Source organism: Azospirillum sp. HJ39 (assembly GCF_041507355.1).
Taxonomy (GTDB): domain Bacteria; phylum Pseudomonadota; class Alphaproteobacteria; order Azospirillales; family Azospirillaceae; genus Azospirillum; species Azospirillum thiophilum.
Genome location: NZ_CP167905.1, coordinates 743034 through 799782, shown reverse-complemented (window position 1 = coordinate 799782; position 56749 = coordinate 743034). Strand labels below are relative to the sequence as shown.

Below are 56749 nucleotides of genomic sequence, written 5' to 3'. Positions count from 1 at the left end.
CGCCGGAGTGGAGGCATTCCAGCCGGAGGTGAACAGGGCTGCGGTGTAGGTGGCGCCGCGGCCGAGGCTGATGCCGTTGATGAAGGCGATGCCGCTGGACGAGGTGGAGGTGATGGCGGCGGCGCCGGCCGTCGGTGCCGAGGTGTAGGAGGCCAACGTGCCGTTCCACAGGCCGACCCAGGCGCCGTTGGTGCTGGGCATGTCGCCCACCGGCAGGGCGTAATTGAGGTTGAGATTGTTGGAGCCGTTGGAGTTGTAGGACAGCGAGCCCGGGGTATAGGTGACGGGGCCGGAACCGGGGGGCAGGAACGCGGTCGAGCAGGCGTTGCCGTAGGTCTGCGCCGGCGTCGTCAACTGCTTGCCGACTGCGAAGGTGACGACATAGCCGTTGACGTTCAGCGAGGTGACGGGGAAAGTGACCGAACCGGCCTGGGTGTTTCCACCGACCGGCGTCGTGTTCTGGGCAGTCTGATTGTAAGGGATGACGCCCTGGTTGTCCTGCCAGATCGCCAGGTAGTTGCCATAGGTCTGCGGCATGTTGCCCGACAGGGTATTGTAATCGACCTGAAGGAGGGTATCGCTCAAAAGAGTCAGGACCAGGGTGTTCTGGGCGCTCGAAATAATCGTTGCCATGTGGCCGTCCTCAATTGTGGAGCAGGAATCTTCCTGCTGGTTGTCGGCAGGGAAATCCTGCCTGGGTCCGCGCCCTGACTATTCGGTGGGCGCAGATTACGGTGTGTCGTCACTGTGTGTTGGCGCGGCTGGCGGCCTGGAAGACCAGCATTGCCGCGGCCAGGGTGGTGTCGGGTGCCGGAGTGCCGCCGGCGCTCCAGGCTTCGGCGCAGCCCGGCGGGGGTTTGCCGGTCGATGCCGGAACTGCCGGCCCGGTGAAGTAGACCAGCGTGTAGGTCTCTCCCGCCCCCAGCGACAGGCCGTTCATGGCGACCGTGCCGAGATTGGCGTCGGTGGCCACATCGGCGCAGGCCAGGGGTTTGAAGGGGTTGTAGGGCGACATTTGTCCCGGCCAGATGCCGATCCAGTTCCCATAGCTGGATGGCAGGTATCCCGGCAGCGTCGCATAGCGCACGGCAACCGCCTCCGCGGTCAGGCTGGCGAGCGACATGGTCACGGAATTTCCCGCCGGAGCCGGGGCGGCACCGGAGTCGTTGTCGGAACCGGTGTCGGGCGGGATCGGAACCGAGGCCGCGACGGTGGATGTGTTCGGCCCAGTGCCGTATCCGATCACATAATCGAGATTGGTCAGCGTGAAGCCGCTGAGCACCACCGAACCGGAATCCGTGTCCTGGGGGATCGTGATCCGCGACAGCGGTGGCGCCTGCCACGGGATCATGCGCCCTTGCCAGATTGCCAGGAAATTGCCGTAGGTCTTTGGCCGATTGGCCGGCAGGGACCGGTATCCGACGGTCGCCGTTTCGCTGGTTACGTTGAGAATCGACAATTTGATGACGGAACTGTCGGGTGCGACGGTCGTCCCGCCGCTGGCACTGGCGTGGGCGACGCAGCCATAAACCGCAAATAATAGAATAGCGAGAAATGGTTTTGCCATTATTATCGCCCTTGGCTTATATGCGGAATATATAGCCACACAGGATTACAAAAAGCAAGTAAATGTTATTGTTTTTAATAAATACAAGTGCATGCTATATGCCTTGTCTCTAAAGATAATTATTTTTAAAATTGATTTCCAGTGTGTGGATTATTTTTGAATTCAGCGATTTTTCGCTCAGATTCAAATCTGTGTTTCTGAGGATTCCGCCATGGCCGTCGCAGCATCCGGGGATATTGGGGATGGCGGCGTCGTCGTTGTCGCTGCGGTTTCCGGCAGGCCGGCGCCTGCCGAAGGGGCAGGTCGCCGTCCATCTGTGGGCGGAGTTCAGAAAATCCGCTTGGGTCCGAATCGCTTCGGCCGGCCGGAAGGAGGCGGCCGGCCGATCCTGAGGGAGGAGCGCCGGGTCAGGTGCCCTGGCGGTCCAGCAACCGGTTCACCGTGTCGCGGTCGGGCAGCGAGGGGATGGCGCCGGGGGAGGTGGTGGTCAGGGCGCCGGCGGCGTTGGCGAAGCGGCAGATGGTGCGCAGGCGGTCGGGTGTGAAGGCGGTGCCGGTATCCTCCAGAATGCCGCTCAGCAGTGCCGCGACGAAGGCGTCGCCGGCACCGGTGGTGTCGACCGTCGCCACCGCGATGCCCGGCACATGGCCGCTGGTCTCGCGGGTCAGGAAACTGCAGCCGTTGCGGCCGTGCGTCACCACCAGCAGCCGCAGGCCGTCGTGCCACAGGGTCCGGCCGCCCGCGTCCGGTTCCGCCGTGCCGGTCAGGAACTCCAGTTCCTCGTCGCTGAGCTTGACGATGCCGGCGGCGGCGATGCCCTGGCGGATCATGCCGGCGGCGGTGTCGCGGTCCGGCCAGAGCGACAGGCGCAGGTTGGCATCGAAGGAAACCAGCAGCCCGTGACGGCGGGCCGTCTCCACCGCCAGCAGGCTTGCATCCCGCGCCGCCGGGTCGATCAGCCCGATCGAGCCGGAATGCAGCAGCCTGGCCGCCGCGACGGCCTCAAGGTAGAGGTCGGCGGAGGAAAAGCCGGCCATCGGCTCGCCATAGAACAGGAACTCCCGCTCTCCCGCCTCGTCGAGGGAGACGAAGGCGACGGGGGTCTTGGCGTCCGGCGCGAGGCGCAGGCGACGGACATCGACGCCGGCATCGGCGAGCGACCGGGCAAGGAACCGGCCGAACCCATCCGCCGCCGTGCGGCCGAGGAAGGCACTGTTCACACCCAGCCGGGCCAGCCCGACCGCGACATTGGCCGGCGCCCCGCCCGGCGCCGGCTCGAAGGCACCGATGACGCCGGGGCGAAGGCCGGGGCCGGCGGGCATGAAGTCGATTAGGACCTCGCCCATGCAGATCGCATCGGGCAGGGCAGCGGGCAGGGAGGCGGGGACGCTGTCGCCTTGCGGCAAAGCGGTCATGGCTGGCTGTCCTTTGCGATGTGTTCCGTCGGCGGAGGCGTCGACCGTCACGGCGTTCCGCCGGCATAGCGGGCGAGGACCGTCCGGGCGCCCTCGGCCCAGAGCGAATTCAGCGCTGCGGTGAAGGCGTCGCGGAACGGCTGCGCCTGCCCGACGTCGCCATAGACCTCCTCCATGTCGAGCCAGGCCGCCGGTTCGCTGCGGGCCTGGCGGGCGACGGCGGCCAGGCGGTCCCAGTTGGGATCGTTGGGCTCGATCGCCTCACCGCCCTCGGTCTCGCCGTAGCAGTAGCGGCACCACAGGGCCGATTCCAGCGCCAGCCCTTCGATGCCGGCACCCGCCTTCAGCCGGTCGGCGATCGACGGCACGATGAATTTCGGCTGGCGGTTGGAACCGTCGAGGCAGAGGCGGCGGATGGTGTCCTTGATCTTGGGATTGGCGAAGCGCCGCTCGATGATGCCGAAATAGGCGTCCAGGTCGGTGCCGGGCACCGGCGGAACGGTGGGGATGATCTCTTCCCGCTCGATTTTTTGCAGGAAGGCGCGGATCAGCGGCGTTTCCATCGCCTCATGGGCGAAGGTGATGCCGAGCAGCCCGGCCGGGTAGGCGATCACCGCATGCCCGCCGTTCAGGATGCGGATCTTCATCGTCTCGAAGGGCGTGACGTCGGGGACGAACTGCACGCCGACCGCCTCCAGCGCCGGGCGGCCGGATGAGAAGCGGTCCTCCAGCACCCATTGGGTGAAGTCCTCGCAGAACACCGGCCAAGCGTCGCCGATCCCGAAGTCGCGGGCCAGGCTGTCGCGCTCCTGCTCGCCGGTGGCCGGCGTGATGCGGTCGACCATGCCGTTGGGGAAGGCGACGGCCTCGGCGATCCAGGCGGCGAGCTCCGCGTCGATGGCCCGGGCGATGCCGAGCACGGCGTTGCGGGTGACGACGCCGTTGTGGGGGATGTTGTCGCAGGACATGACGGTGAAGGGCGCGGTGCCGGCGCTACGGCGGCGGGCCAGCCCGGCGACGATCAGGCCGAAGACGGTGGTGGGCTTGCCGGGTGCCGCGATGTCGGCACGGATGGCGGGATGGCCGGCATCGAAGGCGCCGGAGGCATCGATGTAGTATCCCCCCTCCGTCACCGTCAGCGAGACGATGCGGATCGCCGGATCGGCCAGCTTGTCGACGATGGCGTCGGCATCGCCGACCGGCAGCATTCCGACCATGGCGCCGGTGACGCGGGCGAGGCTCTGCGCGCCCGATTGCTCGACGACGGTGGTCAGCCAATCCTGCCCTTCCAGGGCATCGCGCATCCGCTGGTCCGACGGCATCACGCCGGCGCCGAGGATCGCCCAGTCATGGTCGCGGCCCTGGCCGAACAGGCTGTCGAGATAGACCGCCTGATGGGCGCGGTGGAAGTTGCCGATGCCGAAATGAAGGATGCCGGCGGACAGCGCGGAACGGTCGTAGGCCGGCACCGTGGCGCGGGCGGCAACGGCCGGAAGGGTGGCGGCGGAAAGGGGGATGGTCATGGCGGTGTTCCTGCGGGAAATCGTAGGGGCGGGAGAGGGACGGTTTCAGCTCATCCAGTTGCCGCCGTCGACGTTGTAGGTCTGGGCGACGATGTAGTCGGCCTCGGCGCTGGCGAGGAAGATCGCCATGCCGGTCAGATCCTCCGCCCGGCCCATGCGGCCGAAGGGCACCGCCTCGCCGACCATCCGCTTCTTCTCGCCCGGCTTCAGCCCTTCATGTCTGGCGAAGAGGGCGTCGACCCCGTCCCAATGCTCGCCGTCCACCACGCCGGGGGCGATGGCGTTCACGTTGATGCGGTGCTTGATCAGGTCCAGACCCGCCGACTGGGTCAGGCTGATGACCGCCGCCTTGGTCGCGCAATAGACGCCGACCAGCGGCTCGCCGCGGCGGCCGGCCTGGGAGGCCATGTTGATGATCTTGCCTCCGCGTCCCTGCGCGATCATCCGCCGTGCCACCGCCTGCAGCGTGAACAGCGTGCCGGCGACGTTGATCGAGAACAGCCGCTCGTAGCTGTCGCGGGTGATCTCGACGATGGGTGCCAGGTCGAAGAGGGCGGCGTTGTTGACCAGGATGTCGATGCCGCCGGCCCGCTCCACCACCCGGGCGACCGCGGCGTCGATGGAGGATTGGTCGGTGACGTCCAGTTCCACCGCATAGGCGCCGGGGCCGATCTCCGCCGCCGCCCGTTCGGCCGCCGCCAGATTGATGTCGGCGATGGCGACGGTTGCGCCCTCGCCGGCATAGGCGGCGGCGAAAGCGCGGCCGATGCCGCGGGCGGCGCCGGTGACGATGGCCGATTTGCCGTCGAGACGTCTCATGGGATTCTCCTGGGGTTTCAGGCCTTTCATGCCACTTTCGCGCCTGGGACCGGCGATGACAGGGCGTTCCCCTGGGCATCGAAGCGATGCAGCTTTTCGGTTTGCGGCGTCAGCCACACGGTGTCGCCGTGGCGCACCGGGAATTCGCCGCCGGCCCGTGCGACCATCGTTCCGATGCCGTCGACCTGCACATAGACGAAGGTGTCGGAGCCCAGATGTTCCGACACGGTGACGGTGCCGGACCAGCGGCCGGACTCCGTGGACAGGACGAGGTGTTCGGGACGGATGCCGACGCAGTCGGCGCCGTCGCCGCGCGCGGCCTCGCCCTCGATGAAGTTCATGCGGGGGGAGCCGATGAAGCCGGCGACGAAGCGGTTGCGCGGCCGGCTGTAGAGGTCGATGGGCGAGCCCACCTGTTCGATCCGGCCGGCGTTCAGCACCACGATCTTGTCGGCCATGGTCATGGCCTCCACCTGATCGTGGGTCACATAGATCATGGTGGTGCCGAGGCTGGCGTGCAGTTCGGAGATTTCCAGGCGCATGTTGACGCGCAGCGCCGCGTCCAGGTTCGACAGCGGCTCGTCGAACAGGAAGGCGGTCGGCTCGCGCACGATGGCGCGGCCGATGGCGACGCGCTGGCGCTGGCCGCCCGACAGCTGGCCGGGGCGGCGGTCGAGATAGTTGGTGAGGTTCAGCACGTTGGCCGCCGCCTCGACCTTGCGGTCGATGGCGGCCTTGTCCATCCGGGCCATCTTCAGCGGGAAGGCGATGTTGTTGCGCACGGTCATGTGCGGGTAGAGGGCGTAGGACTGGAACACCATCGCCAGCCCGCGCTGGGCGGGCGGCAGGGCGGTGGCGTCCTTGCCGTCGATGCGGATGGTGCCGGACGACACGTCCTCCAGCCCGGCGATCAGGCGCAGGAGCGTGGACTTGCCGCAGCCCGACGGGCCGACGAACACCACGAACTCGCCGTTGCCGATGGTCAGGTCGAGCGGCGGGATGACGGAGACGTCGCCGAAGCTCTTGGTGACGCGGTCGAGCGTGATCTGTCCCATGGAAGGTCCTCCTACTTCACGGCGCCGAAGGTCAGGCCGCGCACCAGCTGCTTCTGGCTGAACCAGCCGAGAACCAGGATCGGCGCGACCGCCATGGTCGAGGCGGCCGACAGTTTGGCGTAGAACAGCCCCTCCGGGCTGGAGTAGCTGGCGATGAAGGCGGTCAGCGGGGCCGATTGCGAGGCGGACAGGTTCAGCGTCCAGAAGGCCTCGTTCCACGCCAGGATGACGTTCAGCAGCAGGGTGGAGGCGATGCCGGGCACCGCCATCGGCAGCAGCACATGGATGAGTTCCTGCCGAAGGCCGGCGCCGTCCATCCGAGCGGCCTCCAGGATCTCGCCCGGGATTTCGCGGAAATAGGTGAACAGCATCCAGACGATGATCGGCAGGTTGATCAGCGTCAGCACGATCACCAGCCCGATCCGGGTGTCGAGCAGCCCGAAATCGCGGAACAGCAGGTAGATCGGGATCAGCACGCCGACCGGCGGCAGCATCTTGGTCGACAGCATCCACATCAGCACGTCGCGCGTCCGCCTGCCCGGCACGAAGGCCATCGACCAGGCGGCGGGAACGGCGACCAGCAGGCCGATCAGCGTCGACCCCACCGAGATCACGACCGAGTTCCAGAAATGCAGGAAATAGTCGGAGCGCGACTGCACCTCGGCATAATTCTCCAGCGTCCAGTCGAAGGCGAGGAAGGAGGGCGACGAGGCCACGGCCTCGGCCTCGGTCTTGAAGCTGGTCAGGGCGGTCCACAGGATGGGGAAGAAGATCGCGATCCCGATGGACCAGGCGAGCAGGGTCAGGCCCAGCTTGCGGTGGTTGGTTGCGGCGCGCGCCATGGCTCAGATGTCCAGATTGCGGCCGATCATCCTCATCAGGAAGACGGCGACGAGGTTGGCGAGGACGACGGCGACGATGCCGCCAGCGGAGCCGCCGCCGACATCGAACTGCAGCAGCGACTGGGCATAGACGAGATAGGTGATGTTGGTGGTCGAGGTGCCCGGCCCGCCGTTCGTCGTCACCAGGATCTCGGCGAAGACCGACAGCAGGAAGATGGTCTGGATCAGCGTCACCACCGTCATCGCGCGGGCGAGATGGGGCATGATGATGTGGATGAAGCGGTCGACCGCGCCGGCGCCGTCCATCTCGGCCGCTTCCAGCCGCTCGCGGTCCAGCGACTGCAGCGCGGTCAGCAGGATCAGCGTCGCGAAGGGCAGCCACTGCCACGTCACGATCAGGATGATCGAGGACAGCGGCGCTTCCGCCAGGAAGTCGAAGGGCTGCAGCCCGAGCCCCTTGGCGATGGCGGCGAACAGGCCGTTCACCGGGTTCATCAGCATGTTCTTCCACACCAGCGCCGACACGGTGGGCATGACGAAGAAGGGGGCGATGACCAGCAGGCGGACGATTCCCCGCCCCCAGAAGGGCTGGTCGAGCAGCAGGGCCAGCCCGATCCCGCCGGCGATGGTCAGAACCAGCACCCCGCCGACCAGCGCCAGCGTGTTGCCGAGCGCGGCGAAGAAGGCGGGATCGGTCAGGAAATACTGGTAGTTGAGCGTGCCGATCCACTCCTCCGTCCCTGGCATCAACAGGTTGAAGCGCAGGAAGGAGAAATAGAGCGTCATCGCGAGCGGGATCAGCATCCAGCCGAGCAGCAGGACGACGGCCGGAGCCATCGTCAGGCGCGCGGCTGTACGCGAATGGGCGGTGGCCATGGCTCGACCCTTGGGTGGCGGTGTTGCGGGGCGCGGTCAGGCGTGACCGGCGAAACGGCCCGGCCGGCTACATCACGTAATCGGCCGGGCCGGTGCCGGTTACTTGATGTAGCCGGCCTTGGTCATTTCGCGGGTGGCCAGCGACTGCGCGCTCTGCAGGGCCTGGTCGGCCGTCATCTGGCCGGCCAGCGCCGCGGAGAAGGACTGGCCGACGGCGGTGCCGATGCCCTGGAATTCCGGGATCGCAACGAACTGCACGCCGGTGTAGGGGACCGGCTGCACCGTCGGGTGCTGCGGGTCGGCAGCCTGGATCGACTTCAGGGTCAGGTCGGCGAAGGGCGCCGCCTTGCGGTACTCGGCGTTGGCGTAGAGCGAGCTGCGGGTGCCGGGCGGGACGTTGGCCCAGCCCTCTTCCTTGGCGACGAGGTCGAGATATTCCTTGGAGGTCGCCCAGGAGATGAAGGCCTGCGCAGCGTCGCCCTTCTTGCTGCTGGCCGGGATCGCGAGGTTCCAGGCCCACAGCCAGTTGGAGCGCTTGCCGAGACCGGTGTCGGGGGCCAGTGCATAGCCGACCTTGTCGGCGACCTTGCTCTGCGCCGGGTTGGAGACGAAGGACGCGGCGACGGTGGCGTCGATCCACATGGCGCATTTGCCGGTCTGGAACAGCGCCAGATTCTCGTTGAAGCCGTTGGAGGAGGCGCCCGGCGGGCCGGCGTCCTTCATCAGGCCGAGATAGGTGGTCAGCGTCTTCTTCCACGCATCGGTGTTGAACTGCGGCTTCCACTGCATGTCGAACCAGCTGGCGCCGAAGGAGTTCGCCATGGCGCTGAGGAAGGCCATGTTCTCGCCCCAGCCGGCCTTGCCGCGCAGGCAGATGCCGTAGACTTCGTTCTTCTTGTCGGTCAGCTTGCGCGCGGCGTCGGAGACGAAGGCCCAGGTCGGCGCTTCCGGCATGCTAAGGCCGGCCTTCTCGAACAGATCCTTGCGGTACATGATCATCGAGCTTTCGCCGTAGAAGGGCGCGGCATAGAGCGTGCCGTCGATGGTCAGGCCACTGCGGATGGAGGGCAGCAGGTCGTCCACGTCATAGTTGGAGCCCAGCTTGTCCAGCGGCATCAGCCACTTCTGCTTGCTCCAGATCGGCACTTCGTAGGTGCCGATGGTGAGGATGTCGTACTGGCCGCCCTTGGTGGCGATGTCGGTGGTGATGCGCTGGCGCAGGACGTTCTCTTCCAGCGTCACCCAGTTCAGCGTGATGTCCGGATGGGCCTTGGTGAAATGCTCCGCCAGCTTCTGCATGCGGATCATGTCGCCGTTGTTCACCGTGGCGATGGAGATCGTTTCCGCCTGCACCGAGGTGCCGAGGAGAGCGGCGACCGCCGCACCGATCAGGGATAGCGCGCGTTTCATGGTGTTTCCTCCCGATTGTCCTGCCCGGCCGCGCCTGGGGCACGCGTCTGCGAGACAGGGCTGGCCGCCCGCCGGTTCGCGGGTGGCGTCTCCCAGGTCCGAAGCCGATATCCGAAGCCTGTGTCCGCAGTCGTGCACGGCATTGGTTTGTATGGCTCACGAACACTATGGCGCAGATCGGCGGAGGGTGCAATATATAAATCATATTGATTTTGATATTGCGCCGTTCCCTGATCGAGATCGTCATGGCGTCTCGATGCCGGTCGGTCCGTGGATGGTACATCGGTCGGAAAAATGCAGGAAATCTCCGGTTCCCGGGGCTGGCGCACCCATCCGATCGGATAGCGGCCTTGCCCCGTCGGTACGCCTCTTGCTAGGCTGATTCGCTGGCCTGAATGCAAAGCTCCTTCCGTCACCTTTCTTCGGCAGTCATTAAATAAATCACTTTGATTTTGTTACTATGGCTTGCTATACGGATTGTTGATCGAATTCGTGAGCGGGGGCGGCGAGAGCATGCGGGGCGGCGACACCACCGGGCTGCGTGCCTACAACGAGCGGCTGGTCATGCATGCGCTGTTGCAGACCGGTATGCTGTCCAAGGCGGAAATCGCGCGCGAAACCGGGCTCAGCGGCCAGGCGGCCTCGGTGATCGTCAACCGCCTGCTCGAAGACGGGCTCCTGGTCAAGCTGGACAAGGTGCGCGGCCAGGTCGGGCAGCCCTCCACCCCCATCGCCCCCAATCCGGACGGGGCCTATTCGCTGGGGGTGAAGATCGGCCGGCGGAGCGTCGAGGCGATCCTGATCAACCTGCTGGGGGAGGAGCTGGGGGCGAGCCGCGTGCGCTATGACGCACCCCTGCCGGAGCCGACGATCGCGACGGCGATTTCCCAGGCGGCCGGTCTGCTCCGCCATCTTTCGCCGGCGGCGCGGTCGCGCGTCGTCGGCCTCGGCGTCGCCATGCCGGACGAGATCCATGCGTGGTCGGCGGAGCTTGGGCTGGCGGCCGGTGCGCTGGACGGCTGGCGCGACGCCGACATCGCCGGTGCGTTCGCCCGGGAAACCGGATTGCCGGTGACGCTCTACAACGATGCGGCGGCCGCCTGCGCGGCGGAGATGATCGCCGGCCATGCCATCACCAGGCGCAGCGCGCTCTACATCTATCTCGGCACCTTCATCGGCGGCGGCGTGGTGATCGACGGGCGCCTCTATCGCGGCGAACAGGGCAATGCCGGTGCCATCGGCTCGATGCCCACCGGCCTGGCCGCTCCGGGGTCGCCGCCGGGACAGCTTATCCACAGCGTGTCCATCTTTCTGTTGGAGCGCGAACTTGCGGCCGGCGGGATCGATCCGGCGGCGGCGCTCGCCGACGGCAGCGGGGAGACGGCGAACGCCATCTTCGACGCATGGACCGATACGGCGGTCACCGACCTGTCGCGCGCCGTCGTCTCCGCGCTCAGCGTGATCGACTTCCAGGAGGTGGTGGTGGACGGTTTCCTGCCGCCGGCCTGGCGCGACCGCTTCACGCAGCGTCTGGCCCTGTCGGTGGAACATTACAACCGCTCGGGCCTGAAGACGGCCACCATCACCGCGGGGTCGATCGGACCGATGGCCCGCGTCCTGGGGGCGGCGATGCTGCCGCTGAAAGGGCGCTTCTCGCCCGACACCGACCTGCTGGTCCGGTCTGGCATGGCACGGGATCTCATGTGATCCCGACGGCCCTCGATCCCAACGGCCCTCGATCCCGACCCGTCAGGATCGAGGGCTTCGGCGGCATGGCCGCCGCCTCGTGACCGTCGGCAGGCTCCGGCGCTACAGCCCGATGAAGGGCTGCATCAGCCGGCCCATCAGTCCGGTGAAGCGCAGAGGGGCGTCGGTGGCGATCAGGCAGACGCAATCGCGGTGGCTGTCGGCGATCGGCTGGTGATGGGTATCGCCGTCGACCTCGGCAAGGTCGCCCGGGCCATAGCGGCCCAGCTCGTCGGCGAAATGGCCGCTCAACACCAAGGTCAGCTCCACCCCGCCATGGCCGTGGTGGGGCAGGGCGGTTCCCGGCGCGATGCGCAGCAATTGCGCCGCGCCGCCCGACGCGGTGCGCGGCAGCAGTTCCACCCGGCGCACGCCGGGAGCCAGCCGCTGCCACGCCAGCCCGTCCAGCGACGGCACATAGAAGCGCAGCGGGGCCGGCAGCGCCGGGTCGCCTGCGGTCCGCGCCGCCGGGCCGGGAGGTGCCGCTGCGGTGTCCTCGCGGTCCAGGCGTGCCAATGTGCCGGCCAGTGTCAGGCCGTCGAGCGGGGCGGGCGGCAGGTCATCCAGCAGGACGCCTCCGACCGCCTCCACCTCGGCGAGCGCGGCACGGCAATCCGGGCAGTGGGCGAGGTGGAGCGCCACCGCCAACGACAACCCCTCGCCCAGGCTGCCGGAACCGTAGGCCACCAGCAGCGCGTCGCTCGGATGGTGGTTCGGCAGGGTGGCGTGGCCGGCCGGGTTCTGGCCGGCGCCATCGGGGCGGGTGTTGAGGGTGAGGGCGTTGCGGGTCGTCATCGGTCGTCGTCTCCCAGCGCCTTGCGGATCTTGACCATGGCCAGACGCAGGCGCGATTTCACTGTGCCCAGCGGCACGTCCAGCCGTTCGGCGATGGCCGGATGGGCAAGGTCGGCGAAGAAGGACAGCCGGACCACCTCCGCCTGCTCCGGCGTCAGCGTCGCCAGCGCGCCGCGCAGGCGGCGGGCGCGGCGGTCGCCGTCCAACAGGTCGTCTGCACGCGGGCGCCCGTCCTCATGCTCCAGCAACTCGTCGTCCGACACCTCCGGATGCCGTTCGCGGCGCAGCGCGTCGATGCGCAGGTTGCGGGCGATGGTGAACACCCAGCTTGCCGGCTCCGCCCGCGCCGGGTCGTAGAGCGACGCCTTGCGCCACACCGTCAGCATGGTGTCCTGCGCCAGATCCTCGGCCTTCTGCGCCGGCATGCCGAGCTTCAGCATGTAGGCCTTCACCCGTGGAGCGAAATGGGCGAACAGCCGGCCGAAGGCCGCCCGGTCGCCGGCCGCCGCCACAGCGGCCAGATCGGCCGCCAGATCGGCAGCGAGCACGTTCGCGACCCTGGCAGCCGAAGGCTGGGAGCCACCCGGATCGGGGCCGACGGTCGGCGATATCATGGAGGCAAGCGAGGCGATCATGGCCGCATTACGGTGAGGCCGGCGCTTCGGATCACCCCCCGCGGTGCTTTTCGCCCCTGCTTTCCGCCCCTGCCTTTCACGGGGGTGCTCCGCGGCGCCGGCAAAATCGCAAAAGCGTGACCCTGGCGTGATCCGATGGTGGTACGGCACCGTATTCCGATGCACAACCTGGACACTCGAGCCAGGCAAGACAACCCAAGACCCGGATAGGGCCGCCCATGCCGCTTCCCGAAGCCTCCGCCACCGTCCACCAGTTCCGTTCGCCGGCCGGCGCGGCGCCGCTCGACATCGCCGTCATCGGCTCGGGCATTGCCGGACTGTCGGCGGCGTGGCTGCTGTCGAAGGCTCACCGAGTCACCTTGTACGAGAAGGAGGACCGGCCGGGCGGCCACGCCAACACCGTGGACTCCGGCGGCGCGGGGCCGGTCGATACCGGCTTCATCGTCTACAACGCGCCCTGCTACCCCAATCTCGTGGCGCTGTTCGACCATCTCGGCGTGGCGACCCGGCCGACCGACATGAGCTTCGCCGCATCGCTCGACGGTGGGCGGGTGGAGTATGCCGGCACCTCGCTCGGCACCCTGTTCGCGCAGAAACGCAACCTGCTGCGCCCGCGCTTCTGGCGGATGCTGGTCGACCTGCTGCGCTTCTACCGCGAGGCGCCGGGGCTGCTGGCCGATCCGGACGCGGCCACGCTGACCCTGGGCGCCTTCCTGGAGCGCGGGGGCTATTCCGACGCCTTCGTGCGCGACCATCTGCTACCGATGGCCGCCGCCATCTGGTCGACCCCGGCGGAGGCGATGCGCGACCATCCCGCCGCCGCCTTCGTCCGCTTCTGCGAGAACCACGGGCTGCTGAAGATTGCCGGCCGGCCGGTCTGGCGCACGGTGGAGGGCGGCAGCCGCGCCTATGTCCGCCGCATCCTGGCGGACATGCCCGATGTCCTGCGCCTGAACTGCGCGGTGGAGGCGGTGACGCGGGAGGGCTTTCACGGCGACGGAATTGGCGGCGGGATTGGCGGCGTGTCTGGCCAGCCGTCCGGCCGCATCCTGGTGCGCGACCGCCGCGGCGCCGTGCGTGCCCATGACCATGTGGTGTTCGCCACCCATGCCGATCAGGCGCTCGCCCTGCTGGAGGAACCGACGCCGTTGGAAAGCCGGCTGCTCGGCTCCATCGGCTACGAGCGCAACCTCGCCATCCTGCACAGCGACGCCGGCCTGATGCCGAGGCGGCGGGCGGTGTGGTCGAGCTGGAACTATCTGTCGCAGCGGGGCGATGCCGGCGCCGACGCGGTCTGCGTCACCTATTGGATGAACCGGCTGCAGGGCTTCCTGCCGCCCGAACGCGACCTGTTCGTCACCCTGAATCCGATCCGCCCGCCGCGCGAGGGCACCATCCTGCGCAGCATCCTCTACGACCACCCGGTCTTCGGGATGGAGGCGCTGGCGGCGCAGAAGCGGCTGTGGAGCCTGCAAGGTTGCCGGAACAGCTGGTTTGCCGGCTCCTACTTCGGCGCCGGCTTCCACGAGGACGGGTTGCAATCGGGGCTGGCGGTGGCCGAGGCGCTGGGCGGGGTGCGGCGACCCTGGACGGTCCCCGACGAATCCGGCCGCATCCATCTGGACCCGGCGGCGCCGAACACCGCGCGCGAGGCGGCGTGATGGACGGGGCGAACTTCGCGTCCGGCCTCTATCTCGGCACGGTGATGCACCACCGCGTCAGGCCGGTGCGCCACCGGCTGTCCTACCGGGTGTTCAGCCTGCTGGTCGATCTGGACGAGCTGCCCCGGCTGGACCGCGAATTGCGGTTGTTCGCCCATGACCGCTTCGGATTGATCGGTTTCCACGACCGCGATTTCGGGCCGCTGGGGGAGGGCGCCGGGCCGTCACTGAAGGGGTGGGCCGAAGGCCAGCTCGCCCGCGCCGGCATCGCCGGGGGCGGTGCGGTGCGGCTGCTGTGCTTTCCGCGGGTGCTGGGATTCGCCTTCAACCCGCTCTGCGTCTGGTTCTGCCACCGGCCGGACGGCGGCCTGGCCGCCACCATCCATGAGGTGAGCAACACCTTCGGCCAGCGCCACGCCTATCTGATCCCGGCCGGGCCGGGGCCGGATGGGCTGGTGCGCCAGCGCTGCGACAAGCGGTTCTACGTCTCGCCCTTCATGGACATGGAGACCGCCTATCACTTCCGCATCCGCCCGCCCGCCTGCCTTCCCGGCGAACCGCTGGCGCTCGCCATCCGCCAGACCGACGCGGCGGGGCCGCTGCTGCACGCGGCGCTGACCGCCCGGCGGGTGGAACTGACCGACGGCGCCATCCTGCGGGCCTGGGCCCGCCATCCGCTGATGACCGCCAAGGTGGTCGCCGGCATCCATTGGGAGGCGTTGGGCCTGTGGCGCAAGGGCATGACCGTCCGCCCGCGTCCGCCGGCCCCGGCCGAGCCGGTGACCATCGTCGGCGCCGCCCCGATCCACAACTGACCCATCAAGAGCCAGGGGATTTTCCGCAATGACCGACCTCGCTGCGACCGCCTTCCGTCCACGCCCCTGGTGGCTGCGGCTGATGACCGGCCGCGACCTGTGGACCGGCGCCCTGCTCGGGCTCGCCACCCGGCTGCGCCATGGCGAACTGAGCCTGCGCCTGCCCGACGGCCGCCTGCTGCGCTTCGGGGAACCGGCCGGGGGCGAGCCGACCGGGGGCGATGAGGCCGGTGCACTGCGCGCCGACCTGGCGCTGACCGATCCGGCGGCGGCCCGGCGCCTGCTGCTGGGCGGAGACATCGGACTGGCCGAGGCCTATGGCGACGGGCTGTGGCACAGCACCGACCTGCCGGCGCTGATCGAGCTGGCGATCCGCAACGAGGCCGAACTGCGGGGCGGGCTGGACGGCAGCGCGCTGGCGGCGGTCGCCAACCGGCTGTTCCATCGCAGCCGCGCCAACTCGCGCAGCGGCAGCCGGCGCAACATCGCCTTCCATTACGATCTGGGCAACGACTTCTACCGGCTGTGGCTCGACCCCGGCATGACCTATTCCTCGGCGCTCTACGAGCATGCCGGCCAGAGCCTGGAGGATGCGCAGGAGGCCAAGATCCGCCGCGCCGCCGACCTGCTGGAGGTTCGGCCGGGCGACCGCGTGCTGGAGATCGGCTGCGGCTGGGGCGGCATGGCCGAGCATCTGGCTGGCCGGCGCGGCGCCTCGGTCGTCGGGCTGACCCTGTCGTCCGAACAGCTCGCCTTCGCCCGCGGCCGGGTCGCCGCCGCCGGGCTGGCCGGTGCGGTGGATCTGCGGCTGCAGGACTACCGCGACGCTGGCGGCACCTTCGACCGCATCGTCTCCATCGAGATGATCGAGGCGGTTGGGGAGGCGCATTGGCCGCGCTACTTCGCCACGCTGCGCGACCGGCTGGCCCCCGGCGGGGCCGCGGTGGTGCAGGCGATCACCATCGAGGACGCGCGCTTCCCCAGCTACCGCCGCAACTGCGACTTCATCCAGCGCCACATCTTCCCCGGCGGGCTGCTGCCCTGCCCATCGGCGCTGCGCGCGCAGGCGGAGCGGGCCGGGCTGGTGGTGGAGCATGCCGAGATGTTCGGCCAATCCTACGCCCGGACCTGCGCCGAATGGCGGCGGCGCTTCCTGGCCGCCGGGCCGCAGGTCGCGGCGCAGGGTTTCGACGAGCGGTTCCGGCGGCTGTGGGACTATTACCTCGCCTATTGCGAGGCCGGATTCCGCGCCGGGACCATCGATGTCGGGCTGTGGCGCTTCCGCCGGCCCTGAGCCGAGAGGCAGAGCGGAGAAACACAGCCATGCCACGCGCCCGCCCCCTGATCGCCGCCACCGCCCTGGTGGCCGCCCTGGCCACCGCCCTGCTCAACGGATGCTCCGCCATGAAGGTCGAGGACTTCGCCGGCACGACGCCGGAATTGAGGATCGAGCGCTATTTCGCCGGCCGCACCCATGCCTGGGGCGTGTTCGAGGACCGGTTCGGCACGCTGCGGCGCAGCTTCACCGTCACCATCGACGGCAGCTGGGACGGGCGGGAGCTGACGCTGGACGAGCATTTCCTCTATTCCGACGGCGAGACCGACCGTCGGGTCTGGCACATCGTGAAGAGCGGCGACGGCCGGTACGAGGGGCGGGCCGACGACGTGTACGGCACAGCTGTCGGCCGGCAGGCCGGCAACGCGCTGAACTGGAATTACGAACTTTCGATGAAGGTCGGCGAGGACCGCTGGCGCGTGCGCTTCGACGACTGGATGTGGCTGCAACCGGGCGAGGCGCTGGTCAACCGCGCCAACGTCTATCGCTGGGGCGTGTGGATCGGCACGGTCAGCCTGTTCTTCCTGCCGGAAGGCCGGCTGGCCACCATGCCCCAGGCCGCTACGCCCCAGGCCTTTCCGGCGGTGCCGCCCCCAGCCGCCGCTGAATGAGGCGCAGCGGCGCTCCCAGCAGGGGAAGGCGCAGATAGATCTGCTCGCCGGAATCCCAATGGTCGATGTGCTCGCTCACCCGGCCGTCCGCCGCCTGCCGCACCTCGCTGGTGCCGATCACGTCGAGCCGGCCGATGGCGGGCAGCATCGCTTCGAACCGCCAGCGCAGGATCGCCAGATCGGAGGCATACAGCCGGTGGGTGACGGTGAAGCGCAGGTCGCGGCAGCCGTCCAGCGTGTGGGCCAGCACAGCGCGCACCGCGTCGCGCCCGTGGGCGTCGTTGAAGGGATCGCGAAAGCGAACCTCGGCCACCGTGAGCTCCGGCAACCGGTCGAGCGTGGCGGGGCTCAACGTCTCGAAGAAGGCGGCCCAGGCGTCGAGGCCATGGCTGCGGGCGTCATCGGGCGTCATGTTCCGGTCACCTTGCGCACCAGGGGGAAATAAAGCCGGTAGGGCAGCAGCCGCGCCATCCTGACCTTGCGGGTGAAGCTCTTGGGGAAGCTGATCTCGAAGCGGTCGCTGTCCAGCCCGGCCGCCAGCTCCTCCGCCGCGTCCTCCACCGGCATCAGGTCGGGCATCGGGAACGGGTTGCGTGCGGTCAGCGGCGTATCGACGAAGCCGGGGCAGACCAGCTGCAGCCGGATGCCGGCACGGTCGCAGTCGGGCTTCAGCGATTCGCACAGGTTGATCAGCGCCGCCTTGGACGGGCCGTAGGCCGCCGCCGTCGGCAGCCCGCGATAGCCGGCGACCGAGGCCACCACCGCGACCTGCCCGCCGCCGCGGGCGCTGAGGCGCGGCAGCAGCGCCTCCAGCCCATGGACCACGCCCATGTAGTTGACCTCCATCAGCCGGCGCGCGGTGTCGGCGGAAAAATCCTCCAGCGACATCGGGGTATGGGTCCCGGCGTTCAGCACTGCGCGGCCGATCGGGCCGACCCGGTCCTCGATGGTGGCGACGGTCTCGGCGGTGGCTGCGCGGTCGGTCACGTCCAGCGGGAAGGGAAGGATGCGGTCGGGTGCCGACAGCGCCACCGCCGTCAGGTCCGCGGCAGAGCGGGCGGACAGCGCCACCGTTGCCCCATTCCCGGTTCCGGTTGCGGCCCCTGCAAGGCGCAGCGCCAGCGCACGGCCGAGGCCGCTGCTGCCGCCGGTGATCCAGGTGACGGGTCGGCGCTCTCGGCTGGCCATGATGCAACTCCGCAATGGTCAGGTCGATACGCGCGGACCGGCCGGCTGGATCACCCGGAGGCGTCAGCGCCGGTCCGGGCCGGGGTCGGCGGTTCCATCCGCGACCGGGTGGTCGACCGCCAGGACGGTGAGGGTTTTCGCCTCGCCCTGGCGGGTGTACCAGGTGATGGATTGGCCTTCCGCGACGCCGATGAGCGCGGCGCCGACGGGGGTCAGCACCGAAACCCGCCCGGCGGCGAGGTCGGCATCCTGCGGGTAGACGAGGGCGACGGTCCGCTCCTGCCCGGTTGCCTCATCCCGGTACGCCACACGCGCACCCATGGTGACGACCATCGGAGGGATCTCGTCGGCTTCCACCACGACGGCGCGCTCCAACTCCGCCGTAAGGTAATCATAAACGTCCGGAACCAATGTTGTGGCGGCCTCGGCCAGGCCGGAGAGGCGGTCATGGTCGGTTGCGGTCAGGACGATCGGCGGGAACTGGTCTGCGGGACGCATCGGGGTCTTCCTTCCTTGCTGTCGAGCGTACGCGCCGCCGCCGCGATCCGCCCTCCCGGTGGGCGCGTCGGCGGCTGCGGCGATTGTGTACGCGGAGCCCAGCGGCCGCGGGGAGGCGGGCTGGAGCGCATGTCGTGATGAAATCGGAAAATGGATCGGCCCCGGACGGTCCGGGAGCCTTGCCTCAGGCGACCAGATCCGGGGCGGGCGTGCCTGCGTGAACGCGGCCTGCACGCAGACGGTTGCGGATATGGCGGAAGGGCGAAGTCATGGTCAGTCAAACCATGGCGAGGTCGGAGGGGGAATTCAAGGGAAAGCGTGAGAAGCCGGGGCTGTGCCGGCCGGTCATCCGCGCAAAGCGTCAGGTTGACCGCGGCGCGAATTCGACGAACCGAATTTTCTGGCTATCGCTCGCGTCGGTCCGGCGCTGGGCCATCCCGCCGGTTCGCGCCTCAAGCCGCCCCGATTTCCACACGATGGATGCATGCTCGATAGCATGCTTGAAATCGATGGACACGGCTTCGATAATCCGCGGCATGAACTTGCACGGCATCGATCTCAACCTGCTCGTCGCCTTCGACGCCCTGAATGCAGAACGGAACGTCACGCGGGCCGGGGCGCGCATCGGCCGGACGCAACCGGCCATGAGCGCGGCCCTGTCGCGGTTGAGGGTGCTGCTGGGCGACGAGCTGTTTGTCCGCGGGCCCAGTGGCCTCCAGCCGACCCCGCGGGCGGTGGAGTTGGCCGAACCGATCTCCCTTGCGCTGAGGGATATCCAACGCACGTTGCAGTTTACGCAGGATTTCGCCCCCTCCGCATCGACGATGACGTTCTCGCTCGGTGTATCGGGCCATGCCGGCTCCGTTGTCCTGCCGCGTCTGCTGTCGATCCTGACCGAGAGAGCCCCGACCGTCGATCTGCGCGTTCAAGATTATGCCGGCCGCGATGATGCAATCGCCCTGCTCGACAGCGGTGAGGTCGATCTGACGGTCGGAATTCCGCCGTCGGCAACCGGCCGCATCCTGCGTGCGCGCCTGTTCCAGGAGCGGTTCGTCTGCATCCTGCGGAAGGAGCATCCGGCAACGCTGCGGCCGCTCGATACCGAGAGCTTTCTTGCGTTGACGCACATTCTCGTGGCACCTGAGAATGAAGGGCTGGACGTGGCGGAGGCCGCGCTGGCCATGAAAGGCATGAGGCGCCGCATCGCTTTGACGGTCCCGCAGATGTCCGCAGCTCCGCAACTGGTTGCGTCATCCGATATGATCGCCACCGTCGTGGAAGGCGTCGTCGCGGGCTCCGGCTACGCCGACCGGTTGTCGGTGCTGGAATTTCCTTTGCGGTTGAACCCGGTGCCGTTCGTTCTGTCATGGCATCGCAGGAACGATGCGCATCCGGCTCAGCGCTGGCTTCGGAACTGCATGCTCGCCGCCTTCCCGAATGTCTGGCTGCCATCGGAGAATGTCTGCGCCGATCTGGCCCAGCAATATTATTGAGAATGCCCCGGCAGGTGGAGCCATAAACGGCGTGGATGATCGCTCATAACGTCTATCGATTTTGGTTGGAATGTCTGCCCCGATAGGCTCCCGGGACGGTCGATCGATTGGCGATCGCCGATCCATCCGGGAGCATCCCTTCAATGTCGGACAGGACATTCCGCGTAGGCATCATTGGCGCAGACATCCAGGCCAGCTGGGCCGGGGCCTCGCATGTTCCCGCGCTCGAACCGCAGCCTTCCCTGGTTCTGGCCGCCGTCGCGACACGCCGGGAAGAGAGCGCGAAGGCTGCCGCCGCGGCGTTCGGGGCCGGACGCTGGTACGCGGATCCTTATGAACTCATCCATGACGAGACCATCGATGTCGTGACCGTCGCGGTGAAGGTGCCGGCGCATCGGCCTTTGGTGCTGGCAGCCCTGAAGGCCGGCAAGGCGGTGTATTCCGAGGCGCCCCTGGGCGCGACGCTGGCCGAGACCGAGGAAATGGCCGCCGCGGCCGGTTCGCTGCACACCGCGATCGGCCTGCAGGGCCGGCACAATCCCGCCGTCCGCCGCGCGGCGGAACTGGTCGCTTCCGGACGGCTCGGCCGCCTGCTGTCGGCGCGCGTGGCGGCGACGACCTTCGGCTTCGGCCCGCAGTCGCCCGCCGCCTACGATTATTTCAACAAGGCAGCGTCGGGCGCCAGCTTCCTCACCATCACCACCGGGCATGTCCTCGACGTCGTCGAGGCGGTGCTCGGCATCATCACCGAAGTCGATGCACGCACGGAGCTTCTCTGGCCGGACATCGAGATCGTCGATACCGGCGCGACCTCCGCCCGCGAGATCCCCGACCATGTCGACCTCATCGCCAAGACCGCGAGCGGCGCGCCGGTGTCCGTCCAGGTCCTGGCCAATGTGCCGGCGGAGGACGCGGCCTTTTCCTTCGAGATCCGCGGTTCCCGGGGCTGGCTGAAGATCACGGGCAACCACCTCGCCGGCGTCCAGGTCGGCGACCTGACCCTGTCGTCCAGCGTCGCGTTCGATCCGCCGGATGCGCCGGTGGCGTCGGGTGTCGGGCCGGCCGCGGCGGATTTCTGGGTGGGTGCCGCCATCAATGTCGGTGAGGTCTATGCCTCCCTGGCGCGCGATCTCGCCGCCGGCACCCACCGGACCCCCGGTTTCGGCCATGCCGTTCACAACAGCCGGCTCGTCGCAGCGGTCGAGCGGGCGGCCCGGACCGGCGAGCGGCAGCGAAACCTCGGCTGACCGGGGCCGCCGGTCACCCATACCGATCAAATTCGAGAGGAGGTGCGCGATGCGCATGCGCAAATTCGGCAACAGCGGCCTGTTCGTATCGGAACTGTCCTTTGGCGCCATGACGTTCGGGGGTACCGACGGTCTGTGGGGGAAAGTCGGGAAGCTGGGGCAGGACGATGCCGACGCCCTGGTCAAGGCGGCTCTCGATGCCGGCATCAATCTCTTCGACACCGCGAACATCTATGCCGATGGGCGAAGCGAGGAGATGCTCGGCCGTGCGCTGAAAACCATCGGCGTCGCGCGGGACGACGTCGTCATCGCCACCAAGGCGCTCGGCGCCATGGGAGAGGGGCCGAACCGGCGCGGCGCCTCCCGCCGTCACATTCTGAGCGAGTGCCGGGCGAGCCTGCGGCGGCTCGGCGTCGACCATATCGACCTGTATCAGCTCCACGGCTTCGATCCCGCGACCCCTATGGAGGAGACGCTGGAGGCTCTCGACACGCTGGTTCGTACCGGCGACGTCCACTACATCGGGCTGTCGAACTGGGCCGCTTGGCAGATCATGAAAGCGATTGGGGTCGCAAACGCCCGGCACCTCGCGCCGATCACATCGCTGCAGGCCTACTATACCCTCGTCGGACGAGACATCGAACGCGAGATCGTCCCCCTTCTCGAATCGGAGCGCATCGGCCTGATGGTCTGGAGCCCGCTCGCGGGCGGCTATCTCAGCGGCAAATATTCCGACGGGAAACATGCCGACAGCGGCGACGGCAAAGGCGGCCGGCAGACCGAGCTGGACTTCCCGCCGATCGACCGCGCTCGCGGCGAACCGCTGATCGGGGTGCTGAGATCGGTTGCGGACAAGCATGGCCGCCGGCCGGCGCAGGTCGCCATTGCATGGCTGCTGAAGCAGGCAGTCGTATCGACCGTGCTCGTCGGTGCCCGGCGGGTCGACCAGCTGGCGGAGAATATCCAGGCGGCCGGGATCCTGTTGGACGAGTCCGACATGGCGGCGCTGGACCGGGTCAGCCGGCTGCCGGTCGAATATCCGGGCTGGCTGCTGAACGCCTCGGATCGTCAAGCCTCGGATCGCCAAGCCTCGTAGCTGCCGGGCTGCTCCGGTCCAAGGACCTGTATGTTCCGGCCAGCCGCTGAAGTACTCTGTCCGCCGGCCGGCGCCCTGCCGGCGGGGCGGGCAGCGGAAGGCGCATCGGGCATGGCGGGCTCAATCAAACTCGACACCGGGACCGACCTGATCTGCGGCTATTTCCTGACCGCCGATGCGCCGCCGGTGCGCGTGTCCTTCGAGGAGATCGGGGCGGCGCGGCATCGCACCGGCGGGGTGCTGTGGCTGCATTTCAACCTCGCATCGGCGCGGGCACGGGACTGGCTGGAAAGGGAGAGCGGGCTGGACGAGTTCGCGCGCGAGATCCTTCTCGACGCCAACGACGACCGGGCACGGCTGGAGCCGTTCGACGACGGCTTCGTCGCCGTACTGAGCGACATGCAGTACGACTTCAACTTCGAACCGTCTGACATCGGCGCGCTGCGCCTGTTCATGGACGCCGGCCGGATCGTCAGCTGCCGGCGGCATCCGCTGAAGGCCATCGACCGGCTGCGCAAGGCTTTGGGCGACCATGGCCGCTACAGCAGCACCGCCGAGTTCATGGCGGATCTGATCGACCTTCTGGCCGATACGCTGGGCGAGGTGGTCGCGCGGGCGGAGGCCGACCTGGACAAGGTTGAGGACACCGTCCTGGCCGAGCGCTACCAGCTGGCCCGGCAGCGGCTGGGCCAGCTGCGCCAGCTGATCGTCAGGCTGCGGCGCCATGTGTCGCCGCAGCGGGCGGCGCTGGCGCGGCTCGCCTCCAACAAGGTGTCCTGGATCGGCGAGGACGACCGTGCCCGCCTGGGCCATGCGATCGAGAAATTCGCCGGCGTGCTCTATGACATCGAGGCGCTGCAGGACCGCGCCAAGGTCCTGCAGGACGAGCTGCTGGCCAGGGTCGCGGACCAGCAGAACCACAGCCTGCATGTGCTGGCGGTCGTGACGGTCATCTTCACCCCGATGACGCTGATCTCGGGAATCTTCGGCATGAATGTGGCGGGGCTGCCGGGCGTTGCCGGAGAGCATGCATCGGACCATGCCTTCTGGTGGGTCATGCTGCTGATCCTTCTGTCCGGCGTCGCGATGCTGATCTTCCTGCGCCCCCGCCGCTGAAGCCCGGCGGGGATGCCGATGCAGGGCGGGCCGGGATCAATCCGCCTGGATTTGCGCGACGAAGCGGCCGACCTGCCCCTGGAGTGCCTGCACCGTCCGTTCGAGGTCGTGGATGCCCTCCCTGAGGAGGATCGCCGCCTGACCGTTGCCGTGGGCGGCGGTGGCGACGTCCTGCACCCCGCCCCGCAGCCGCTCGGTTCCGTCGGCTGCCTGCTGGACCGCGCGGCCGATCTCCGCGGTGGCGGAATTCTGCTGTTCGACGGCGGCGGCGATGGAGGCGCTGATCGAGCTCAACCGGCCGATCACCGTCACGATCTCGCCGATGTGGGATGCCGCCATGCCGGTGGAACTCTGGATTGCGCCGATCAGCGTCGAGATCTCCTCCGTCGCCTTCGCGGTCTGCCCGGCCAGGTTCTTCACCTCGGTCGCGACCACCGCGAAGCCCTTGCCGGCCTCGCCGGCGCGCGCCGCCTCGATGGTGGCGTTGAGCGCCAACAGGTTGGTCTGGCCGGCGATGCTGGAAATCAGGGTGACGACGTTGCCGATCTTGTCCGCCCGTCCGACCAGCTCGTCCATCAGTCCCACGGTGCCGCCGACCTGCCGGCTGGCGTCTTCGGATTCGGTCTGGGCGCCCTGGGCCTGGGACGAGATTTCCCGGATCGACGCCTCCAGCTCCTCGACTGCCGCGGCCACCGTCTGGACATTGGCGCTGACCTCGTTGGCGGCCTCCGCCACCGTGCCGCTCATCGTCGCGTTGTCGCCGGCGCTCATGGCGATGTCGGTCACCGTCCCGCTCATGGTGCTGACCGTTCCGCTCACGCCGGCCAGCAGCCGGCCGACATCCTGGTCGAAGCGCCCGGCGATGGCTTCGAGCATCGTCCGCCGCTGGTGCTCGGCCTCGGCCCGCATGCGGACCTGCTCCTCCTCCAGCCGGCGCTTTTCCAGCGCGTTGGCCCGGAACACCGCCAGCGTCGCGGCCATATGGCCGACCTCGTCCTCGCGGCGGATTTCCGGAACCGCGATGTCGGTTTGGCCGTCCGCCAGCGCCCGCATCACATCGGTCATGCGGGAGATCGGCCGGGTCGCGCCGCGCACGATGATCAGCAACGTGCCGCAGACCGCCAGCAGGGCCGCCAGGGCGCCCGCCGCGATCGACAGTGCGCTGGTCACGGTCTGCCGTTCGATCCGCCGGGTGTTCAGGCGCAGTTCGATCTCGCCGATCGTGGTGACCTTGCCATTCTCGCTCCGCCGGATCGGGTGGGTCCGCGTCACCACGCCGTCGGAACCGGATCCGCCGATGAGGCCGTCCGTCGCGAAGGCCTTGCCGCCGGTGTCGCGGATTGCGCTGCCGACATAGTCGGGATCGGCGGCAAGCGCCGCAAGCAGCGCCGTTGCGGCCGAGGAGTCCATGTTCCACAGGGCCTCGCCGGCACCGCCGGCCAGGGCGGTCGCGGTCATCTGGGCACGCTCCTCCAGAGCGGCGCGCGCGGCAGTCATGGTCGTCCACATGGTCGCGGCGGCCGCGCACAGGGCGATGGCGAACAGCAACGCCGCGATCGGAACGATCACGTGCGCGGTCAGGCTGCGACGATAGCTGCGTAGCATTCCAGTCTCCAAGGCGTTGGCAATGCCGGCTTGGCGGCGGACGGACGGTTCGGAACGGCCGGGCCCGATATGGGCGTGCCGCTCAGCTCCCCAGGGCCTGCGACAGGATCGCCTTGGCGTCGATCTTCGCCAGCCCTTCGGCGAACAGACGCGCCAGCGCCTTTCCGTCCTCTCCCTTGTGGAAGGCGATGTGCAGCGTCTTGTCCTCCAGCGGCCTGGCGTTGAACCGCAGCCCGGAGGCCAGCCCCGCCAAGTCCGGGTTGGTGCGCAGGAGGTCGTTCATGACCGCAAGGTCGATCACCGCCAGATCGATGCGTCCCGCCGCAAGCTTCTTCAGGTTGGTCGCGTCGCTGTTCGCCTTGTCGGCGCGCAGGCGGCCATCGGCGATGCGGGCATCCAGTTCCGCGGTGTTGACGTAGCCGTCGACGACGCCGATCCGCTTCGTCGCGAGGTCGTCGAGGCTGTTCCACGTCACCGGCGCCTGGCTCCGTTCGGCGAAGCCCAGCGGGCTGGTGCCGAGAGGGACCGAGAGGATGAAGTCGTTCTCGACCTCTGCTCCCGCATATTCCGGGAAATAGCCCTGAACCTCGCCGCCCTCCTTGGCGAGGGCAACGGTCCGGTTCCACGGATAGAAGCCCACCCGCAGCTCGTAGCCGACCGCCGCGAATGCGGCCCGCACCACGGCCACGGCAGCACCCTTGTCTTTCAACGCGTCACCGCTGAAGGGGGGCCAATCGAGCGAGGTCAGACGCACGACCTTGTCCTGTGCAAGACTTGGCGAGGCCATCGTCCCGGCGAGAAGCATGCAGAGGAGAACAGCGGCAATCCGCGCAGCGATACGGACGATCATCCTGGAGCTCCATTTGAGATTGTGGAGAGCGCGAGAGTCAAAAACCGCGATGATCATGTAACAAATAGTACACAAGAACTCCCTTTGCTTATGATTACTCGCGATTTGCCGCGGCGCAAAAGATAATTTTGACTAAAAGCACGTTAACCAATACTTGGAGGCGTTCGGTGCGATACGCGGGCCGCCTGGAGGGCTGGCCGCGCGGTGGCGGCTTGAGATGAGGCCGAATGCGCGCTTTCATGCATCCCCCGACCTGCCCCCTCCCGAGGACCGGCCCCGCCCATGAACAGCACCGCGTTGCGTTATTTCCTGGAAGTCGCCCGGACCGGCTCCATCGCCGAGGCGTCCGCCCGCCTCAACGTCGCGTCGTCGGCCATCAGCCGGCAGATCGCGCATCTCGAGGCCGACCTTGGCGTCGAGCTGTTCGAGCGGCGGCCGCGCGGCATGGTGCCCAGCCCGGCGGGGGAACTGCTGGCCCGCCATGCCCGGCGCGTCTTCCTGGAAGAGGAGGCCATCGTCAACGAGCTGAAACGGCTGCGCGGGTTGGCGACCGGCGTGGTGCGGATCGCGGCGACTGAGGGGTTCGGGCTCAGCCTGATCCCGTCGGCGATCCATGATTTCCGCCGGGACCATCCCGGCATCCGGGTCGAGCTGCACGTCGATGCGCCGGCCGAGGTGACGCGCATGGTCCGTGACGGCGACGTCGACATCGGCGCGACCTTCTCCTTCGCGCCGCAAGCCGGCGTGCGGGCGATCGGCGAGGGGAGGGCGCCGGTGCTGGCGGTGCTGGCGAAGGACCATCCGCTCGCCGGCCGCGTGGTGCTGTCGCTCGCCGAGCTTGCGGCCGAGCCGATGGCGCTGCCGGAAAAGGACACCACCGCGCGGCAGGTGTTCGACATCGCCTGCGGGCTGGCTGGGGTCTCGGTCCAGCCGGTGCTGGTGTCGAACTACATCGCCGCGCTGTGGGCCTTCGCCGCGGAAGGTGGCGGCATCACCATCGCCAGCTCCTTCTCCGTCCATTCCCGCAGCGTCGGAACCCAGGTGGCGCTGGTTCCCATCGATGCGCCGACGCTCGACCAGCGCCGCTACCAGATCCTGACCATGCTCGGCCGCCGCCTGCCGGACGCGGTGGATGCCTTCGCCAGCCATCTGATCGGCGTCGTCCAGGGGCTTCAGCCCGCCGGCGGGCAAGGCAACCTGATCTGATGCCCTCCAAGCCCGGAGAGATCCGGGGTAGACGACCCTGGAATGCGACCATACAAAGTGGAGTCGGGTCGTCAGCGATTAAGGTGCCTCGATGGGTTCACAGGCCGTTCCCCCTCAATCCGGCGATCCGGACGACGGGGCCGGTGAATGGGCGTTGGAGTCCGGCGGGGACGGTGGCCGGAGCGGGCCGTTCGGCGCGCTGTTCGCCGGCAATGCCGCTCCCATCCTGCTGATCGATCCAGGCGCCAACGGCGCGATCGTCGATGCCAACCCCAAGGCCGCCGCCTTCTACGGCTACAGCCGGGAGCGGATGCGCAACCTGCATGTCTGGGACATCAACGTTCTCGGCCATGCGGTCCTGCCGGCGATGCATGCCATCGCCTCGTGGGAGGGCGGCCATTTTCCCCAGCGCTTCCGCCATCGTCTGGCCGACGGTTCGGTGCGTGACGTGCAGGTCTATGCCGGACCGGTCGTCATCGCCGGGCGCCGGCTCCTGCTGTGCATCATCCACGACATCACCGCGGTGATCGAGGCGGAGCATTTCAACCGCCTGCTGCTGGAAAGCGTCCAGGTCGGCGTCTGCGGCATCGATCGCGACGGCAACTTCACCTTCCTGAACCCGGTCGCCACGCGGACCTTCGGCTTCCAGCACGACAGCGAACTGATCCGCGGCCACATCGGCGCCTACCTGACGGGGGGCGGAGCGGGGGCGGCAGCGGCGGAGGTGGAGGACTGGCGGACCCATCCGGTCGGCCGCGTGACCGAAGGCGGAGAGGGGGTCGAGGCCCTGGACTGTACCCTGTACCGCCATGACGGGTCGCCCTTCCCGGCACGGCTGACGGCCAGCCCGATCCGCAACGATCAGGGCTTCGTCGGGGTGGTCGTCAGCTTCACCGACCGCAGCGGCGAGACCGAGCGGGATGCCCAGCTGAGCGACCTGACCAATGCCCTGCCGGGCGCGGTCTTCCAGGCAGAGCTGCTTCCCGACGGCCATGTGCGCCCGACCTATTTCAGCGCAGCCGCGGCGGCGCTGTTCGGACTGCCGGCCGAGTCGGCTCCCACCGACTGGCCGTCGCTGTCGCCGATCATGAGCCGCAGGCGGTGGGCCGGGCTGCGGCGCGCGCTGCGCCGGGCCGGGCGGGACGGCACGGCCTGGGAACAGGAAGGCACGGTGGGGCTGGTGGAAAAGCGCTGGCTGCTGGGGCGCGCCCTTCCCCGCTGCCGTCCCGACGGCACGGTGACCTTCAACGGCGTCCTGCTCGACATCACCGAGCGCCGGCGGCTGGAGGCGGAGCTGGAGCAGGCGGCCCAGGTCGATCCGCTGACCGGGCTGTGGAACCGCCGCCGTTTCCAGCAGGCGCTCGACGAGGCCGCCGGATCCCTTCGCCGCAACGGACGCCCCTATTCCCTGATGCTGATCGATATCGATCACTTCAAGCGCTACAACGACACGCACGGCCATCAGGCCGGCGACGAGGCCCTGCGCCGGGTCGCCGCGACGCTGGCCGGCCATTCCCGGCGCCTGGACGGGCTGGCCCGCTGGGGTGGCGAGGAGTTCGCCCTGCTGCTGCCCGAAGCGGAGCTGGAGGCCGCCGCCGTGCTGGCCGAAAGGCTGCGCCGCGCGGTGGCCGCCCTGGCCGGCTCAGGCCTGCCGGCCACCATCAGCATCGGCATCGGGCAGGCCGGCATCGCCGAGGACGCCGATTCGCTGTTCCGGCGGGTCGACGCCGCGCTCTATCGCGCCAAGGCGGCCGGCCGGAACCGCGTCGAGCGGGCCTAGAGCCGAACTGCCGGAAGCCAGACGCCAGGAGCCAGACCGCCCATGCCCCGCTTCGCCGCCAACCTGACGATGATGTTCACGGAATGGCCGTTCCTCGACCGCTTCGACGCTGCCGCCGATGCCGGCTTCCGGGCCGTCGAGTATCTGTTCCCCTACGACCATGCGCCCGATGCCGTGGCCGCCCGGCTGCAGCGCAACCGCCTGACGCAGGCGCTGTTCAACATGCCGCCGGGCGACTGGGCGGCGGGGGAGCGCGGACTGGCGGCGCTTGCCGGCCGCTGTGCCGAGCTGACGGCCGGCGTCGCGACCGCGCTGCGCTATGCCGAGGCCACCGGCTGCCGCCGGCTGCACCTGATGGCCGGGCTCGCCGACCCGGCCGATCCGGCGGCCGCCTCCCGCTACCGCGACGCCGTGCTCCACGCCGCCGATGCGCTGGGCGGACGCGGCATCGACCTGATGCTGGAGCCGATCAACGGCCGCGACATGCCCGGCTATTTCCTGAACGATTTCGCCGCCGCCGAACGCTGGATCGCCGGGCTCGGCAGGTCCAATGTGAAGTTGCAGTTCGATCTCTACCACTGCCAGATCCTGCATGGCGACGTCACCATGGCGCTGCGCCGGCTGATCCCGCTCACCGGCCATGTCCAGATCGCCTCGGTGCCCGCACGCGACGAGCCGGACGGCGGGGAACTGAACTGGCCCTTCCTGTTTGCCGAGCTGGACCGGCTCGGCTATGACGGCTTCGTCGGCTGCGAATACCGTCCCCGCGGCGGCACCCTCGACGGGCTCGGCTGGTTCGCAGCCCATCGCGACCGGCAGGATCCCGCTGGATAATCGGCCGGCGGCCCCTCTGCACCGTCCCCATCCGCAGCGGATTGCCGCTACCATGTCGTGGATGCAGGACGGTGCCAGATGCACCGGTGGGAAAGGCCGCTTCATGGAATCCATCGTCGATTTTCCGGATACGGATTTTCCGGGCACCGACCTTCCGGGCCTCCTCCGTCTGACCGAGGCCGGGTCCGGCAACCACACGCTGGACAGCGACGGGGAGACCCGGCTGCTGCGGGTGATGCGGCCGGGGCAGGCCTTTCCCATCCTGGTGCGGATGGCGGAGCCGGACGGCAGGACCGAAGCGGCTCTCGACCGCCTGCAACGGGAACACGCCCTGTCCCGCCGCCTGGATCCGGTGTGGGCTGCCAAGCCGCTCGACCTGCTGCGCCATGGCGAGATGCCGGTGCTGACCATGGCCGATCCGGGAGGGCAACCGCTGTCGACCCTGGCGGTATCGACGATGCCCTTCCGCGGGCGGTTGGCGCTGGCGGTCCGCATGGCCGGGGCGGTGGCGCGGTTGCACCGGCGGGGGCTGCTGCATGGCGATCTCCGGCCGTTCAACCTGCTGGTCGGCGACGACGGAGCGGTGCGGCTGACAGGTTTCGGGCGCTCCCGACTGCTGTCCGGGGGCCCGCTGTCCGGCGGGCTGCCGTCCGGGGGCCTGCCGCCGCTGGCCGCCCCCCCGGCGGACCGGCCGGCGCTGCTCGCCTACATGGCTCCGGAGCAGTCGGGGCGGATGAACCGCCCGGTCGACCGGCGCAGCGACCTCTATTCCCTCGGCGTCACCCTCTACGAGCTGTTCACCGGGGAACTGCCCTTCGCTGCGCGCGATGCGACGGAATGGATCCATGCCCATCTCGCCCGTGCGCCGATTCCGCCCACCTTCCAGGCCCCCGACCTGCCGCAGGCCGTCGCCGGCATCCTGCTGCGGCTGCTGGCCAAGACGGCGGAGGAGCGTTACCAAAGTGCCGACGGCCTCGTCCGCGACCTGACCCACGCCTTGCAGCTGTGGGAGGTCCAGGGTCGTATCCCACCCTTTCCCGCCGGCCTGCGCGACCTGCCGGAAGGGCTCGCTTCCCCGCCGGCGCTCTACGGCCGTGACGGGCCGGTGGCGGTCCTTCAGGCTGCCTTCGACCGTGTCGCCGGCCATGGCCGCATGGGGATCGTCCTGGTCGCCGGCCGGTCGGGGGAGGGCAAGTCGGCCGTCGTCGGCGCATTGGAGGAGCAGGTGCCGCCACCGCGCGGCCTGTTCGCCGCCGGCAAGTTCGACCAGGGCAAGCGCGATCTTCCCTATGCCAGCCTGGCCGAGGCATTCCATGGGCTGGTCAGCCGCCTGCTGGCGCTGCCGGCTCCGCAGCGCGAGCGCTGGCGGCGCGCACTCCGCGAGGCGGTCGGCGCGAACGGCGCGGTGCTGACCGCGCTGATCCCCAACCTCGCCCTGCTGATCGGGGAACAGGCGCCGGTGGCGCCGCTGCCGCCGCAGGAGGCGCAGAACCGCTTCGACCTGCTGGTCCACCGGGTCGTCAAGGTCTTCGCCCGTCCCGACCATCCGCTGGTCCTGTTCCTCGACGATTTGCAATGGCTGGATCGCGCCACGCTGGATCTGCTGGACCGGCTGGTGGCCGGCGGCGGCGTCGGCAACCTGCTGCTGGTCGGCGCCTACCGCAGCGACGAGCTCGGGGCAGGGCATCCGCTGGCGGCGCTGCTGCAACGGATGCGGGCCGCCGGGCCGGAGATCGACCGCGAGGAGATCGCGCTGTCCCCGCTGTCGCCCGACGATGTGCGGCGGATGACCGCCGACAGCCTCGACCGCAGGCCCGACGAGGTGGCGGCGTTCGCCGCCCTGCTGCATGAACGGACCGGTGGCAACCCCTTCTTCACGGTGCAGCTGCTGACCGCGCTGGAACGCTCCGGCCATCTGTGGTTCGACCGCGCCGTCCGGCGCTGGGACTGGAACATGGCGGCGGTGGAGGAGGCACGGTCGGGCGGCGGCATCGCCACGCTGATGACCGAACGGCTGGCCCGCTTCCCGGCCGAGGCGCGCGACCTGCTTGCCCGTTTCGCCGCGCTCGGCGTCCGCGTCCGCCTGTCCACGCTGGCGCTCGCCGGGGGCCTGCCGGAGCCGGAGGCCGAGCGCATCCTCGAACCGGCGGTGGCCGAAGGACTGCTACTGCGGACGGAGGACGGCTACCGCTTCCTTCACGACCGGGTTCAGGAGGGGGCCTACGCCCTGGTGCCGGCGGAAGCGCGCGGCGCGCTGCACCTCGACATCGCCCGCGCCCTGCACCGGGGGTTCGCCGCGGACCTCTCCGGCGAGCGGCTGTTCGAGCTGGTTGGCCAGTACGACCGCTGTCTTTCCCTGATCCCGGAGGAGCCGGAGCGGGCGCAGGTGGCGACGCTCCATCTCGCCGCCGGCCACCGCGCCAAGGAGGCGAGTGCCCATGGCTCGGCGCTCGCCTATGCGCTCGGCGGCCTGCGCCTGCTGGAGGGCGGCCGGTGGGAGCGGCAGCACCGGCTGGCCTTCGCGCTGGAGCATCTCCAGGCGGAATGCGAGTTCCTGAGCGGCGACCTGCAACAGGCCGAACGGCGGCTTCTCCAGCTCATCGGTCGGGCGGAATGCCCGGTCGACCGCGCCGCCATCACGGCGCTGCTGGTCACCGTCTATACCGCCATCGACCGCAGCGACCGTGCCATCGACTCCTGTCTGGCCTATCTGCGCGGCGTCGGCATCGACTGGCCGGCCCACCCGCCGGCCGCGCTGGCGCACGAGGAATACGCACAGTTGCGCGCGGCCATCGGTGACCGGCCCATCCCGTCGCTGGCCGCCCTTCCCGCCATCGGCGATCCCGACGGCCGGGCGACGCTCGACGTGCTGGCCGCGGCCTTGCCGCCGGCCTTCTTCAGCGACCGCAACCTGGTCTGCCTGATCCTGTGCCGGATGGCGAACCTGTCGCTCCGGAACGGGCGCAGCGACGCCTCCGCCCTCGGCTTCGCCTACCTCGGCATGATGGCCGGCCCCTGTTTCGGCGACTACGCCGCCGGCTACGAGTTCGGCCGGCTCGGCTACGATCTGGCCGAGCGGCAGGGCCGGACGCGCTACCGGGCGCGGGTGCTGATGACCTTCGCCTACCATGTCGTGCCGTGGACCCGCGACATCCGCAGCGAGCGGCCCCTGCTGCTGCGGGCCTTCGAGGAGGCGCGGGAGGCCGGCGACGTCACCTACGGCGGCTTCACCAGCGTCACGCTGGTCACCAGCATGCTGGCGTCGGGCGACCCGCTGGCGACCGTCCAGCGCACGGCGGAAACGCGGCTGGCCTATGTCCGGCAGGTGAAGTTCGGCCTGTGCACCGACATCCTGACCACCCAGCTGCAATTCGTCCGTGCGCTGCGCGGGCGGACCGACGCGCTTCACTCCTTCGACGGGCAGGGCTTCGACGATGCCGCCTTCGAGGCGCGCCTGCTCGCCAACCCCAGCCTGGACATCGCCACCTGCTGGCACTGGATCCGCACGCTTCAGCTCCGCTGCATCGCCGGCGACATGGCCGGGGCGGTCGAGGCGGCCGAACGGGCCGAGGGGCTGCTGTGGACCACGTCGGGCCATTGGGAGATGGCGGAATTCCACCTGCATGCGGCGCTCGCGCGGGCGGGTGCGATGGACGGTGCCGATCCGGAGGACCGCGCCCGCCACGCTGCAGCGCTGGCCCGGCATCTCGGCCAGTTGCGCGACTGGGCCGGCCATAGCCCCGACAGCTTCGACGCCCGCTTCGCCCTGGCGGGGGCGGAGGCCGCGCGGGTCGAGGGGCGGACGGAGGACGCGATGCGCGGTTATGACCGCGCGGTGCGGGCGGCCCAGCGCAGCGCCCTGCCGCATGTCGAGGCGCTGGCCAACGAATGCGCCGCCGGTTTCTACCGCGGCTTCGGCATGCCGACGCTGGAACTGGCCTCCATCGGGGCTGCGGCGGACTGCTACGGCCGCTGGGGTGCGTCGGCCAAGGTCCGGCAGCTCGCCGGGCGTTACCCGGCCCTCGCCCTCGATGCGGAGGAGGTGGCGGTGCCGGCACCGCCGCGCGGCTTCGGCGGGGTCGATCCGGCATCGCTGCTGGAAACCCTGCGGACCATGTCCGACCAGGCGAGCGTCGAGCAGCTGACCGGCACCCTGCTGACCCTGGTGCTGGAGCATGCCGGGGCCAGCCGCGGGCTGCTGATCCTCGCCCGCGGCGAGCGGCTGCGGGTCGAGGCGGAGGCGACGACGGGGCTCTACGGCGTGTCCGTCCGCCTCGTGCAGGAGGATGCCGACCGCACCGCGCTGCCTCATGCCATCCTCCACGGCGCCATCCGCGACCAGGGGGCGGTGATCGTCGACGACACCCGTGCCGCAGGGCCGTTCTCCGCCGATCCCTATTTCCGCGATACCGAGGCGCGGTCCATCCTGTGCCTGCCGCTGGTCCGCCGCCGCCGCGTCGTCGGGCTGCTGCATCTGGAAAACGCGCTGGCGACCCACGCCTTCACCCCGGATCTGGTCAATGTGCTGACCCTGCTCGGCGCCCAGGCGGCGGCGTCGCTGGAGACCGCGACGCTGGAGGAGAAGGAGGCGCTGCTGAAGGAGGTCCACCACCGGGTCAAGAACAACCTGCAGCTGGTGACCAGCCTGCTCAACCTCCAGGCCCACCGGATCGAGGACAAGGCGGTGGCCGCCCTGTTCGCCGACAGCCGCGACCGCGTCCGGTCGATGGCGCTGGTGCATGAAAATCTCTACCGGCTCGGCAACTTCGCCCGCGTGCCGATGCGCGAGCATCTGGCATCGGTCTGCGCCCACCTGCTGCGCGCCTATTCCCGGCAGGCCGGGGCGGTCCGGCTGGAAACCGACCTGGACGACCTGTCGCTCGACCTCGACCGCGCGGTGCCCTGCGGCCTGATCGTCAACGAACTGGTCTCCAACGCGCTGAAGCACGCCTTTCCCGGCGGCCGGGGCGGGGTTCTGCGCGTCGCGCTGACCGCGGACGGACGTGACTGCCGCCTATCCGTTCGTGACGACGGCGTGGGCTTGCCCGGCGATTACGATCCCGATAGGATGGAGACCGTGGGGTTTCAGCTCGTTACGGACTTGACCAGCCAACTGCACGGTGCCTTCAGCTACAGTTCCAAGTCGGGTGCAGAGTTCATCGTCACCTTTCCTGTGAAGGGGCGAAATCGGGGAAGTGAATGATCGCGGCACGGATTCTGATCGTCGAAGACGACCGCATCGTCGCACGCGATATTCAGCATCAACTTGCCCGCATGGGCCATGTGGTCATAGGAATGTCCGCCAACGGCGAGGACGCCATCCGGCTCGCCGGCTGCCATCGACCCGATCTCGTGCTGATGGACATCCGGCTGGAAGGGGAGATGGACGGGATCGAGGCCGCCCGCCGGATCCGCGACGCCCACCGCATCCCCATCGTCTTCCTCACCGCCTACGCCAATGACGAGGTCGTGCAGCGGGCCAGCCTGACGGAGCCCTTCGGCTATCTGCTGAAGCCGTTCGAGGAGCCGCAGATGCGCACCGTCATCCAGATGGCGCTGTACAAGCATGCCAGCGACGCGAAGCTGCGGATGAGCGAGCGGCGCTATGCCGCCACGCTCGCCAGCATCCGCGACGGCGTCATCCTGTGCGACGGCCAGGGCCGGGTCGATTTCATGAACCGGGTGGCGGAGACGATGACCGGCTGGACCGCGGCGGACGCCGCCGGGCAGCTGCTGGCCTCCGTCTTCGTCGCCGTCGACGAGGAAACGCAGGAGCCGCTGGAGGATTTCTCCACCCTCGTCCTGCGCAGCCCGGACTTCGCCCCGCCGGAACGGCTGTCCCGGCTGCTGCCCCGCTGCGCGGCCGGGGATGCCTGCACAGGGATGCTCGGCGGCATGGCCCCTGGAGTTGCGGCTCCCGGAATCGTGATCGAGGAGCGCTGTTCCGCCATCATCGACGACCGCGGCGAGGTGGTCGGCTCCATCCTGGTGTTCAGCGACCTAACCCAGCGCCGCCAGATCGCCGAGGCGCTGCGCAAGGCCCAGGCCGACCTCGCCCATATCGGCCGGCTGACCATGATGGGGGAGCTGGCCGCCGCGGTCGCGCACGAGGTCAACCAGCCGCTGATGGCCATCGTCACCAACGCCGGCACCTGCCTCCAGCACCTGTCGCAGCCGCAGCCGGACCTTGCCCGGACCCGGATCGTGGTGGAACGGATCGTGCGCGACGCCCAGCGGGCCGGCGACGTGGTCCGCAGCATCCATGCGCTGGCCCGCCGCACCCCGGCCGATCCCGGCTGGGTCGACCTGAGCGCCCTGATCGCCGACACGCTGGCGCTGGTGCGGGCGGAGCTGCGCCGCGCCCACGTCCAGGTGGAGACCGACCTGCCGCAGGGGCCGCCCTGGGTCCATGGCGACCGGGTCCAATTGCAGCAGCTCGTGCTGAATCTCGTGATGAACGCCATCGAGGCGATGGCCGCGCCGGCCGTGACGGAACGGCGGCTGCGGATCGCCACCAGCTGCGGGGACGGCCGCATCCGGGTCCGGGTCGAGGATACCGGGGTCGGCATCGCCGAAACGGATGTCGACGCCATCTTCCGGGCGCTCTACACCACCAAGCCGGACGGGCTGGGCATGGGCCTGTCGATCAGCCGGTCCATCGTGGAACTGCATGGCGGATGGCTGACCGCGGCGCCCGGCTCCTCGGGCGGAAGCGTGTTCGAATTCGTGCTGCCGGTGTCGCCCGGAGGGGAGTGATGAGGAGCAAGCTGCAAGCCGCCCCTGCCGCCCCCACCGTCGTCGTGATCGACGACGACGAAGCGGTCCGCGAAGCGCTGGAAGACCTGCTGGACTCGGTTGGGTTGACGGTCAGGAGCTTCCCGTCGGTGCGGCAGTATGTCGAGCTGTGCCCGGCCGTCGATGTCGGCTGCATGGTGCTGGACGTGCGGCTGCCGGGGCGCAGCGGCCTGGATTTCCAGGCGGAGCTGGCCCGGTCCGGCGACGGCCTGCCGGTGATCTTCATCAGCGGCCATGCCGACGTGCCGATGTGCGCCCGTGCGATGAAGGCGGGGGCGTTCGAGTTCCTGACCAAGCCGGTCCATCACCAGGAACTGCTGGACGCCATCCACGCCGCCATCGCCCGGCACCGCGAGCGCCGCGACCGGGAACGCGGCCTCGTCACCCAGCGCGCCCGCTTCGGTACGCTGACGCCGCGGGAGCGCGAGATCACGCTGATGGTGGTGTCCGGCCTGCGCAACAAGCAGATCGCCGACGACCTCGGCCTCAGCGAGGCGACGGTGAAGCTGCACCGCGGCCAGGCCATGCGCAAGATGGCGGCGCGGTCGGTGGTGGAACTGGTGCGCATCGTCGACGGCCTGGCGCCGCAAGCAGTGCCGCAGACCGACCGCCGGGCGTGATGCCGGCAGCCGTCGGTGCTGCCCGGCTTCCGCTTGCCCATACCGGTCCCGACAAATTCCCGGCCCCGGCTTCGATGACGACGCATCCCTGCATGTTTCACATCTCATTGCATGGCGGCATCTCCTCCTGATTCCCGCACCGAACCCGTGGAACCTCGAAGCCGTTTTCATAATATATTAGTGTTATTGTATATTCATGATGACAAAATTAGGTGTGAAACTATATTGACCTCTACATATCCCATGGGCTTAATCGGGCGCCTTATCACATGTGCGCCGGAGAGCAGAATGGTTGGACGGGATCGGCAGGTCGGAGGCGGTATCCGGCGGCGGGTGGTGGTTGCCGCGGCGGCGGCGATGACGGCGGCAGTGGCCCTCGGCGTGCTTCCCGTTTCGGCCGGGAACGCGGTGGCGCAGGAAGCCCGCCAGGGCGGCACCCTCAGCATCATCCTCCAGCCGGAGCCGGTGACGCTCACCCCGTCCACCAACATGGCCCAGCCGACCCAGGTGGTCGCCGGCAACATCTTCGACGGTCTGGTCGCCTACGATTTCGACCTGAAGCCGAAGCCCGCCCTGGCCGACCGCTGGGAGGTCGCGGCCGACGGGCTGACCATCACCTTCCACCTGCGCAGCGGTGTGAAATGGCATGACGGCAAGCCCTTCTCGGCCGCCGACGTGAAATGGTCGCTGGAGAACATCTGGAAGACCATCCACCCGCGCAACAAGTCGCTGTTCGAGAACGTCACCCAGGTCGACACCCCGGACGACTCAACCGTCATCCTGCGCCTGTCGAAGCCGTCGCTGCCGATCCTGTCGGTGCTGAACGGCGTCGGCGCCCCGATCCTGCCCAAGCATCTCTACGAGGGCACGGACATCCTCAACAACCCCTACAACAACAAGCCGGTCGGCACCGGCCCCTTCGTCTTCAAGGAGTGGAAGCGCGGCGAGTATGTCGAGCTGGCCCGCAATCCCGATTACTGGGAGGCCGGCAAGCCGTATCTCGACCGGCTGCTGTTCCGCATCATCCCCGACGCCGCTGCCCGTGCCGCCGCCATCGAGAAGGGGGAGATCCAGTATGCTCCCTACAACCCGGTGCCCTTCCGCGACGCCGAGCGTCTGGCCAAGCTGCCGCGCCTGAAGGTCGACACCCGCGGCTATGAATGGCTGTCGCCGCTGCTCTATCTCGATTTCAACGTCGAGAACCAGTATCTGAAGGATGTCCGGGTGCGCCGGGCCCTTGCCCATGCCATCGACCGCGCCGCCCTGGCCAAGATCGTGTGGTTCGGCTACGCCAAGCCGGCGATCAGCCCGGTGCCGTCGTCGCTCGTCGCCTTCCACAATGCCAAGCTGCCGCAATACCCCTTCGACGTGAAGAAGGCCGAGGCGCTGCTGGACGAGGCCGGATTCAAGCGCGACGCCAATGGCGTGCGCTTCACCCTGACCCATGATTTCCTGCCCTACGGCGACGACTACCGCCGTACCGGCGAGTTCCTGAAGCAGGCGCTGAAGCGTGTCGGCATCGAGGTCACCATCCGCTCGCAGGACAGCGCCGCCTTCATCAAGCGCGTCTATGTCGACCGCGATTTCGACTTCGCCATCTCCTACAACAACGCCTTCCCCGATCCGCAGATCGGCGTCGTGCGCGCCTTCTGGTCGGGCTGGCTCGGCACCGGCACGCCCTGGACCAACGGCTCGGGCTATCGCAACGCCAGGGCCGATGCGCTGATCCAAGAAGCCGGCGTCGAAGGCGATCCGGCCAAGCGCGTGGCCCAGTTCAACGAGTTCCAGGACATCGTGCTGGGTGACGTGCCCTCGCTGCCGCTGCTGGAGCTGAACTTCTTCTCGGTCTATTCGGCCGACCTCCAGGGCATCGTCGAACAGGGCGATCAGGTCTATTCGTCGCTGAAGAACGCCCGCTTCGTCCAAGCCCCGAAGGGGAACTGACGCGCCGTGCCGACCTATCTCAGGCGCAGTGCCGCCCAGCTGGCCTTCGTGCTGCTGGGCATCGCGCTGATCAACTTCTTCCTGCTGCATCTGGCGCCCGGCGACGCGGCCCAGGTGCTGGCCGGGGAATCGGGAGCGGCGACGCCTGAGTACATGGAGGCGCTGCGCCGCCAGTTCGGACTGGACCAGCCGCTCTACATCCAGTTCCTGCGCTATCTCGGCAATCTGGTGACCTTCGACCTCGGCTATTCCTTCCGCCAGTCGCTGCCGGTGTCGGAGCTGATCCTGCAACGGCTGCCGGCGACGCTGCTGCTGATGGGAACCTCCATCGGCTTCGCGCTGGTCGCCGGTTGCGCGCTGGGCTTCCTCGCCGCCCGGCGGGCGGGGAAGCTGACCGACACGGTGATCTCCATCGTGGCGCTGCTGTTCTACGCCACGCCGGTCTTCTGGGTCGGCATCATGCTGATCGTCGTCTTCTCGGTCATGCTGGACTGGCTGCCGGTCGGCGGCATGACCAGCGTCGAGGCCAACCTGAGCGGCCTCGCCCTGGTGGGCGACGTGGCGCTGCATCTCATCCTGCCGGCGGTGACGCTGGGGCTGTTCTACCTCGCGATATACGCCCGGCTGATGCGGGCGGCGATGCTGGAGGTCTATGGCCAGGATTTCGTCCGCACCGCGCGGGCCAAGGGGGTGAGGCCCCGCCGCATCGCCTGGCGCCATGTGCTGCGCAACGCCCTGCTGCCCATTGTCACCACGCTCGGCGTGCAGCTCGGCTCGATCCTCGGCGGGGCGGTGCTGGTCGAGACGGTGTTCTCTTGGCCGGGGCTCGGCCGGTTGGCTTTCGCGGCGCTGTTCCAGCGCGACCTCAACCTGCTGCTCGGCATCCTGTTCTGCTCGTCGGTGGTGGTGGTTCTCGTCAACATCGCGGTCGATCTGGTCTATACGCTGCTCGACCCGCGCATCGAACTCGACTGACCGATGACCTCTCCCGACACCGTTTCCCTTCCCGCCCCGCGGCGGGAGTTCCGCGACAGCGGCATCGGCCGCCTGCTGCGGCGCCCGTCGGCGCTGCTGGGCCTGATCCTGCTGGCCGGCATCCTCGCCATGGCGGGGTTCGCCGACCTCGTCTTTCCCGGCGATCCGCTGGACATGGCGGGGATGCCGCTGATGCGTCCGGGCGACGCGCCGGAATTCCCGCTTGGCACCGACATGATGGGCCGGGATCTGGCGTCCGGCATCTTCCACGGCGCCCGCGTCTCGCTGCTGATCGGCGGGGTGGCGGCGCTGGTCTCGCTGGCGGTCGGCATCGGCATCGGCGCGCTGTCCGGCTATTACGGCGGCAGGATCGACCGGGCGCTGATGAGGCTGACCGAGCTGTTCCAGACCATCCCGCCCTTTCTGTTCACGCTGGCCCTGGTCGCCATCCTGCAACCCTCCATCGCCACCATCACCGCGGCCATCGGCATCACCTCCTGGTCGGGGCTGGCCCGGCTGGTGCGGGCGGAGGTGCTGCGGCTGCGCAACAGCGAGCTGGCGCAGGCCTCGATCATCCTCGGCGCGTCGGATGCCCGGATCATCTTCCTGCATATCCTGCCGAACGCGCTGGCGCCGGTGATCGTCTCGGCCTCCATCCTGGTGGCGACCGCGATCCTCACCGAATCCTCGCTGTCGTTCCTCGGCCTCGGCGACCCCAACGTCGTCAGCTGGGGCGGCATGGTGGGCGCGGGACGCGAGGCGATCCGCACCGATCCGCATGTCGCGGCACTTCCCGGCGTCGCCATCGTCGTCGCCGTGCTGGCGCTGAACCTGCTGGGCGACGGCCTGAACGACGTGCTGAACAGCAAGGGGGAGCGGCGATGAGCGCGGCCGTGCCGGCCCTTGCCGAGCCCGTCCTCGCGGTCGACGGGCTGTCGATCGCCTTCCAGACCCGGCGCGGCCCGCTGCCGGCGGTGCGCGACCTGTCCTTTTCGGTCAAGCGCGGCGAGATGCTGGCCATCGTCGGCGAGAGCGGCTGCGGCAAGTCGCTGACCGCGCTGGCGCTGCTCGGCCTGGTGCCGCCGCCCGGCCGGGTGACCGGCGGGACGGTGCGGCTGGAGGGGTGCGACCTGCTGACGCTCGGCGAGGAGGAGCTGCGCAGGGCGCGCGGCGCCCGCATCTCGATGATCTTCCAGGAGCCGATGACCGCGCTCAACCCGGTGCTGACCGTGGGCGAGCAGATCATGGAGGCGATCCTCGAACATGAGCCGGTCAGCTCCAAAGCGGCGCGCGACCGGACGCTGGCGTTGCTGGAGCGGGTGCGCATCCCCGATCCGGCCCGCCGTTTCGCCGAATATCCGCACCGCCTGTCGGGCGGCATGCGCCAGCGGGTGATGATCGCCATGGCGCTGGCCGGCGCCCCCGCCGTGCTGGTCGCCGACGAGCCGACCACCGCGCTCGACGTCACCATCCAGGCGCAGATCCTCGGCCTGATCGACGAGCTGCGGCGCGAGCAGGGCACCGCCGTCGTCTTCATCACCCATGACCTCGGCGTGGTGTCGCGCTATGTCGACCGCGTGCTGGTGATGTATGCCGGCCGCAAGGTGGAGGAGCGCGACACCCGCGACCTCTTCGCAGATCCCGCCCACCCCTACACGCAGGGTCTGATCGCAGCGCAGCCGCGGGGGCTTGCCGCGGCGCAGCCGCATGCCGGTCCTGCCGGAGTGGTGCGCGAGCGTCTGACCGAGATTCCCGGTACCGTGCCGGCGCTGGCGGCGATGCCGCCGGGCTGCGCCTTCGCCCCGCGCTGTCCGCTCGCCGACGAGCGCTGCGCCCGGGAGGTTCCGCCGCCGCGCCGGGCCGGCAGCGGTCTCGTCGCCTGCCATCATGCCGGAGAGAGCCATGCGATCTGATGCCGACGCCCTCCCATCGGCTCCGCCGGCCGCGCCGGTGTTGTCGGTCCGCGGGCTTTCGGTGGAGTACCGGACACCGCGCGGTCTGGTCCATGCGCTGGACGACGTGTCCTTCGACCTCGCCCAGGGCGAGACGCTGGGCATCGTCGGCGAGTCCGGCTGCGGGAAATCGACCCTGGCGCGGGCGGTCGTCCGGCTGACCGAGCCCAGCGCCGGGTCGATCCTGCTCGCCGGGGAGGACATCACCGGCGCCTCGCGGCGGCATCTGCGCGGGGTGCGGCGCTCGTTGCAGATGGTGCTCCAGGATCCGGCGGCCTCGCTCGATCCGCGCTGGACGGTGGGCGAACTGCTGGCCGAGCCGCTGGTCATCCACCGAATCGGCAGCCGGGCCGAGCGGCGGGCGCGGGTCGCCGAGCTGCTGCGCAAGGTCGGGCTGCCGCCCGAGGCGGCCGGCCGGCGGCCGCACGAGTTCTCCGGCGGCCAGCGCCAGCGCATCGGCATCGCCCGCGCGTTGGCGCTGGACCCGAAGCTGGTGGTGCTGGACGAACCGGTCTCGGCGCTCGACGTCTCGGTCCAGGCCCAGATCCTGAACCTGCTGACCGACCTGCAGCGGACGCTGGGCGTCAGCTTCCTGTTCATCGGCCATGACCTGTCGGTGGTGGAGTACATCTCCGACCGGGTGGCGGTGATGTATCTCGGCCGCATCGTCGAGATGGGCGACCGGGCCAGCCTGTGGCGCCGCCCCGCCCATCCCTACACCCGCGCCCTGCTCGACGCCGCCCCGCGCATCGACGCGCAGCCCGGCGGCGCGGCCGCGCCAGGGCTGATCGGCGACACGCCCAGCCCCTACGACCTGCCCACCGGCTGCCGATTCCACACCCGCTGTCCCATCGCCGCCGACCTCTGCCGGCATGAGGCGCCCGCGACGCGTGAACTGGCGCCGGGCCATCTCGTCGCCTGCCATTTCGCCGATGACGGGACGGAGCCGCCCTCCGCCGCGGGGCTCGGTCCCGGCATCTGAACGCCGCGGCAACTCCTCAGGGCGTCAGGAACAGCGCCGAGGTCCACACCCGCGACTGGTCGCGCTGGCGGCCGGTGAGGAACAGCGGATGCTCGCGGCCGGCCGCGAGCCCCAGCCCGGCGAGCGGGATGCGGCCAGCGAGGTCGCGGGGCAGCGGCGCCTCGGTAACACGCTCCACCGTAACCTCCAGTTCGGTGCCGGGCAGCAGGCGGGTGACGGACCCGGACGGGCCGGCGCTGCCGTCCAGCAGCGCGTCGCCGTCGATCTCCAGCACCGCTTCCGGCGCGTGCGGGTTGGGCGGCGGGGTCAGCGGGTTGCCGACCTTCACATAGGTGCCGATGTCGAGATGGACGCGGATGCGGGTGCCGGCAAGCCTCGACAGCGTCAGCTCCACCCCGTCGGTGTCGCCATGGGTCACCGTGCGCAGCGCCACGCTGGTGGCGTCCTGCCGCCAGCAACCCTGTTCGGGATGGTCGAAGCCGAATGGCTCGACCCGCTGCACCGCGGCACCGGTTATGGTGATGCCGCCGCTCCAATAGGCGCCGCGGTAGCGGTCCTTGATGCGGGCGCCGCCCAGCCGCAGGCGGATGCGGCGTTCCGACAATCCCAGTTCGCGGTGCAGGTCGCGTTCCCACAGCACCTGTTCGCCGTCATGGAGACGGAGCGTCTCCCAGCCGCGATCCCCGAGCAGCCGGTAGTCGAGCTCGTCGCCGGCCGAGGCCGTCACCACCTCGCCCATCCAGCGGTCGCCCAGCCGCAGGCTGGCGAAGCTGCGCTCGCCCGTGGTGGCGAAGGTCCGGCGCGAGCGCAGCGCCCGGCCGACGCTGGCGCGGTCGAGGCTGTCGGCCAGCACCCCGGTCAGCCCGCCGCGCGCGCCGAACACCGCGGTCGCCGGGGCGCCGCCGCCGCAGCGGCCCTGATGCTCGTCGCTGCTGGCCGAAGCGCCCAGCCGGTAGCCGCGGGCCAGCGCCTCGGCATAGACCCAGTGGAATTGTCCCCAGGCGGAGCCGATCTCGATCAGCCGTTCCAGCTCGGGATGGTGCCAGTCGAGGTTGCAGCGCCGGCCGCCGACATGGGGGATCAGCAGATGGCCTTCCGGGTCGTCCTGGTAGGCGGCATAGAGGTCGTCCAGCGGCCAGGCTCCGGGGCGGAGCTTGCCGCGCGTGGACTCGTTCCACTCGAAGGAGCGGACCGGCTGGCCCCGGCTGTCAGTCGGGAATTGCGGAACGCTGTCGCGCAGGAAGATGACGTTGTGGTCGCCGCCGGCCGCCGAATTGCCGCACCATTCGGTGCCGGGATAGCAGACGAAGCGGCCGGCTTCGTTGAAGCGGTCGATCAGCCCGACCGCCTCGCTCCAGGCCTTTTCGGTGACGTTGAAATCGTTGGCGGTATAGCCCAGCACGTCCAGTCCGGCGACGTCGCGGCCGTAGGACAGGTTGTAGGCGGTGTCGTTGGTGCCGACGGTGTCGTTGGAATGGACATGCAGGTCGGCGTAGACGGCGCGCGGCGCATCCTCCTCGACGGCGACGAAGGCTTCGGCCGGGACCAGCCCCTCGGCCGTGGCGGCGATCCGCCATTCCCCTTCGGCGAGCTCGACCGTCCGGCGCCCGACCATCCAGCCATAGGCATCGGGGTTGGGCGGGAGCGCCAGCTGTTGCGTGGTTTCCCCCTGCGGTCCCGCCAGGGTCAGCGTGGCGTCGATGGTGCCGTCGATGCAGCAGTTGCCCCACACGTCCTCGGCGCGCAGCAGCAGGGTTGCTGGTCCCGGAGCGGTCAGGCGCGGCGCCACCAGACGCAGGGCGGCGGGGGCGCCGGGAACGATGTCGAGCACGCAGTCACCCGGCACCTCGGCGTATTTCTGGCTGCCGAGCGGATCGATGAAGACGCGGAAGCGGAAGCCCTGCTCGACGAAGCTCTGCACCCGCGTGCCCGGCCCGCCGCGCCGCCGGTCGCCCAGCCGGATGAGGATGCGGTCGCCGGGGTTGAGGTAGCCGTCGATCACGTCGATGACGATGGCCTTCTGGTAGGGGCGCTCGTGCCCCTTCTGGTCGAAGCGCACCTTCAGCGCCTGGATCGTTGCCGGGCTCTGCCCCGGAACCAGCGGCCCGGCCTCATACTCCGCCGACACGTAGTTGGCGGCCTGCGGGTCGCTGGTCTGGAACAGCGCCCAGTCGGAATAGAACTTCATCGCCAGCTTGATGCCGGCGCCATCGGCGAGACCGGAGGCGCCGACCTCGTAGACAAGCTGTACTTCCGTCCATTCGCCGGCGACCAGCCGGCGGTGCGAACAGCTGGTGGACCCCAGGAAGGGGCGGTCCTTGTTGCGTTCGTACAGCCCGACGGGGGCGATATGACGGGTGGCGGTCATGGGGGCGGTTCCTCCGAATTCCTGGGAATCACGACTCGGTCGAGGTGCCGGCGGCAGGAACGGCGCCCGCGGCCGCATGTCCCCCGTGACCGGCTGACACGGCTATGTAATACAATATAATACATATATAAGGCATTGTGAGGCAACTTTGGAATCCGGCGAAGCCCGGGCATCGCGCGCCGCGACGGCATGCGGGCTTGAGCCGTCCCGCCTCCGGTGGCATCAAGGTGGCATGAGGGCGGCATCCGTCGGTCAGTTCGGTATCGGCACAGTTTATAGCACTCGCCATACCCATATCGATTATGCCACTCTTCCGAGAAGAGTAGGGTGGACATTCGACGGCGCGCACGGGTTTCAGAGCGGCATGGCATTGTTTCCGGACAGAGTGCAACGATCGGCACGGCATGTTGGCCGTGGCCGCCGCGCTGGTCGTGCAGCTTTTTGCCTGGGCCTGGATGCCGGTCTGGAGCAATTCCGGCCAAGTTGCGGTCACCAGTCTAATGGCGATCTGCACGTCCGAAGGCATGAAGTCCATCCTTCTGGACGAGAACGGCCTGCCGGCCCGGTCGGAGTCGGCGCAATCGCCGGACGGTGCTTCTCCGGACGGGAAACCGCCCGCCGGTAAGGCGGAAGGGCACTGCCCGCTCTGTCCGCTGGTTGGTGGGCTGGGCCTTGCTCCCGTCCAATGGGTCGCCATGCCGGCGGAGGTTGAGCGCCATGGGCCCACGGCGTTGCCGGGCCGACAGATCGCAACCGGCTGGTTCCTCGCGACTCTTCAGGCGAGGGCACCCCCCGCATTGGGGTGATGCGCCCGCCGTGGCCGCCAGACCGCCCTCCCTGCCTTTCCGACCGTCATCCGATCGCGGCGATCTGAGCGTGGTCTGAACGCGGCCGCCCGCCGTCCAACCGACCCCGTTTCCTGCGTTCCCGACGCCCGTCCGCTGCCATGCCGACGGGATTTGCGGATCGTGGCGCGTGGGCTATCGGCCCGGCTATCGGCTGGCCCGGCTATCGGCTGGAAGGGATCCGCCCAGGGGGGCGGGCCGCGGGACGCATCTCCGCCATCCATCGGCTGCCATCCATCATCGTCCGCCGCCATCGCGACCTGCCGCCGCCGGGTGTTTCCATCCGCCGGCCGGCGGCTTTGCGTCGCGCCCTCGCCAAACCGCCTGTTCCCGAAGGACTCCATTTCGTGACCAGATTATCTGTGCGCCTGCGCGCATCCTGCATGATCGCGCCCGGCCTGTTCGCCATGGCCCGGTCGGCGGTCGTGCGAAGATCGGCTTCCGCAGCGCCGACCACAGCGTCTCCACCAACCTGACCGGGGCCGCACGCAGCGGCGGGGTCGACATCCTGGGCAGTGCCACCCTGCGCGATGCCGGACGCATCCGGACCGGCGACGGCAACGGCCTGACCAACGACCAGCAGCTGAAGAGCGGATTGTTCAAGGCCGGTGCCACCCTGGACGAGCGGAACAGGGTGCAGGTCTCCTATCAGAAGTTCAGCGACACCCTGATCACCCCCAGCAACCCCGGCGGCAGCGATGCGTTCGGACTGCTGCAAAGGCTGGAACGGCGGCAGGACCAGTTCACCGGGACCTACAGCTTCCGCGACGACGGCCGGAAATGCTGAACAGCACCCGCATCGAGACGGCGCCCTGGCTGCGGCACCGCATCACCTATGGCCTCGACGCCAACCGCGACCGCGACCGCGCCCGCAACCGGGATGGCGGCGTGGCCAACGCCGTCCAGCCCGACGGAGAACAGATCTCCCAGGGTCTGTTTCTCCAGGACGCGATGACGATCGCGGATGACTGGACGCTGATCGGCGCCGTTCGTCACGACCGTTACCGGCTGGAACCGTCGGGGCGGGCGGCGTCGGACAATCAGCGCCTGTCGCCGAAGGTCACGCTGAAATGGCAGGTCCAACCCTTCCTCGGCCTGTTCGTCGGCTATTCGGAGGCGTTCCGCGCCCCGACGCTGGGTGAGACCTACCAGAGCCTCGGCACCAACCGCGCCCTCTTCAACTTCCGCTCCAACCCGGACCTGAAGCCGGAGACCAGCCGGTCCCAGGAGGCGGGCTTCACGCTGGCCTTCGACGACGTGCTGACCGCGGCGGACGCGGTGCGGCTCAAGACCACCATCTTCACGGAGAAGGTGGAGAACATGATCGCCTCGGCCACGGTCGGCCGATACACGCGCGCCGCGCCCTTCTCCGGCACCGGGCTGATCTTCCAGAACCAGAACGTCGCCAAGGCGGAGCGCCATGGCGGCGAGGTGGTGGCGACCTACACGGCCGGCGGGTTCGACCTCGGTCTCGGCTATTCGCACCTGCGGGCCAAGGATGCGGCGACCGGTGCCGGGCTGTTCGCGCCGCCGGACAAGGTCACGGTCGGCACCCGCTACCGCTTCGAGAGCGGCTGGGCGGTCTGGTGGACCGGCCAGTTTGTCGACGGGCAGCACCGCGACGCGACAACCCTGCGCCGGCGCGACGGCTATGGGCTGCACGACATCCGCGTCAGCTACGACCGCGACTGGTACCGGCTGGACCTCGGCGTCACCAACCTGCTCGACAAGGCCTATTCCACCTACCAGCAGTCGCAGACGACGACCTACACCTACGAGGAAGGCCGCAGCATCAACCTGACGCTGAGCGCGCGCTTCCGATCGGGCCGCGGTCCCCCTGAAACCGTCGTGATTCCCTTGCAGGAGAGGAACCCTCCCCGATGTCCATCCATCGTGCCATCCCGGCCTCCCTTGCTGCGGCCTGCGTCCTCGCCGCCTGTTCCACCGCCGCACGGGGGCCGGAGCTCCGGCCGGTCACGGTGGCGTTCGCCCTGACCGCCAACGGCAAGCCGGCGCGCTGCGGCGTGCCGCTGGGGCCGCTGGGGGCCGGCGGAACCCCGGCCGTCCTGCACGACGCGCGTTTCCATGTGCAGGACGTTGCGCTGATCGACACGGCGGGGAGGGCGGTTCCGCTGGCGCTGGCGCAGAACGAGTGGCAGACGGCATCGACCGCTCTGCTGGACTTCGAGGACGGATCGGGTGGCTGTGCCGGCGGCACGCGGGGGACCAACAATACGGTGACGGGGAGCGTGCCGGCCGGCCGCTACGCCGGGCTCTCCTTCACCGTCGGGGTTCCACCCGCCCTGAACCATGGCAGCACGGAGAAGGCGCCGCCCCCGCTGGACATCGCCGCCATGGGATGGAGTTGGCAGGCCGGCCGCAAATTCATCAAGGTGGAGGTCGATCCGGATGGCGGAGTCGCCAAGCCGGACGGGTCCAAGGCCAGGACCTGGTATGTCCATCTCGGCTCCACCGGCTGCACCGGCAACCCGGCGGACGGGGAGAGCGTGTCCTGCACGAGGTCCAACCGCCTGCCGGTGACGGTCGCCGCCTTCGATCCGGCGACCCAGGCCGTTGCGCTCGACCTGTCGTCGGTGTTCGAGGGCAGCGCGCTGAACCGTGACCGCGGTGGGGCGGTCGGCTGCATGAGCGGCCCGACCGATCCGGACTGCGGCCCCGTGTTCCGGCAGCTCGGCCTGTCCCTCGACGACGGACGGCCGGTGACGCCCGGTTCCTCCCCGGCCTTCACCGCGGTCGTCAAACCATGACCGGCTGGTTCCGTGGCGTCCTGTCCGCGGCCGTCCTGATCGGGTTCGGGGCGGGGCTGCCCGCCATGGCGGCGGACTGGGCGTGGTCCCTGCCGGACCATGTGCCCGAGCCGCGGGTGCCCGCCGACAACCCGATGTCGGCGGAGAAGGTCGAGCTGGGCCGGCGCCTGTTCTACGACACGCGCCTGTCGGGCAACGGGACCGTCGCCTGTGCGTCCTGCCACATCCAGTCGCGGGCCTTCACCGACGGGCGGGCGCTGTCGCCGGGCTCCACCGGCGCTCCGACCCACAGGAACGCCCAGGCGCTGGCGAACAGTGCCTGGAACGCGACCTACACCTGGGCCAATCCGGCCCTGGTATCGCTGGAACGGCAGATGGAGGTTCCGCTGTTCGGCGACGACCCCGTCGAGATGGGGGTGACCGATGCCAACCGGGCGGAGATCCTGGAGCGGCTGCGCGCCGACCCGGTCTATCCGCCCCTGTTCCGCCGGTCCTTCCCGGAGGAGGCGGGACCGCCGGCCATGGGCATGGTCATCAAGGCGATCGCCGCCTTCCAGCGGAGCATCGTTTCGGCCGACAGCCGCTACGACCGCCATCTCCAGGGCAAGGCTGCGCTCAGCGAGTCCGAGACGCGGGGCATGGCCCTGTTCTTCGGGGAGCGGGCCGAATGCCACCATTGCCACGGCAGCTTCAATTTCAACGATCAGGTCGTCCATGCCCGCACCCGCGAGGTGGAGACGCCCTTCCACAACACCGGGCTCTACGACATCGACGGCGCCGGCGCCTATCCCTTTCCCAACCGCGGCCTGTTCGAGTTCACTGCCCGGCCGGAGGACATGGGGGCCTTCCGCGCACCCAGCCTGCGCAATGTGGCGGTCACCGGTCCCTACATGCATGACGGCAGCATCGCCACGCTGGCCGCGGTGGTCGACGCCTATTCGGACGGCGGCCGGGTCGTCCGGTCGGGGCCGCTGAAGGGTGACGGCCGCCTCAACCCGCACAAGAGCGGCCTGATCGCCCGGATCGGCCTGACACCCGCGGAGAAGCGGGACCTGTTGGCCTTCCTGGGAACCTTGACCGACCAGACGTTGCTGACCGATCCGCGCTGGTCCAACCCTTGGAAGAAACAGTGAGGGAAAAAATTAATTCGAATCATTCAAATGAGAGATAAGAATTAATTGTAAAACACAATGGTATTGCCTCTCGTTGAATCACTCAGTTAATATTGAAACGGTACAAAGAAATATTGATCCGAAGTCATTATTTTATCGGCCATGATCGATAATTTTACTTTTTCTTTCTTCAGAAAATAGGGTTCTCATGTCATGATCATCAAGATTTCTAAGAAATAGGCCCTTGCCGTCACCGGTCGCGCGGGTGCTTGCTGCGGATCCTGTTGCGCTCCGGTTGACGTGAACTGATCGGGAGGCCGCTGCCGCGCCGCAACGCGCGGCGGCGGCCCTTTCCGCCGAAGGCAAGGCCCGTGGGCATGAAGATCGGTTTCAATTTCACGCCGGGGGACATGCTGCCCCTGGTCCGGAGTCTGCCTGCATCGGGCCGCATCGATTACGTCGAGCTGCTGATCGACAATTTCCTTGCCGTCCCGGAGGAGGAGCTGGCCGCCGGCCTGCTGCTGCCGGAGATCGCCGTGGCGGTCCGGCTGTGGAGCCGCCTGGCCCGCGCCGCCCGGCGACTGAGGGTCCGGAAAGGTCCGGCCGGGGTCGGACCTTTCCGGAAACGGCATCAGTCCACCGTGTCGGTGGCGGGCAGGTGATGCTCGTGCCAGACGGCGTTCAGGATGCCGCAGGCGCAGGCGAAGCCGACGCCGAGGACCCAGGCGAAATACCACATGTCGGGTGTTCTCCTCTGTAAAGGATGGCTCAATAAAGGCTGGAGGGGTTGCGCTGGATGTCCGCCGGCCCGACCCGTCCGCGCAGGATGCGGAAGATGATGCTGGTGTAGGCCAGGATCATCGGCAGGAAGATCAGCGTCGACACCAGCATCACCAGCAGCGTGCGGTGGCTGGACGACGCGTCCCATACCGTCAGGCTGACCGACGGGTCGAGGCTGGACGGCATCAGCATGGGGAACATGCTGACCCCGGCCGTGGCGACGATCCCGGCGATGCCGGTGGCGCTGGACACGAAGGCGGTGCCGGGCCGCTCCAGCCGCGTCGCCAGCCAGGCCCCGGCCGCGCCGAGCACCCCCAGGACCGGTGCCGCGACCATCCAGGGATGGGCGGCATAGTTGGCGAGCCAGCCGCCCGGCCGCAGTTCGACCTGCTTGAACAGCGGGTTCGACGGTCCGTCTGTCACCGCTTGTCCGACCAGGGCGTAGCCCGGAAGCCCCAGCGCGACCCACAGGCCGGCCGCCAGGAACAGGACGATGGTGACCGGTGCGCCGACGCCGATGAAGCCGGCCGCGCGCTCGCGCACCCGGCCCTCCGTCTTCAGCGCCAGATAGACGGCGCCATGGGTTGTCAGCATTGCGAGGGATACCAACCCGGCGAGCAGGCCAAACGGGTTGAGCAGTTCCAGCAGCCCGCCGTCCTCGTAGAAGACGCGCAGGTCGCCGTCGATGCGGAAGGGCACGCCTTGCAGCAGGTTGCCGAAGGCGACGCCGAACACCAGCGACGGCACGACCCCGCCCGCCACCAGCGCGGCGTCCCAGAAACCGCGCCAGCGCCGGTCGGCGATCTTGTTGCGGAACTCGAACCCCACAGGGCGCAGGATCAGCGTGACCAGCACCAGGAACAGCGCGATGTAGAAGCCGGAGAAGGCGGCGGCATAGATGGCCGGCCAGGCGGCGAAGATCGCCCCGGCGCCCAGGATCAGCCAGACCTGGTTGCCGTCCCACACCGGCCCGATGCTGTTGATGGCGACCCGCCGCTCAAGGTCGGTGCGGGCGACGAGAGGCAGCAGGGCGGCGACTCCGAGGTCGAACCCGTCCATCACGGCGAAGCCGATCAGCAGGACGCCCAGGAACAGCCACCAGATCAGGCGGAGATGCTCGTAGTCGATCAGGGTTTCCATGGTCGGTTCCTCACGCGGCGGGGACGGGCTGTGCGGTGGCGGAGGATGGGGGACGCAGGGCGTCCGCCGGGCCGATGCGGATGTATTTGCGCATCAGGATCACGTCGACCACCAGCAGCGACGAGTAGAACAGGACGAAGCCGGTCAGGGTGAACAGCACCTGTCCCACCGACAGGGCGGAGGAGGCGAGGAAGGTCGGCAGCACCCCGTCAATGGCCCAGGGCTGGCGTCCGAACTCCGCGACGAACCAGCCGAGTTCCGCCGCCAGCCAGGGCAGCGGCAGCGACCACAGGCAAATCTTCAGGAACAGCGGATGGTCGAAGTCGCGGCGGCAGGAGCGCCAGAAGGCGACCGCGAACAGGCCGATGAAGAAGAAGCCCAGCGCCACCATCGCGCGGAAGCTCCAGAACAGCGGGGGGACGGCCGGGATCACGTCCTGGGCCGCCCGCGCGATGGTGGCGTCGTCCGCCTTGCGCGGATCGGCGACGTAGCGCTTCAGCAGCAGGGCGTGTCCCAGGTCGCCGGACCTTACAGCCAGCGTGGCCCGGGCCTCGATGTCGCCGCGGTTGGCGCGCAGCCGCTCCAGCGCGTCATAGGCGACCAGCCCGTTGCGGATGCGGGATTCTGCCCGCCTGACCAGATCGTCGATGCCGGGCAGCACGGTGTCGGCGGAGCGGGTGGCGATCAGCCCCAGCGCCCAGGGAACCGTCACCGCCGCATGGTTGACCCGCTTCTCCTGGTCGGGAATGGCGAACAGGGTGAAGCCGGCGGGGGCCGGTTCGGTCTCCCACATCGCCTCGATGGCGGCCAGCTTGACCTTCTGGTGCTCGCTGACCGTATAGCCGCTCTCGTCGCCCAGAACGGCGACCGACAGGGCGGCGGCCAGGCCGAAGGCGGAGGCGACGATCATCGAACGGGTGGCGAAGGCCCGGTGCCGCCCGCGCAGCAGATACCAGGCGCTGACCGACAGCACGAAGACCGAGCCGGTGACGTAGCCGGCGCTGACGGTGTGGACGAATTTGGCCTGGGCCACCGGATTGAACAGCAGCTCCCAGAAAGAGGCCAGTTCCATCCGCATGGTGTCGGGGTTGAACACCGCGCCGACCGGATTCTGCATCCAGCCGTTGGCGATCAGGATCCACAGCGCCGACAGGTTGGAGCCGATGGCGACCAGCCAGGTCACCGTCAGGTGGCCGAGTTTCGACAGCCGGTTCCAGCCGAAGAAGAACAGGCCGACGAAGCTCGATTCGAGGAAGAAGGCCATCAGCCCTTCGATTGCCAGCGGGGCGCCGAAGATATCGCCGACATAATGGCTGTAATAGGCCCAGTTGGTGCCGAACTGGAACTCCATGGTGATGCCGGTGGCCACACCCATGGCGAAGTTGATGCCGAACAGCTTGCCCCAGAACTGGGTCATGTCGCGCCAGATGGCGCGCCCGGTCATCACATGGACGCTCTCCATGATGGCCAGCAGGAAGGACAGCCCCAGCGTCAGGGGTACGAACAGGAAATGGTAGAGCGCCGTCATGCCGAATTGCAGGCGCGACAGGCTCATCGGATCGAGATCGAACATAATGCGTCTTGAATCCTCAACGCGGCGGGGCCGAGGCGGTCAGGCGGCTGTCCATGGCGGACGCGTCGATGACCGGGCGGTGCGCACCGTCGAACAGGAACACCCGCATCGTCACCACCACGCACAGCTTGATCAACAAGGTGGCGGTGATGGCGCGGGCGAGCGGGGATGAAAGGGTCCATGACCGGGCCGTTGCACGTCGCGGCCCGACGGGCAATGGGGATGCCTTGCCCTGGTCTTGCGTGCTCATGTCGGGTCCTTTCGGACAAAAGGGGAGCGTTCGGCCGGCGAAGCCGGCACGTCGCGCAGGAACGGCGGTCATCTCAGAGCGGCAGGGGCGTCGGTGGGCCGCGCGGCCAGGCGCTGCCGGCGGGCCGGCCCGCCGGCAGGGTGGCCGGGGCGGCCGGTGTTTCGCAACGGACGGCGCCGGCACCCGGAACAGGAAGCTCCACGGGTGCCGGCATGTGGGTGGCGCCATGCAGGATCGGCAGGCAGAACAGGCAGAAGGCACCCGCGTGGTCGCCGTCATGCCGGTTGCCGGAGCGCCCCTCGTCGGTTGGCTCGGTCGCGGCGACGGGTTCACCGGTCCGGCGGTCGATGATGACGAGGCCGGCGGCGGTACAGATGACGATGCGATCGTCGAGCAGGCCTTCCGCGAACAGCGGGGTCCGGGCGGCGGGCGGCGGCAGCAGGGCTGCGGTCAGCGCCTGCCCGGTCAGCAGGGCCAGACAGCACAGCACGCCGATGCGAAGGCGCAGGAAGTCCAGAAGGGCGGTCAAGACCGTCCCCGACTGCATCCAGGCCGATAATCCGGCCGGCCTCCGCCCATGCCGTGCGTATGGCCGGCGCGCGCGTCGGCGGCGCCCGGCAGGCTTGGGGGCAGGCACAGGAACGGGGCGGATGCGCGAGGCATGGCGGACGGGGGAGGATGGAACGGGAGAAATGCGAGCGGGAAAGAAGCGGCCACGCCATCCTTTCCGTTTGTATTGAATCCGCGATCAGGCGGATCCCCGGCACGGAGGAGGCTTGGTTTGCTCGGACGGGCCGCAGGCGACCGCGGGAGAGATGCCGGGGTTTTCGATCCGTCGGGCACGGACTCCGGCCATGCGCACAATCGTGGCGTTACGGGCCACGCGGCGGAGAGGCGTCGGTCAGGGTGCGGACGGGAAAGGAATGGAACGCCGGCTCAGCCGGCGGCCGGCGGTGCGCGCGCCTGGAGGCTGGACAGGAACCAGCCGGCCGCGACGACGTCGCCGGGCAGGGTGCGGGAATCGGCAAGCACCATGGCTTGGACGGGGGCGGCCAGCGGCAGCTGGGGCGGAAGCCCGGCGCCGGCCATGATCGGGCAGAGCGGGCAATGCCCCTTCGCGGCACCCGTGGAGCCGGAGCCGCCGTCATCCAGGACCGGCTGCCCGTCGGCATCGACGGTGATCGTCCTGATGCCGTCGACGGAGCAGATGGAGATCGTTTCCAATCCGCCGGGACCGCCATCCAATGCCATGGCCGGCATCGTCACGCTCCACACCATCATCTGGACGACAAACGCCAGCACTCCGGCCAGAAGGCCGGCGCTGCGGATGCGGTCGGTGAAGGTGCGAGGAAGGGTCACGGTCCCGGTCGCTCGTCGGTTGTACCGCCGGAAGGAGGAGGCGGCCAAATCATGGTGCGGAACTCATGGCATGGAACCGGAGCCCCGGCAAGACATTACTCCGCCCATGGACATCGCGCGGCGCCGTCCGGCCGGGAACCCGTCCCTGGCAGGCCGGCGGGCGTGATCCGGTCAGGCGCCCTGATGGAGGCGCGCGTTGAACAGCGGGCCCTGGCTGTAGCGGTGCAGCACCTTGGCGACGGCCAGAACGGCGAGGTCGGCCAGCGGCTCGATGATGATGACGCTCATATAGGCGGCGCCGAAGCTGGCGACTTCCGCGACATTCTCGGCGGTGAAGCCGTGGCCGTAGAAGGCCCAGAACGCCACCCAGGCGACGATGCCGCCCTGGTAAGCGGTGGAGAGGGCAAGCGCCTGCGAGTATTTCAGCTCCACATAGGGGGTCGATGCCGGAACGATCCGCTTCGCCAGAAGGCCGATGCCCCACAGCGGAACCAGCAGGGTCGTGACGTTCATCCCGTATTGCGGCAGGTCGAAGGGGGCGAAGAGCACGCCCTGGATCAGCAGGCCGGCGGCGAGGCCGATGGCCGTCGCCCCGGCGCCGAACAGCAGCAGCAGGGTCGATCCGAGGATGAGATGCACCTCCGACACGCCGACCGGGTGATGCGGCAGGATCTCGAAGAAGGAGAAGACGAGGGCGGTGGCGATCAGGCTGCGCAGAGCCAGCGGTACGACACCGCCGTCGTCGCGGATGCCGTCGCGCGCCATCTTCCCGGCAAGGGCGAAGGCGCCGGCCGCCGTTGCGTAACTGAGGACGATCTTGGCGCCGTCGACGACGCCGGGTTCGATGTGCATGCTGTATGCCCTTTCCTGATCAGCCATGGTCGAAAAGGGGCGCCGTCGCGGGCTGGTGCCGGCATCGCATTCCCCCATCGCAGTACCGCTACCCAGGGCATGGGGCCGGACGGACGGCTTGCGGGGGTGCGGGCGGCCGGGAACTCCGGGAACCCATCGCATCGGCAAGCTGTCGCCGGGGCACCCCGCCCGAGGACGTTCGATCGGTCAGGCAGGTCTCCTGGCTTGCGGGTCCAGGCTGCTTCGTCGGGCCTTCCCGGCGCTGCCCGCGGCGAAGCGGGCAAACGCGCCAGTGGCGCTGAAAGGACGAAGCGGCTCGCCGCTCACAGTTGCGGGGGCAGCGCCGGTCTTGCCTCCTTCCCCGGTCGGGGGGGGCGGCGCACCGGCTTCCCTCTTAGCCTTGCACGTCCGGGGA

At 69.0% G+C, this 56749-nt stretch carries 50 protein-coding genes, 1 pseudogene and 1 riboswitch (2 of these 52 only partly in view); of the genes and pseudogenes, 27 read left to right on the top strand and 24 right to left on the bottom strand.

Annotation, left to right across the window (positions count from 1 at the left end; genetic code table 11):
- From ABMY26_RS04200 to ABMY26_RS04160, 9 genes are all read right to left on the bottom strand, one after another.
- Positions 1–633, bottom strand: the 5' portion of a protein-coding gene (locus ABMY26_RS04200; RefSeq protein ID WP_372394241.1) for a hypothetical protein. It extends 48 nt beyond the left edge of the window; only the first 633 of its 681 coding nucleotides appear in the window; the start codon lies at positions 631–633; its stop codon lies beyond the left edge, outside the window.
- A 109-nt stretch (positions 634–742) separates the two neighbouring features.
- Complete coding sequence (locus tag ABMY26_RS04195; protein ID WP_372394239.1) at positions 743–1567, bottom strand: hypothetical protein; 825 nt, start codon at positions 1565–1567, stop codon at positions 743–745.
- 407 nt (positions 1568–1974) lie between these two features.
- Positions 1975–2982, bottom strand: a complete 1008-nt coding sequence (locus ABMY26_RS04190; protein WP_372394237.1) for a PfkB family carbohydrate kinase — start codon at positions 2980–2982, stop codon at positions 1975–1977.
- Between the two features lie 47 nt (positions 2983–3029).
- Positions 3030–4505: a mannitol dehydrogenase family protein gene (locus tag ABMY26_RS04185; RefSeq protein ID WP_372394235.1), complete on the bottom strand. Its 1476-nt coding sequence runs from the start codon at positions 4503–4505 to the stop codon at positions 3030–3032.
- A gap of 45 nt (positions 4506–4550) precedes the next feature.
- Positions 4551–5324 carry an L-iditol 2-dehydrogenase gene (locus ABMY26_RS04180; RefSeq protein ID WP_372394234.1) on the bottom strand — a complete coding sequence of 258 codons (774 nt, stop codon included), beginning with the start codon at positions 5322–5324 and terminating at the stop codon, positions 4551–4553.
- A gap of 26 nt (positions 5325–5350) precedes the next feature.
- Positions 5351–6379, bottom strand: coding sequence for an ABC transporter ATP-binding protein (locus tag ABMY26_RS04175; protein ID WP_372394233.1), 1029 nt, complete (start codon positions 6377–6379; stop codon positions 5351–5353).
- A gap of 11 nt (positions 6380–6390) precedes the next feature.
- On the bottom strand, positions 6391–7221 hold the full coding sequence (locus tag ABMY26_RS04170) for a carbohydrate ABC transporter permease (protein ID WP_372394232.1): 831 nt from the start codon (positions 7219–7221) through the stop codon (positions 6391–6393).
- Between the two features lie 3 nt (positions 7222–7224).
- Positions 7225–8097 (bottom strand): carbohydrate ABC transporter permease, encoded by an 873-nt coding sequence (locus ABMY26_RS04165; RefSeq protein WP_372394230.1) that lies wholly within the window; start codon positions 8095–8097, stop codon positions 7225–7227.
- Between the two features lie 99 nt (positions 8098–8196).
- The gene (locus ABMY26_RS04160) at positions 8197–9507 is read right to left on the bottom strand and encodes a sugar ABC transporter substrate-binding protein (protein ID WP_372394228.1); all 1311 of its coding nucleotides are present in this window, start codon (positions 9505–9507) and stop codon (positions 8197–8199) included.
- A gap of 480 nt (positions 9508–9987) precedes the next feature.
- Between ABMY26_RS04160 and ABMY26_RS04155 the strand changes: the two genes are divergently transcribed.
- A complete protein-coding gene (locus tag ABMY26_RS04155) occupies positions 9988–11214 on the top strand; it encodes an ROK family transcriptional regulator (protein WP_372394226.1) in 1227 nt (408 codons plus the stop codon).
- Between the two features lie 102 nt (positions 11215–11316).
- Here the strand turns inward: ABMY26_RS04155 and ABMY26_RS04150 are convergent, their stop codons facing one another.
- Entirely contained in the window at positions 11317–12048 is a 732-nt protein-coding gene (locus ABMY26_RS04150) for a ChrR family anti-sigma-E factor (RefSeq protein WP_372394224.1), read from the bottom strand.
- Complete coding sequence (locus tag ABMY26_RS04145; RefSeq protein WP_372394222.1) at positions 12045–12596, bottom strand: sigma-70 family RNA polymerase sigma factor; 552 nt, start codon at positions 12594–12596, stop codon at positions 12045–12047. Before ABMY26_RS04145 ends, ABMY26_RS04150 begins: the two co-directional genes overlap by 4 nt.
- Before the next feature lie 305 nt (positions 12597–12901).
- On the opposite strand from ABMY26_RS04145, the gene ABMY26_RS04140 reads away from it, so the two are divergent.
- Genes ABMY26_RS04140 through ABMY26_RS04125 form a run of 4 tightly spaced genes read left to right on the top strand, consistent with a single transcriptional unit; the run spans position 12902 to position 17106 of the window.
- On the top strand, positions 12902–14344 hold the full coding sequence (locus tag ABMY26_RS04140; protein ID WP_372394220.1) for an NAD(P)/FAD-dependent oxidoreductase: 1443 nt from the start codon (positions 12902–12904) through the stop codon (positions 14342–14344).
- Positions 14344–15159, top strand: a complete 816-nt coding sequence (locus ABMY26_RS04135) for a DUF1365 domain-containing protein (RefSeq protein ID WP_372394218.1) — start codon at positions 14344–14346, stop codon at positions 15157–15159. Before ABMY26_RS04140 ends, ABMY26_RS04135 begins: the two co-directional genes overlap by 1 nt.
- A gap of 28 nt (positions 15160–15187) precedes the next feature.
- Positions 15188–16453 (top strand): class I SAM-dependent methyltransferase, encoded by a 1266-nt coding sequence (locus ABMY26_RS04130; protein ID WP_372394216.1) that lies wholly within the window; start codon positions 15188–15190, stop codon positions 16451–16453.
- A gap of 29 nt (positions 16454–16482) precedes the next feature.
- Positions 16483–17106, top strand: a complete 624-nt coding sequence (locus tag ABMY26_RS04125) for a DUF3833 domain-containing protein (RefSeq protein WP_372394214.1) — start codon at positions 16483–16485, stop codon at positions 17104–17106.
- Here the strand turns inward: ABMY26_RS04125 and ABMY26_RS04120 are convergent.
- From ABMY26_RS04120 to rnk, 3 genes are all read right to left on the bottom strand, one after another.
- Complete coding sequence (locus ABMY26_RS04120; RefSeq protein WP_372394212.1) at positions 17057–17518, bottom strand: nuclear transport factor 2 family protein; 462 nt, start codon at positions 17516–17518, stop codon at positions 17057–17059. The genes ABMY26_RS04125 and ABMY26_RS04120 overlap by 50 nt on opposite strands.
- On the bottom strand, positions 17515–18294 hold the full coding sequence (locus tag ABMY26_RS04115) for an SDR family NAD(P)-dependent oxidoreductase (protein WP_372394210.1): 780 nt from the start codon (positions 18292–18294) through the stop codon (positions 17515–17517). The genes ABMY26_RS04120 and ABMY26_RS04115 overlap by 4 nt, the downstream gene beginning before the upstream one ends.
- 63 nt (positions 18295–18357) lie before the next feature.
- Complete coding sequence (gene rnk, locus ABMY26_RS04110) at positions 18358–18792, bottom strand: nucleoside diphosphate kinase regulator (protein ID WP_372394208.1); 435 nt, start codon at positions 18790–18792, stop codon at positions 18358–18360.
- Positions 18793–19061: 269 nt separating this feature from the next.
- On the opposite strand from rnk, the gene ABMY26_RS04105 reads away from it, so the two are divergent.
- The 4 genes from ABMY26_RS04105 to ABMY26_RS04090 all read left to right on the top strand — a co-directional run bounded on the left by ABMY26_RS04105 (position 19062) and on the right by ABMY26_RS04090 (position 23744).
- Positions 19062–20285 (top strand): LysR family transcriptional regulator, encoded by a 1224-nt coding sequence (locus ABMY26_RS04105; protein ID WP_372394206.1) that lies wholly within the window; start codon positions 19062–19064, stop codon positions 20283–20285.
- A 107-nt stretch (positions 20286–20392) separates the two neighbouring features.
- Complete coding sequence (locus ABMY26_RS04100) at positions 20393–21532, top strand: Gfo/Idh/MocA family protein (protein WP_372394204.1); 1140 nt, start codon at positions 20393–20395, stop codon at positions 21530–21532.
- Between the two features lie 49 nt (positions 21533–21581).
- Complete coding sequence (locus ABMY26_RS04095; protein ID WP_372394202.1) at positions 21582–22628, top strand: aldo/keto reductase; 1047 nt, start codon at positions 21582–21584, stop codon at positions 22626–22628.
- A 111-nt stretch (positions 22629–22739) separates the two neighbouring features.
- Complete coding sequence (locus tag ABMY26_RS04090; protein ID WP_372394200.1) at positions 22740–23744, top strand: CorA family divalent cation transporter; 1005 nt, start codon at positions 22740–22742, stop codon at positions 23742–23744.
- Positions 23745–23780: 36 nt separating this feature from the next.
- Here the strand turns inward: ABMY26_RS04090 and ABMY26_RS04085 are convergent, their stop codons facing one another.
- Together ABMY26_RS04085 and ABMY26_RS04080 are read right to left on the bottom strand one after the other, a co-directional pair.
- A complete protein-coding gene (locus ABMY26_RS04085) occupies positions 23781–25349 on the bottom strand; it encodes a methyl-accepting chemotaxis protein (RefSeq protein WP_372394198.1) in 1569 nt (522 codons plus the stop codon).
- Between the two features lie 82 nt (positions 25350–25431).
- Complete coding sequence (locus ABMY26_RS04080) at positions 25432–26199, bottom strand: substrate-binding periplasmic protein (protein ID WP_372394196.1); 768 nt, start codon at positions 26197–26199, stop codon at positions 25432–25434.
- Positions 26200–26481: 282 nt separating this feature from the next.
- Between ABMY26_RS04080 and ABMY26_RS04075 the strand changes: the two genes are divergently transcribed.
- The 11 genes from ABMY26_RS04075 to ABMY26_RS04025 all read left to right on the top strand — a co-directional run bounded on the left by ABMY26_RS04075 (position 26482) and on the right by ABMY26_RS04025 (position 43287).
- On the top strand, positions 26482–27405 hold the full coding sequence (locus tag ABMY26_RS04075; RefSeq protein WP_372394194.1) for a LysR family transcriptional regulator: 924 nt from the start codon (positions 26482–26484) through the stop codon (positions 27403–27405).
- A 91-nt stretch (positions 27406–27496) separates the two neighbouring features.
- Positions 27497–29185, top strand: coding sequence for a diguanylate cyclase domain-containing protein (locus ABMY26_RS04070; protein WP_372394192.1), 1689 nt, complete (start codon positions 27497–27499; stop codon positions 29183–29185).
- Positions 29186–29227: 42 nt separating this feature from the next.
- Positions 29228–30019 (top strand): 2-oxo-tetronate isomerase, encoded by a 792-nt coding sequence (gene otnI / locus ABMY26_RS04065; RefSeq protein ID WP_372394190.1) that lies wholly within the window; start codon positions 29228–29230, stop codon positions 30017–30019.
- A gap of 103 nt (positions 30020–30122) precedes the next feature.
- Positions 30123–35222 carry an AAA family ATPase gene (locus ABMY26_RS04060; protein WP_372394188.1) on the top strand — a complete coding sequence of 1700 codons (5100 nt, stop codon included), beginning with the start codon at positions 30123–30125 and terminating at the stop codon, positions 35220–35222.
- Positions 35219–36775, top strand: a complete 1557-nt coding sequence (locus ABMY26_RS04055; RefSeq protein WP_372394186.1) for an ATP-binding protein — start codon at positions 35219–35221, stop codon at positions 36773–36775. Before ABMY26_RS04060 ends, ABMY26_RS04055 begins: the two co-directional genes overlap by 4 nt.
- On the top strand, positions 36775–37434 hold the full coding sequence (locus ABMY26_RS04050) for a response regulator transcription factor (RefSeq protein ID WP_372394184.1): 660 nt from the start codon (positions 36775–36777) through the stop codon (positions 37432–37434). Before ABMY26_RS04055 ends, ABMY26_RS04050 begins: the two co-directional genes overlap by 1 nt.
- 288 nt (positions 37435–37722) lie before the next feature.
- A complete protein-coding gene (locus tag ABMY26_RS04045) occupies positions 37723–39378 on the top strand; it encodes an ABC transporter substrate-binding protein (protein ID WP_372394183.1) in 1656 nt (551 codons plus the stop codon).
- Between the two features lie 6 nt (positions 39379–39384).
- Entirely contained in the window at positions 39385–40353 is a 969-nt protein-coding gene (locus ABMY26_RS04040) for an ABC transporter permease (RefSeq protein WP_372394182.1), read from the top strand.
- A 3-nt stretch (positions 40354–40356) separates the two neighbouring features.
- Positions 40357–41238: an ABC transporter permease gene (locus ABMY26_RS04035; protein ID WP_372394181.1), complete on the top strand. Its 882-nt coding sequence runs from the start codon at positions 40357–40359 to the stop codon at positions 41236–41238.
- Positions 41235–42266 carry an ABC transporter ATP-binding protein gene (locus ABMY26_RS04030; protein ID WP_372394178.1) on the top strand — a complete coding sequence of 344 codons (1032 nt, stop codon included), beginning with the start codon at positions 41235–41237 and terminating at the stop codon, positions 42264–42266. The genes ABMY26_RS04035 and ABMY26_RS04030 overlap by 4 nt, the downstream gene beginning before the upstream one ends.
- The gene (locus tag ABMY26_RS04025) at positions 42256–43287 is read left to right on the top strand and encodes an ABC transporter ATP-binding protein (RefSeq protein WP_372394176.1); all 1032 of its coding nucleotides are present in this window, start codon (positions 42256–42258) and stop codon (positions 43285–43287) included. Before ABMY26_RS04030 ends, ABMY26_RS04025 begins: the two co-directional genes overlap by 11 nt.
- A gap of 16 nt (positions 43288–43303) precedes the next feature.
- On the opposite strand, the gene ABMY26_RS04020 is transcribed toward ABMY26_RS04025, so the two are convergent.
- Positions 43304–45655 (bottom strand): hypothetical protein, encoded by a 2352-nt coding sequence (locus ABMY26_RS04020; protein ID WP_372394174.1) that lies wholly within the window; start codon positions 45653–45655, stop codon positions 43304–43306.
- Positions 45656–46059: 404 nt separating this feature from the next.
- Here ABMY26_RS04020 and ABMY26_RS04015 point away from each other — a divergent pair, with 404 nt between their 5' ends.
- The 7 genes and pseudogenes from ABMY26_RS04015 (at position 46060) to ABMY26_RS03985 (ending at position 51042) form a co-directional block, all read left to right on the top strand.
- The gene (locus ABMY26_RS04015) at positions 46060–46461 is read left to right on the top strand and encodes a DUF2946 family protein (RefSeq protein WP_372394172.1); all 402 of its coding nucleotides are present in this window, start codon (positions 46060–46062) and stop codon (positions 46459–46461) included.
- A gap of 169 nt (positions 46462–46630) precedes the next feature.
- The gene (locus tag ABMY26_RS04010; protein ID WP_372394170.1) at positions 46631–47287 is read left to right on the top strand and encodes a hypothetical protein; all 657 of its coding nucleotides are present in this window, start codon (positions 46631–46633) and stop codon (positions 47285–47287) included.
- Positions 47281–48495, top strand: a complete 1215-nt coding sequence (locus tag ABMY26_RS04005) for a TonB-dependent receptor domain-containing protein (protein ID WP_372394168.1) — start codon at positions 47281–47283, stop codon at positions 48493–48495. Before ABMY26_RS04010 ends, ABMY26_RS04005 begins: the two co-directional genes overlap by 7 nt.
- Positions 48480–49268, top strand: coding sequence for an MbnP family copper-binding protein (locus ABMY26_RS04000; RefSeq protein ID WP_372394166.1), 789 nt, complete (start codon positions 48480–48482; stop codon positions 49266–49268). The genes ABMY26_RS04005 and ABMY26_RS04000 overlap by 16 nt, the downstream gene beginning before the upstream one ends.
- Complete coding sequence (locus tag ABMY26_RS03995; RefSeq protein WP_372394164.1) at positions 49265–50401, top strand: MbnH family di-heme enzyme; 1137 nt, start codon at positions 49265–49267, stop codon at positions 50399–50401. The genes ABMY26_RS04000 and ABMY26_RS03995 overlap by 4 nt, the downstream gene beginning before the upstream one ends.
- A 192-nt stretch (positions 50402–50593) precedes the next feature.
- A pseudogene (gene mbnA / locus ABMY26_RS03990) lies at positions 50594–50689 on the top strand (methanobactin).
- A 68-nt stretch (positions 50690–50757) separates the two neighbouring features.
- Complete coding sequence (locus ABMY26_RS03985; RefSeq protein ID WP_372394162.1) at positions 50758–51042, top strand: hypothetical protein; 285 nt, start codon at positions 50758–50760, stop codon at positions 51040–51042.
- Here ABMY26_RS03985 and cydX read toward each other — a convergent pair.
- From cydX to ABMY26_RS03950, 7 genes are all read right to left on the bottom strand, one after another.
- The gene (gene cydX / locus ABMY26_RS03980) at positions 51012–51119 is read right to left on the bottom strand and encodes a cytochrome bd-I oxidase subunit CydX (protein ID WP_098736646.1); all 108 of its coding nucleotides are present in this window, start codon (positions 51117–51119) and stop codon (positions 51012–51014) included. The genes ABMY26_RS03985 and cydX overlap by 31 nt on opposite strands.
- 29 nt (positions 51120–51148) lie before the next feature.
- A complete protein-coding gene (cydB, locus tag ABMY26_RS03975; RefSeq protein ID WP_372394160.1) occupies positions 51149–52300 on the bottom strand; it encodes a cytochrome d ubiquinol oxidase subunit II in 1152 nt (383 codons plus the stop codon).
- 10 nt (positions 52301–52310) lie between these two features.
- Entirely contained in the window at positions 52311–53873 is a 1563-nt protein-coding gene (locus ABMY26_RS03970) for a cytochrome ubiquinol oxidase subunit I (RefSeq protein ID WP_372394158.1), read from the bottom strand.
- Positions 53874–53889: 16 nt separating this feature from the next.
- Positions 53890–54123: a hypothetical protein gene (locus tag ABMY26_RS03965; RefSeq protein ID WP_372394156.1), complete on the bottom strand. Its 234-nt coding sequence runs from the start codon at positions 54121–54123 to the stop codon at positions 53890–53892.
- A gap of 73 nt (positions 54124–54196) precedes the next feature.
- The gene (locus ABMY26_RS03960; protein WP_372394154.1) at positions 54197–54652 is read right to left on the bottom strand and encodes a DUF2946 family protein; all 456 of its coding nucleotides are present in this window, start codon (positions 54650–54652) and stop codon (positions 54197–54199) included.
- A 407-nt stretch (positions 54653–55059) separates the two neighbouring features.
- Positions 55060–55482 carry a DUF2946 family protein gene (locus ABMY26_RS03955; protein WP_372394152.1) on the bottom strand — a complete coding sequence of 141 codons (423 nt, stop codon included), beginning with the start codon at positions 55480–55482 and terminating at the stop codon, positions 55060–55062.
- A gap of 171 nt (positions 55483–55653) precedes the next feature.
- Positions 55654–56334: an energy-coupling factor ABC transporter permease gene (locus tag ABMY26_RS03950; protein ID WP_372394150.1), complete on the bottom strand. Its 681-nt coding sequence runs from the start codon at positions 56332–56334 to the stop codon at positions 55654–55656.
- Between the two features lie 192 nt (positions 56335–56526).
- Positions 56527–56749: riboswitch (cobalamin riboswitch) on the bottom strand (it continues 41 nt past the right edge of the window).

Bases quoted from the DNA above. Each gene is read 5' to 3' on its own strand.
- ABMY26_RS04160 (WP_372394228.1), bottom strand. From the start codon at position 9,507: ATGAAACGCGCGCTATCCCTGATCGGTGCGGCGGTCGCCGCTCTCCTC.
- ABMY26_RS04185 (WP_372394235.1), bottom strand. From the start codon at position 4,505: ATGACCATCCCCCTTTCCGCCGCCACCCTTCCGGCCGTTGCCGCCCGC.
- ABMY26_RS04050 (WP_372394184.1), top strand. From the start codon at position 36,775: ATGAGGAGCAAGCTGCAAGCCGCCCCTGCCGCCCCCACCGTCGTCGTG.
- ABMY26_RS04175 (WP_372394233.1), bottom strand. From the start codon at position 6,379: ATGGGACAGATCACGCTCGACCGCGTCACCAAGAGCTTCGGCGACGTC.
- ABMY26_RS04150 (WP_372394224.1), bottom strand. From the start codon at position 12,048: ATGACGACCCGCAACGCCCTCACCCTCAACACCCGCCCCGATGGCGCC.
- ABMY26_RS03950 (WP_372394150.1), bottom strand. From the start codon at position 56,334: ATGCACATCGAACCCGGCGTCGTCGACGGCGCCAAGATCGTCCTCAGT.
- ABMY26_RS04105 (WP_372394206.1), top strand. From the start codon at position 19,062: ATGGTCAGTCAAACCATGGCGAGGTCGGAGGGGGAATTCAAGGGAAAG.
- ABMY26_RS04090 (WP_372394200.1), top strand. From the start codon at position 22,740: ATGGCGGGCTCAATCAAACTCGACACCGGGACCGACCTGATCTGCGGC.
- ABMY26_RS03965 (WP_372394156.1), bottom strand. From the start codon at position 54,123: ATGAGCACGCAAGACCAGGGCAAGGCATCCCCATTGCCCGTCGGGCCG.
- ABMY26_RS04140 (WP_372394220.1), top strand. From the start codon at position 12,902: ATGCCGCTTCCCGAAGCCTCCGCCACCGTCCACCAGTTCCGTTCGCCG.
- ABMY26_RS03970 (WP_372394158.1), bottom strand. From the start codon at position 53,873: ATGTTCGATCTCGATCCGATGAGCCTGTCGCGCCTGCAATTCGGCATG.
- ABMY26_RS04045 (WP_372394183.1), top strand. From the start codon at position 37,723: ATGGTTGGACGGGATCGGCAGGTCGGAGGCGGTATCCGGCGGCGGGTG.
- cydX (WP_098736646.1), bottom strand. From the start codon at position 51,119: ATGTGGTATTTCGCCTGGGTCCTCGGCGTCGGCTTCGCCTGCGCCTGC.
- ABMY26_RS04070 (WP_372394192.1), top strand. From the start codon at position 27,497: ATGGGTTCACAGGCCGTTCCCCCTCAATCCGGCGATCCGGACGACGGG.
- ABMY26_RS04015 (WP_372394172.1), top strand. From the start codon at position 46,060: ATGTTGGCCGTGGCCGCCGCGCTGGTCGTGCAGCTTTTTGCCTGGGCC.
- ABMY26_RS04125 (WP_372394214.1), top strand. From the start codon at position 16,483: ATGCCACGCGCCCGCCCCCTGATCGCCGCCACCGCCCTGGTGGCCGCC.
- ABMY26_RS03985 (WP_372394162.1), top strand. From the start codon at position 50,758: ATGAAGATCGGTTTCAATTTCACGCCGGGGGACATGCTGCCCCTGGTC.
- ABMY26_RS04130 (WP_372394216.1), top strand. From the start codon at position 15,188: ATGACCGACCTCGCTGCGACCGCCTTCCGTCCACGCCCCTGGTGGCTG.
- ABMY26_RS04035 (WP_372394181.1), top strand. From the start codon at position 40,357: ATGACCTCTCCCGACACCGTTTCCCTTCCCGCCCCGCGGCGGGAGTTC.
- rnk (WP_372394208.1), bottom strand. From the start codon at position 18,792: ATGCGTCCCGCAGACCAGTTCCCGCCGATCGTCCTGACCGCAACCGAC.
- ABMY26_RS04195 (WP_372394239.1), bottom strand. From the start codon at position 1,567: ATGGCAAAACCATTTCTCGCTATTCTATTATTTGCGGTTTATGGCTGC.
- ABMY26_RS04135 (WP_372394218.1), top strand. From the start codon at position 14,344: ATGGACGGGGCGAACTTCGCGTCCGGCCTCTATCTCGGCACGGTGATG.
- ABMY26_RS04120 (WP_372394212.1), bottom strand. From the start codon at position 17,518: ATGACGCCCGATGACGCCCGCAGCCATGGCCTCGACGCCTGGGCCGCC.
- cydB (WP_372394160.1), bottom strand. From the start codon at position 52,300: ATGGAAACCCTGATCGACTACGAGCATCTCCGCCTGATCTGGTGGCTG.
- ABMY26_RS04180 (WP_372394234.1), bottom strand. From the start codon at position 5,324: ATGAGACGTCTCGACGGCAAATCGGCCATCGTCACCGGCGCCGCCCGC.
- ABMY26_RS04030 (WP_372394178.1), top strand. From the start codon at position 41,235: ATGAGCGCGGCCGTGCCGGCCCTTGCCGAGCCCGTCCTCGCGGTCGAC.
- ABMY26_RS04060 (WP_372394188.1), top strand. From the start codon at position 30,123: ATGGAATCCATCGTCGATTTTCCGGATACGGATTTTCCGGGCACCGAC.
- ABMY26_RS04025 (WP_372394176.1), top strand. From the start codon at position 42,256: ATGCGATCTGATGCCGACGCCCTCCCATCGGCTCCGCCGGCCGCGCCG.
- ABMY26_RS04095 (WP_372394202.1), top strand. From the start codon at position 21,582: ATGCGCATGCGCAAATTCGGCAACAGCGGCCTGTTCGTATCGGAACTG.
- ABMY26_RS04080 (WP_372394196.1), bottom strand. From the start codon at position 26,199: ATGATCGTCCGTATCGCTGCGCGGATTGCCGCTGTTCTCCTCTGCATG.
- ABMY26_RS04085 (WP_372394198.1), bottom strand. From the start codon at position 25,349: ATGCTACGCAGCTATCGTCGCAGCCTGACCGCGCACGTGATCGTTCCG.
- ABMY26_RS04055 (WP_372394186.1), top strand. From the start codon at position 35,219: ATGATCGCGGCACGGATTCTGATCGTCGAAGACGACCGCATCGTCGCA.
- ABMY26_RS04005 (WP_372394168.1), top strand. From the start codon at position 47,281: ATGCTGAACAGCACCCGCATCGAGACGGCGCCCTGGCTGCGGCACCGC.
- ABMY26_RS03995 (WP_372394164.1), top strand. From the start codon at position 49,265: ATGACCGGCTGGTTCCGTGGCGTCCTGTCCGCGGCCGTCCTGATCGGG.
- ABMY26_RS04165 (WP_372394230.1), bottom strand. From the start codon at position 8,097: ATGGCCACCGCCCATTCGCGTACAGCCGCGCGCCTGACGATGGCTCCG.
- ABMY26_RS04170 (WP_372394232.1), bottom strand. From the start codon at position 7,221: ATGGCGCGCGCCGCAACCAACCACCGCAAGCTGGGCCTGACCCTGCTC.
- ABMY26_RS04190 (WP_372394237.1), bottom strand. From the start codon at position 2,982: ATGACCGCTTTGCCGCAAGGCGACAGCGTCCCCGCCTCCCTGCCCGCT.
- ABMY26_RS04115 (WP_372394210.1), bottom strand. From the start codon at position 18,294: ATGGCCAGCCGAGAGCGCCGACCCGTCACCTGGATCACCGGCGGCAGC.
- otnI (WP_372394190.1), top strand. From the start codon at position 29,228: ATGCCCCGCTTCGCCGCCAACCTGACGATGATGTTCACGGAATGGCCG.
- ABMY26_RS04020 (WP_372394174.1), bottom strand. From the start codon at position 45,655: ATGACCGCCACCCGTCATATCGCCCCCGTCGGGCTGTACGAACGCAAC.
- ABMY26_RS04075 (WP_372394194.1), top strand. From the start codon at position 26,482: ATGAACAGCACCGCGTTGCGTTATTTCCTGGAAGTCGCCCGGACCGGC.